The 40,614-nt window shown below is 60.3% G+C and carries 31 protein-coding genes and 1 pseudogene (1 of these 32 cut by a window edge); 16 read left to right on the top strand and 16 right to left on the bottom strand.

Translation table 11 applies throughout. The annotated features are described in order from the left end of the window. From VSX56_RS13680 to VSX56_RS13660, 5 genes are all read left to right on the top strand, one after another. On the top strand, window positions 1–334 hold a 334-nt coding region (locus VSX56_RS13680), incomplete at its 5' end, for a transposase (protein ID WP_350937877.1). Between the two features lie 493 nt (window positions 335–827). Further along, window positions 828–3,698, top strand: a complete 2,871-nt coding sequence (locus VSX56_RS13675) for a DUF4062 domain-containing protein (RefSeq protein WP_350937875.1) — start codon at window positions 828–830, stop codon at window positions 3,696–3,698. Further along, the gene (locus VSX56_RS13670) at window positions 3,688–5,370 is read left to right on the top strand and encodes an SLOG family protein (RefSeq protein WP_350937873.1); all 1,683 of its coding nucleotides are present in this window, start codon (window positions 3,688–3,690) and stop codon (window positions 5,368–5,370) included. The genes VSX56_RS13675 and VSX56_RS13670 overlap by 11 nt, the downstream gene beginning before the upstream one ends. 563 nt (window positions 5,371–5,933) lie before the next feature. After that, on the top strand, window positions 5,934–7,778 hold the full coding sequence (locus tag VSX56_RS13665) for a TniQ family protein (protein WP_350937871.1): 1,845 nt from the start codon (window positions 5,934–5,936) through the stop codon (window positions 7,776–7,778). A gap of 125 nt (window positions 7,779–7,903) precedes the next feature. Then, window positions 7,904–8,503, top strand: coding sequence for a recombinase family protein (locus VSX56_RS13660; protein ID WP_434096039.1), 600 nt, complete (start codon window positions 7,904–7,906; stop codon window positions 8,501–8,503). Window positions 8,504–8,884: 381 nt separating this feature from the next. Here the strand turns inward: VSX56_RS13660 and VSX56_RS13655 are convergent. Next, window positions 8,885–9,187, bottom strand: a pseudogene (locus VSX56_RS13655) (IS481 family transposase); the annotation flags it as partial. 36 nt (window positions 9,188–9,223) lie between these two features. Further along, window positions 9,224–9,901 carry an IclR family transcriptional regulator gene (locus VSX56_RS13650; RefSeq protein WP_350937868.1) on the bottom strand — a complete coding sequence of 226 codons (678 nt, stop codon included), beginning with the start codon at window positions 9,899–9,901 and terminating at the stop codon, window positions 9,224–9,226. Window positions 9,902–10,083: 182 nt separating this feature from the next. Here VSX56_RS13650 and VSX56_RS13645 point away from each other — a divergent pair, with 182 nt between their 5' ends. Continuing rightward, on the top strand, window positions 10,084–10,899 hold the full coding sequence (locus VSX56_RS13645) for an SDR family oxidoreductase (protein WP_350937866.1): 816 nt from the start codon (window positions 10,084–10,086) through the stop codon (window positions 10,897–10,899). Then, complete coding sequence (locus tag VSX56_RS13640) at window positions 10,892–12,133, top strand: AGE family epimerase/isomerase (RefSeq protein ID WP_350937864.1); 1,242 nt, start codon at window positions 10,892–10,894, stop codon at window positions 12,131–12,133. The genes VSX56_RS13645 and VSX56_RS13640 overlap by 8 nt, the downstream gene beginning before the upstream one ends. A gap of 478 nt (window positions 12,134–12,611) precedes the next feature. Here the strand turns inward: VSX56_RS13640 and aroE are convergent, their stop codons facing one another. Further along, window positions 12,612–13,454, bottom strand: a complete 843-nt coding sequence (gene aroE / locus VSX56_RS13635) for a shikimate dehydrogenase (protein ID WP_350937862.1) — start codon at window positions 13,452–13,454, stop codon at window positions 12,612–12,614. Window positions 13,455–13,467: 13 nt separating this feature from the next. Then, entirely contained in the window at window positions 13,468–14,979 is a 1,512-nt protein-coding gene (locus tag VSX56_RS13630) for a GMC oxidoreductase (RefSeq protein WP_350937860.1), read from the bottom strand. Between the two features lie 95 nt (window positions 14,980–15,074). Here VSX56_RS13630 and VSX56_RS13625 point away from each other — a divergent pair, with 95 nt between their 5' ends. Continuing rightward, window positions 15,075–16,016 carry a helix-turn-helix domain-containing protein gene (locus VSX56_RS13625; protein WP_350937858.1) on the top strand — a complete coding sequence of 314 codons (942 nt, stop codon included), beginning with the start codon at window positions 15,075–15,077 and terminating at the stop codon, window positions 16,014–16,016. Window positions 16,017–16,916: 900 nt separating this feature from the next. Here VSX56_RS13625 and VSX56_RS13620 read toward each other — a convergent pair. Further along, a complete protein-coding gene (locus VSX56_RS13620; RefSeq protein ID WP_350937855.1) occupies window positions 16,917–17,249 on the bottom strand; it encodes a hypothetical protein in 333 nt (110 codons plus the stop codon). Between the two features lie 458 nt (window positions 17,250–17,707). On the opposite strand from VSX56_RS13620, the gene VSX56_RS13615 reads away from it, so the two are divergent. The 5 genes from VSX56_RS13615 (at window position 17,708) to VSX56_RS13595 (ending at window position 23,970) form a co-directional block, all read left to right on the top strand. Continuing rightward, window positions 17,708–17,959 (top strand): helix-turn-helix domain-containing protein, encoded by a 252-nt coding sequence (locus VSX56_RS13615; protein ID WP_350937853.1) that lies wholly within the window; start codon window positions 17,708–17,710, stop codon window positions 17,957–17,959. A 185-nt stretch (window positions 17,960–18,144) separates the two neighbouring features. Continuing rightward, entirely contained in the window at window positions 18,145–20,079 is a 1,935-nt protein-coding gene (locus VSX56_RS13610) for a TniQ family protein (protein WP_350937851.1), read from the top strand. Continuing rightward, the gene (locus tag VSX56_RS13605) at window positions 20,076–20,837 is read left to right on the top strand and encodes a hypothetical protein (RefSeq protein ID WP_350937849.1); all 762 of its coding nucleotides are present in this window, start codon (window positions 20,076–20,078) and stop codon (window positions 20,835–20,837) included. The genes VSX56_RS13610 and VSX56_RS13605 overlap by 4 nt, the downstream gene beginning before the upstream one ends. A gap of 92 nt (window positions 20,838–20,929) precedes the next feature. After that, the gene (locus tag VSX56_RS13600; RefSeq protein ID WP_350937847.1) at window positions 20,930–23,008 is read left to right on the top strand and encodes a TnsB C-terminal domain-containing protein; all 2,079 of its coding nucleotides are present in this window, start codon (window positions 20,930–20,932) and stop codon (window positions 23,006–23,008) included. Continuing rightward, window positions 23,005–23,970 carry an ATP-binding protein gene (locus VSX56_RS13595; protein ID WP_350937844.1) on the top strand — a complete coding sequence of 322 codons (966 nt, stop codon included), beginning with the start codon at window positions 23,005–23,007 and terminating at the stop codon, window positions 23,968–23,970. The genes VSX56_RS13600 and VSX56_RS13595 overlap by 4 nt, the downstream gene beginning before the upstream one ends. Window positions 23,971–24,171: 201 nt before the next feature. Here the strand turns inward: VSX56_RS13595 and VSX56_RS13590 are convergent, their stop codons facing one another. From VSX56_RS13590 to VSX56_RS13550, 9 genes are all read right to left on the bottom strand, one after another. Next, window positions 24,172–24,648 (bottom strand): GNAT family N-acetyltransferase, encoded by a 477-nt coding sequence (locus tag VSX56_RS13590; protein ID WP_350937842.1) that lies wholly within the window; start codon window positions 24,646–24,648, stop codon window positions 24,172–24,174. A 191-nt stretch (window positions 24,649–24,839) separates the two neighbouring features. Beyond that, on the bottom strand, window positions 24,840–26,186 hold the full coding sequence (gene glmM / locus VSX56_RS13585) for a phosphoglucosamine mutase (RefSeq protein WP_350937839.1): 1,347 nt from the start codon (window positions 26,184–26,186) through the stop codon (window positions 24,840–24,842). After that, window positions 26,183–27,205 (bottom strand): dihydropteroate synthase, encoded by a 1,023-nt coding sequence (gene folP, locus VSX56_RS13580; RefSeq protein WP_350937837.1) that lies wholly within the window; start codon window positions 27,203–27,205, stop codon window positions 26,183–26,185. Before folP ends, glmM begins: the two co-directional genes overlap by 4 nt. Before the next feature lie 52 nt (window positions 27,206–27,257). Then, window positions 27,258–28,160 (bottom strand): dihydroneopterin aldolase, encoded by a 903-nt coding sequence (locus tag VSX56_RS13575; protein WP_339112023.1) that lies wholly within the window; start codon window positions 28,158–28,160, stop codon window positions 27,258–27,260. Between the two features lie 113 nt (window positions 28,161–28,273). Next, on the bottom strand, window positions 28,274–28,945 hold the full coding sequence (locus VSX56_RS13570; RefSeq protein WP_339112022.1) for a cell wall hydrolase: 672 nt from the start codon (window positions 28,943–28,945) through the stop codon (window positions 28,274–28,276). Between the two features lie 235 nt (window positions 28,946–29,180). Continuing rightward, complete coding sequence (locus VSX56_RS13565; RefSeq protein WP_350937833.1) at window positions 29,181–31,715, bottom strand: putative PEP-binding protein; 2,535 nt, start codon at window positions 31,713–31,715, stop codon at window positions 29,181–29,183. A gap of 130 nt (window positions 31,716–31,845) precedes the next feature. Further along, window positions 31,846–33,906, bottom strand: a complete 2,061-nt coding sequence (glyS, locus tag VSX56_RS13560; protein ID WP_339112020.1) for a glycine--tRNA ligase subunit beta — start codon at window positions 33,904–33,906, stop codon at window positions 31,846–31,848. A gap of 1 nt (window position 33,907) precedes the next feature. Beyond that, window positions 33,908–34,333: a DUF6446 family protein gene (locus tag VSX56_RS13555; protein WP_350937830.1), complete on the bottom strand. Its 426-nt coding sequence runs from the start codon at window positions 34,331–34,333 to the stop codon at window positions 33,908–33,910. A gap of 1 nt (window position 34,334) precedes the next feature. Continuing rightward, window positions 34,335–35,270 (bottom strand): glycine--tRNA ligase subunit alpha, encoded by a 936-nt coding sequence (locus VSX56_RS13550; RefSeq protein ID WP_339112018.1) that lies wholly within the window; start codon window positions 35,268–35,270, stop codon window positions 34,335–34,337. A 193-nt stretch (window positions 35,271–35,463) separates the two neighbouring features. On the opposite strand from VSX56_RS13550, the gene VSX56_RS13545 reads away from it, so the two are divergent. Then, on the top strand, window positions 35,464–37,362 hold the full coding sequence (locus VSX56_RS13545; protein ID WP_350937828.1) for a trypsin-like peptidase domain-containing protein: 1,899 nt from the start codon (window positions 35,464–35,466) through the stop codon (window positions 37,360–37,362). A gap of 41 nt (window positions 37,363–37,403) precedes the next feature. Here the strand turns inward: VSX56_RS13545 and VSX56_RS13540 are convergent, their stop codons facing one another. Then, window positions 37,404–38,237 carry an inositol monophosphatase family protein gene (locus tag VSX56_RS13540; protein WP_350937826.1) on the bottom strand — a complete coding sequence of 278 codons (834 nt, stop codon included), beginning with the start codon at window positions 38,235–38,237 and terminating at the stop codon, window positions 37,404–37,406. Window positions 38,238–38,347: 110 nt separating this feature from the next. After that, a complete protein-coding gene (locus tag VSX56_RS13535) occupies window positions 38,348–38,713 on the bottom strand; it encodes a helix-turn-helix domain-containing protein (RefSeq protein WP_339112015.1) in 366 nt (121 codons plus the stop codon). A 331-nt stretch (window positions 38,714–39,044) separates the two neighbouring features. Between VSX56_RS13535 and VSX56_RS13530 the strand changes: the two genes are divergently transcribed. Both VSX56_RS13530 and VSX56_RS13525 read left to right on the top strand, forming a co-directional pair. Then, complete coding sequence (locus VSX56_RS13530; protein WP_350937880.1) at window positions 39,045–40,028, top strand: NADPH:quinone oxidoreductase family protein; 984 nt, start codon at window positions 39,045–39,047, stop codon at window positions 40,026–40,028. A 144-nt stretch (window positions 40,029–40,172) separates the two neighbouring features. After that, window positions 40,173–40,614 carry the 5' portion of a Bax inhibitor-1/YccA family protein gene (locus tag VSX56_RS13525; RefSeq protein ID WP_350937823.1) on the top strand. It continues 332 nt past the right edge of the window, so only the first 442 of its 774 coding nucleotides appear in the window; the start codon lies at window positions 40,173–40,175; the stop codon falls past the right edge of the window.

Raw genomic sequence — 40,614 nt, 5'->3', positions numbered from 1 at the left:
CGCTGATCAGATGCGTCCGAAACTGCCAAAGCTGGCGACCCTCATGGACGGCGCCGAGGAGGATGTGCTGGCCTACATGACCTTTCCCCAGCAGCATCGAACGAAGCTACACAGCACAAATCCGATGGAGCGCCTAAACGGCGAGATCAAGCGCCGTACGGACGTGGTCGGGATCTTTCCTAATGAGGCTTCGATCCGCCGCCTCGTTGGGGCCATCCTGATGGAGCAGACCGAGGAATGGACCGTCCAGCGCGGTCGATACATGGCACTGGAAACGCTGGCGCCAATCTGCGATGATGTCGTGGGCAGCTTGCCTGCAGCGCAGCGCGACTGATCAGCTCGGCCCGCCAGTCAGCACGAGGCCCGCTATGAGCTACACCATCAGTTGGGACACGATCAGCCGTTCAATACCCAGCGAAGAAATTTCTCAGGTCAGATGGCGGCAACGCAGGAGCGTCGAACAGCTCTGGTCTTCCTAATAACCGGATAAATATATCCCCGCGGGTGGACCATTTCAGAGGGGGCATTCCAATAGCAGTACCAATAGAACCGCTGCTTCGGGATCTCTCAGGGAGAGGTCTCTGGTTGCAGTATTTGAGAAATCGAACGATAAACTTGGCATATGGCGAAGCCGGAACCCACTCGCACTGCATAACGGCGAGGATGTCAGATGCAAGGCGCACGAATGTTGCTTTCACCTAAAGCGAAATCACACTCTAGAATGTGAACGGCGCCGTCGAAAATTCGGTCGAAAACCAATCCTATGAATTTTCTTGACAAATTCAACAACCTGCAGGCGAAGGTCTTGCGTTAATCAGGAAGATAGTGTGGACAGCTTCAATATTTTCCTCAGTTCGGTTTTTGGCGGCATGGAAGAAGAGCGTGATCTCTTCACCCGCTTCGTGCTTCCCCGCGTTCGCATGGCCTGCGAAGAACGCGGCGTGCGCTGCAATGCGATCGATCTACGCTGGGGAGTTGATAGCGACTTAATCCCCGAGGCCTCCATCGTTGAACATTGCCTTGAGCAAATGGATCGGGCTGTGCCTGTGTTCATCGGCTTGGTCAGTAAACGCTACGGCTCCCTGCTGCCGCTAAAGGGCGAGAAAAGCCTCTCTGCCACGCATCATGAATTCCGCCATGCCTTGGCCGCAGATCGGGAGCGGCTGTTCTTCGTCAAAACCACCTCGGAGGCACAGGCCGCGCAGCAAAGCCACGATGGCCTCAGGCAGATGCTCACGGAAATCCCCGCTGCTGAGCGTTTCGACTACTCGGATAGTGGCGAATTATATTCCAAAGCCGTTGCCCAATTAATCACGGTGCTAGAGCGGCATTATCCACTTGAGCTGCCCGCACAACCGCTCGTGCAATCGGCGTATCGCCAGAACGAAGCGCAGCGCGTGCATCTTAGCCGGATTGAAGGACTGGAGCCGGGTTCGGCGCGGTCGCCTCTCGGCTATAATATGATGCAAATCGTGGACCAAGCCGACAAGGCTTTGCCATTGGGGCGCGGCATGGCGCTTATCGAATGCCAGACCTCTGCTGATGCCGAGTTGATCGGAGCAGCAATGGTTGAAAATCTGGCCCGCTCTGACGCGCTCCTCTTCCACCATCAGCATCGCCTCTTCGGTGAATTGAGCGGCGCGCGGGCCATGCGCCGCCTGCTGGCGTTTCTGGCAAAGGCCTGTGGCTGGCCGCCCCAAGACCCGATGGAGATGGGAGATGCCCGGGTGCGGGTGATGGTCTCGCTCCTCCTGCGAGAGCTGGAGACGGAGGGCCGCGTTCTTCGGGTCATCCTCGTCAGGCCAAACCCCGTCGATCTCTTGGAGCAATCTACCCCTCTGCTTATCTCGCCTGCGGTGCGCTTCTTCGTTCTGACGTCACCCGAAGAAATCGCCCCCTTCCCTGAGCGGCAACATGTGCTGACGCTCCCGCCGCAAAAGCCGGAGATGAGCGCAAAGATCATCGCTACCATCGTTGCCCAAAGCGGCAAAGGCGTTGCGATGAATGAAAGGCTGCTCACAGCCCTCACACAAAGCCCAGTGAGCGCGAGCCTAAGCGGCTCTGCCTTACTCGCCTGGACCTTGGTCTCTTGGGGAGATTTGAAGCCCGAAGCCATGAGCCAGAATGACTGGCTCGCAAGCAAGGTGGCGCAAATCTCGCAGCTCACCTCGCCTGATGAGGTTTTTGGGGACCTCTTGCGCGGAGCATCAGTGGCAATCTCGGGCATTATGCCTGAGTTTGCCATCATGGCGGAACTCGTGCTGGATGTGCTGCGCGTCGTCGATACCCCGCTTGAGCTTTCCGAGGTGACGGCGATTGCGGCAGCACTCGCAACAGAGCGCGGGATCTCGATTGATGCCACGCGGCTCGATCTGGCGATGACGCTGCTCGACGGTCTGGGAGGCGTTGTCTCTGGTCAGGGGCTTGCCTATCGGCTGCTCTTCCCCGAGGTCTGGCCGATGCCGGAGGATGCCTCTGAGATCCACCGTCTTGTCGTCATGGCCCTTCTCACGCGCAGCCCCGATGCGCGACGGGCGAGCCTCGCCGGTCGCAGCGCTTTGGACCACCGCCCCCCTGAGCTTCGCCGTCGCCTCGCCATGACGCCAGGCTATCTCGCGGCGATGTCCCCCTCCTTGGCGACGGCGGTTGCCGCAGAGCTTCCGGAATTCGTTGAGGACCTTCAGGCGCTCATCGATAGATCTCCCGATCTAACCATCAGCGCACCCCGCTGCCAAGACGCTTTGGCAGTGATCGCGGGCCTCGCCCTTCATGAGCAAGAAGCCTGCATGGCGCTTGCGAGAAGCCTCGCCGATCATCCCCGGGGGCCTTTGTTCGAAAGCGGATCGGCTGAGGCTGAAGCGGCCCATGCCGCCCTCAGCACGGCACTGCGGGCAGATAGCGCGGGCTTGCGACAAGGGTTTTCCGCTCTCCTTCGAGGGAAAGGCGACACCAAGCTCTTCACCTTGCTGGATGAACAGCGCCAAGCGGAGATCGATCAACTTGGGCTGAGTGGGGAGAAAGGCGACAAGGCGCCCCAAAGAGATGAAGATTTTCGAAGGAATTTCTACCAGCTGCGCCCCAAGGTTCTGAGCATGCAAGAACCGCTGCGCACCCAAAAGCTGCTCTCTGATCTCGTCAGTGTCTTCGCTGTCGCGCCCTTCAGTCAGGAATGCGTCACGGCAAGCCTCGATCTGTCGCAGTCCATGCTCGACCAACTCGGGCGCCGACAAGGTGCCGAGCAAATCGCCCTGAGCCTTTGCCTCTTTGCATGCCTCGCCGCCATCGGCCTTGAGGAAACAAGTTTCGCCAACCAACAGGCCGCTGATCTACAGAGGATCGAGGACCTCGGGCTTAACCTGTCGGATAAAACGGTCCTCCGGCTCGCGCCGGGATCGATGATGCTTGAGACTGTCGACAAGGTCCTCACGCAGCTTCATCACGCAGCACGGTCCCCTGCCTGCGATCGCCAGTTCAGGATTGCCGCCCTAGAGAGCCTCGTCGATCTTCTGGCTCAGTCGGACCGTCGTGACGAAATGCGAAGGGTCGTCACCACCAGCAACCTCTCGCCTGATGAACTCGCACACTTCGAAAACAATTGGGCGGCCTCCCATTTCCCGGCTAACGAACGACTGAGCCCTAAGGACCTGTTGATGGAAAGCGCCATTCTTTTGAGGAGATTCTTGCCCTATGTCCAGTGAGATCCAGGCGGCCGTCGTCCCCTTCCTTGTGGGGTTCACCGGACACCGGCAGATCGATGATCCCCAGGCCCTGCGCCAGCGGCTGAGACAGCTGCTTCGCGAAATTACCCTCGGCGTGAACAACTGCCGCCCGATCTTAATGACTGGGCTGGCAGAGGGGGCCGATCAGATCGCCGCTGATGTCGCGCTGGAGCTCGGCTGGGAGTTGGTGGCCGCTCTGCCCTTCGCGGCCACCGATCACCGCCACGGCGCGCCCGGCACGCCGGAGCGGCAGCGCTTTGATCAATGGTTGGCGCGCGCGAGACATCAGATCAATATCAGTGTCTTAGCACAGCTAGAAACCCGAGAGCCTGATCCCTCGGCCTATGCCGCTCTGGGCCGTTGGCTTGGGCAGTTCTCGCATGTTCTGATCGCGGCCTGGGATGGCGTCGCAAATCGCGATGCAGGCGGGACGAGCGACGTTCTCTTTGAGCGCATGAAGCTTGAGCCGCCACGCAGCAACGCTGGCGATTTGCACGACAGTTGGTCGCTTTCCTATGTCGTCCCGACCCCGCGCAGGGGCCAAGCCAGTATTGCCGTCGCGGGCTGGTACAAGAGCGAGCAGGAACTGGTGGGCGCCACCCCCGCGACCATCCAGACGGGCGAGGCGCTTCGGCCCTTTGCCCGGCTGAACGGGGTGGCCGAACGGCTGGGGCAGGTCGCGGGCAACAGCCATCTGGCGCAGTTTCCAGCCCGCTTTGACGCGGTTGAGAAAAAGGCCAAGGCCAAAGTCACCCGCAGGCGTTGGAACTGGCGCTGGCTTTGTCTTTCCGCGCTGACGGCGGTTGGCGCCCAAGGCATCTATGGCGACTTCGGCGACCGCCTTCCCCAAAGCCTCTCCCTCTCTGCGCTTTGCGTCTTTCTTATGGCCTTGGCTGTGAGTGGATTGATCATTCGGCGCAACCAGCGGCTCGACCTGATGCATGAGGGAGAGCCTTGGGACTTCCGTCTCTTTGCCGAAGTGCTGCGCGTGCTCAGGGCTTGGCGACAAGCGGGTTATGCGAGCACCCGCCCCGAGCTTGTCTCGCTTCTCGGCGCAAGGTCGCATGTCCCGGATTGGATCGTGCAGGCCGTGCGCGGCTTCTCTCTCTCCTGCCTCTGCGGGGAGGCCTCGGAGAGCTGCCGCCACAACGGCGGCCAGCGTCGTGATCTGGAGGCCATGCGTAAGGATTGGATCGAAGGGCAGATCCGCTACTTCCAAGCCAAGGTGAAGCGCGCGAAACGTGCCGAAGGCTGGCGGTGGCTGGCAAGGCGAAGCCTCTATGCGAGCGGCCTTTTTGCGACGATGCGGCTCGTCTGTGATGCGCTTGGCTATGGCGGGCTCATCCCGGATGTCCTGTGGTTCCTCGCAACGGTCTTGCCAGCGGCAGGCGGCGTGATGGTGCTCTCTTTTGATCTCTTTGCGCAGGCAGGCCTTACCCCCGCAGCGCCCGGACTTTTGGCGCGGTTCGAGACTTTGAACGCCTTGGTGAGAGATGAAAAAAACCTCGCTGCGCGTTCCACTGTTCTAAGGCCCGATGAGCCGCTATCTGTGCAATTTGGAGAGACGGGACGCCTCGCGGTGGAGGAGGTCTGCCTCTTTCACAAAGAGGCACAGAGCGCGCGAAGCAAACTCCGCGAGTTCTTGTTCTAAGACAGATATCTTCACAACCGGTGGCGAACCTAGCTCGCCTGCCCCGTCACAACAGGTGCTCGCGGTGCTAGGTTCACACCATTTCTGCTAATGACGACAGTCTTTTCATTCCCCGAGTCGCTCTTGCACAAAGCAGTCTTGGGCTAGAATGCCCGTAATCTCTTAAATTTCATGCCACTGGGGCGGCCTTCGGCGTGCCGAGAGCCGTGAACCGGTTGAGGATGGCAGCGCGGATCTGGACCGCAGTGCGTCGCTTGCCGAGCGCGGCGTGAACGGCGGCTATGGTGGGGGCATGCCGTTGCGGTGCCGCGCCGCCGTCAGGCAGTTCTCCGCCCTTCACGTAGGGTCAAGCCTCCGTGAGGCTGAACCGAGGTCGAGTGGCCGCTTTTGCGTCTTGAGGCGGCTAGTTCACTGCACTGCCGAAAGGCCGCTCCCCGCCCTTCCTGTCGTCGGCAGGTTTCATCGCGAGCCTTTATCAGCGACACGAACTCGCTGATGCTGGGTATGGACGCCTTCAGCTCGAAGGCCTACTACGTGAACTATCAGCATGTCCGGGGAAGATCATGCCCGCCTTACCGATCACCACTCTTTTGGGTGAGCGAGAGCCTGCCTATAGCTATCTCTCGCGTCTGGCTGATCGGAACGCCGTCGATCCGCACGCTTTATGCCGCGACCTTGGCATGGATTTGAAGGCCATCCATCATGGATCCCGCGAAGCAATCCTGAGCTTGGCGGATGTGGGGGGCATCGACCCCGTTTCGTTACTTTCATGGACACCTCAGCGAACTGATCGCCACAAGTATCTATTTCGCGGATATGATCTCACCGCGACACGCTTTCGATCCGCTGCTTGGCGCGGTTGCCCGCAATGCCTTGCGGAAGATGCGGAAACGGACGGGTTGGAGAGGCAACATTTACGAGCGGAATGGGCCCATGAGCTCAGCTTCATATGTGTCAAACACGCCTGTTTCCTTGAGCCCCTTGGCCGGCCGGCCGCCAAGGGACTGTGGCCTGACATCGCCGCCGATCTTCGCAATACTTCAAGGGCATCCAAATCAGAACTCGAGCGGATATCTAGCACCGAATTCGATATCTGGTTTCATCAGCGACTTCTAAATCGACCTGCAGAAGGCTGGCTCATGGGGCTGGAGCTTCAGGTCGCACTGGATTTTTGCGATATGCTCGGTCGTACATTAGTCCGCGACCGTTTCCCTAGACTCAAGGATATGGAACGACGCGACCGCTGGCAGGCCGTTGCACAAGGTTTCGCCATCGCCAACCGCGGTCCTGAGGCAATTAAAGAACAGTTCACCGAATGGCAGCAAACTGAAACCTCGTTTGCCGATGGCCCTCGTCGTCGCTTCGGCGCGCTTTATGACGGGCTTGAAAGGACACACCTCGGCCTAGAATATGCGCCAATTCGTGACATGCTTCGCGCGCATATTCTTGAAACCTGGCCACTCGCGGCAGGACAAAATGTTTTGGGAGAGATCTTGCCGCAGCGAAGATTTCACTCCGTAACAACAGCGGCTCAAGAGGCTTCGTTTTCTGTTCCGCGGGCTCGGGCCATTTTGGTCTCGAAGGGGCATGCCCGACCCGTCGATACAGGCAGACCTCACGCACTGGAGTTGATGCCAGCGACTGTTGTGCAGCCGGTAGTCGATCTGTTGCGGCGCTGTGTTGATGGCAAGCAGCTTTGCCGTCAGCTTGGAATGACGCCGTCTCAATTCAGGACCTTACAACATGCCGGGGTGCTGACGCCTGTTATCGAAGGCTCGGGGTTCAAACCTCTTTGGGATCTGGTCGCAGCTAAAGAGTGGCTCGAGAAGCTTCTTCGGCATTCCTCGGTCATCGCGTTAAAATCGCCGGAATGGCTGGAAGTGGGGGTGGTTTCACAACGCCTTCGTGTTTCTCCGACCGAAGTTTTGGATCTGATAAGTGCGGGGAGCCTCACCCATGTCGGAAGGTTGAAAGGCCAGCATCGTTACGATGCGCTCGTTGTCAAAACAGACGAGGTTGCAAAGCAACTGACGGATCAGCTGTCCGACAAACATATGAACATCCAAACATTCGCGAAGACAGTCGGGCTGCGCTGGCCGCACGCGCGTTGGCTTATCATGAATGCGAAGACACCTTCCACCGTCGCGCGCAACCCCAGATCCGGGGCAATGCAGCACTACGTATCATGCGATGACCTAGAAGAGTTCCATCAACGTTACGCCACAGCGGTCACTCTTGCAGCTGAATACAAGCAAACGTGGCAGATGATCTCGGCCGTATTACGCGAAGCCAGCGCGTGGCGTTATGCTCCCGACGGCAAGGACCTCGGCCAACTATACTTGCGCCAAGATATCCAGAAGCATTTTGAGACCTTCCACATGTTACAGCTTTCTGCATCGACCAAGTAGAAGCGAAACCGTCCGAATGGGGATCGTTCAACGGACGGCTTTGATGTCGTCTCGCGCTTGCTCTGCCAGCAGAAGAAACGTGTCGCGATAGGATGGTACGATTTGTTTATCGCTGAAGGGGGGCCTTGCGTTACACTCCCGTCATGACAAACCTCCGCGTTGGATATGCCCGCTGCTCCACTGATGCTCAGGATCTCGCCGCGCAGCGCGCGGTACTAGAAATACTTGGCGTCGCCTCCGACCGCATCTACACCGACCACGGATTGACTGGGCGAAATCGCGACCGACCTGGGCTTGCCCAAGCGCTGGCCGCCGTGCGCGCGGGCGACACGTTAGTGGTACCCAAGCTCGACCGACTGGCCCGATCTGTGCCGGACGCACGAGATATCGCAGATAGGCTAGCCGAACGCGGGGTTCGACTCGCGCTCGGAAGCACGGTCTATGATCCAGACGATCCAATGGGACGGATGTTCTTCAACGTGCTGGCAACCTTCGCCGAGTTCGAGGCGGATCTAATTCGGCTGCGCACTCGGGAGGGCATGGCGGTGGCCCGAGCCAAAGGGAAGCTGAGGGGCAAGAAACCGAAGCTTTCCGACCGGCAGGCGGCGGAATTGGCACGGATGTACGGGACCGGGGAGTATTCGGTGTCGGATTTGGCCGAGCTTTTCTCTGTCTCTCGGCCGACGGTCTACCGCACGCTGGCACGACAGGATGCGAAACTCTGATTGCGTACACGTCCACCCTGTAGCTCAGTTCATTAAGCGAAAGAGCCGAGGCCACCTTGGGAATAAGGGCGGATTCCGGACCTTCGCTGCGGCAACAAGCCGATGGCCCAACGAAGGTGGAAGCCGACATTCTGAGCGGAGCAAGATCAAGGCTTGTCCTGCATCGCCGCTTGACGGAATAGAGCCCGTAGCAGAAGCGCCACCTTTATGTTGCACGCGCACGCAGCGAAGTGTTTGCTTCGGCGCAGCAAACATTTATGCCGCATTGTAGCCGTGGATCCTGTCGCTCATCCGCATTACAGGAAATTTCTCAGAAGCATTGGCTGCGTTGCGGAGCTTTCTGACGTTCGCTGCACATGCAGCGTTGTTTGCGGGCAGTGGCGCCGAGCGTGTCAGGTGCGGGATGGGCGGATGAGGCGCATAGGGGCAGTCATCAAGCGGCAGCAGCGTGTGGCGTCGAGACGCGACGATAGCCGCCTACTCAGCCCTCGGGAGGACCATAGAACGTGGCGTCTTTAGGCCCATCTTGAGATCATCAACTGTCTGCCGTCTACGCCACTTCGCAACTGTCTTTGGGTTGATCCCCAGCTCCCGGCACAGCATCGCGAGCGAAGCTTGCGATCGCTGTATTGCTGCTCTTACGGCGTGCGCGGTCGTGGCGCTTCCGTGACAAACTTGTCCCATAAGGCATCTTTCAATTTCTGCAAAAGGATCAAACTCCTAGCTCTCGATTAACTCCGACATCGCACCGGCCAGTTCGTCCAATCGCGACGGGGTTAGCCGATTGCCCGGACCGGTCACCCCGAAACCGGCGCGCATCTCGCCATCCTCGATCCAGGGCACCGCGACCGCTGCAACGCCGTCGAAGACCTTCTCGTGATCGATCGCGTAGCCGCGGCGGGCGATGTCCTCTACGTTCCGGCGCAGGTCTTGGCTGATCTCGGTGCGGGCCCTCAAAGATGGGTTGTAGGCAAGGAAGAGTTGTCCGATGGCCGAACCTATCATCGTCACACGCTGACCCGTCTGCGCGGCGACGTGGAGAAGCTTGCGGCTCTCGATGGCGTCGAGAAAGTAAATGTCGTCGCCCGATGGCACAGCGAGGAAAACCGTTTCGCCCGTCATCTCGAAGAGCGCCTCCAGTTTCGGACGCAGGGTCTCCCGCAGCTCAGCATCGTTCCCGGCCACCCGAGCGATGTTCAGGATGCGATCCCCGAGATGGTAGCGGACATCTCCCTGGCGCCGCTTCACATATCCGAGTGCGACCAGCGTGTTGAGCAGGTTGTGCGCCGTGGGCGTCGTGAGCCCGGAAATGTCAGTAATTTCCTTCAGTTTTGCAGACCCTCCGGAACGGGCCAGAATTTCAAGAAGGTGGAGTGCGCGAGAGACAGACTGGATCATTGCGGACCTTCATCATTACAGAGTTTCAGCATAGTGGAAAGTCTAGCGAGAAAATTGCCCAAGTCACTCGGCAAAAATGAAAAAATCGTGGAACTCGCATTGGCTCGCTTCGTTGGTAGACCGAGCGGAAAGACACCTTGCCCCGCTGTCAACCGGCCACGCGCCATAGAGAGGAATTTTCCATGAAGGACCGTCTGGACGACCTGCTTCCCCCCGTCGAATACATCACCGATGCCTACAAAGGATCGGACAAGCTGAAGGACAAGCGCGTCCTAATCACCGGCGGTGACAGCGGCATCGGGCGTGCCGTGGCACTGCACATGGCGCGGGAGGGTGCGCGCGTCGCGATCCTGTACCATTCCGACGCCAAAAGTGCGGAGCAGACCCGCCAGGGCATTGAGGCCGAAGGGGCTGAGGCGCTGGTGCTGCAGGGCGACACCGGTAGCGCGGAGAGCTGTGCGACCACGGTGGCCGCCGTCGTCGAGGCCTGGGGCGGCATCGATGTGCTAGTGAACAACGCTGGGATGCAGAAGCCCTACGCGGCGCAGGCCGACATCTCCGACGCCGAGTGGCAGCAGCATTTCGACGTGAATATGAACGGTATTTTCCACACGACCCGCGCCGCGTTGGAGCACATGAAAGAAGGCGGCAGTATCATCAACACCACCTCGGTCAATGCCTATGTCGGCAATGCTGCCTTGGTGCCCTACACGGCGACCAAAGGGGCCATCGTCGGCTATACCCGAGCGCTTGCGCTGCAGCTGATCGAACGGGGGATCCGCGTCAACCAGGTGGCGCCCGGACCGGTTGCCACTGAGATCCAGCTTGTCTTCAAGGATTTCGACGAAGAGATGCTTAAGGAAATGTCCTCTCCGATGGGGCGCCTCGGGCAACCGCGTGAACTGGGCCCGGCCTATGTCTTCCTGGCCTGCCAAGATAGCAGCTTCATGACCGGTCAGACGCTGCACGTGAACGGGGGGATGATTACCAATGGATGACCTCCGGACCCCCGTCCAGCGGTCCGCCTTCTGGGCAGACCGCGAGGATCACCGTCAATGGCTGCGCACAGAAGGGCGTCACCTGTTGCGGCATTACGCAAAGGCTCGCGTGCCCAACGGCTTCGCGACACTGGGCAACGATGGCACTCTGGTCGATGACACCCCTCAGGGTATCATCACAGCGCGGAAGGTGCATTGCTATTCCATTGCCAGCCTCATGGGCCTGCCCGGTTCTGCCTCGCTGGCCGAACATGGTGTGGCCGCGTTGCTGGACGGCCCGCTGCGGGATCGTGAGCGCGACGGCTGGTTCGCCGATGCGGCGGGGCCGTCGCGGAAGAAGGCCTATTTGCACGCCTTCATTGGGCTGGCCGGCGCCTCCGCCACGATGGCCGGGGTCCCCCGCGGCGACGAGCTGATGCAGGCCGCGGTTGCCGTGATCGACGACCATTTCTGGATCGAGGCCGAGCAGGTGATGCAGCCCTCGTTCGCGGCCGACTGGTCCAACCCGGAAGCCTACCGCGGGGCCAACTGCAACATGCACACCCTCGAGGCCTGTCTCGCGCTGCTGGATGCCACCGATGACACCCGCTGGCTGGACCGGGCTTTGGCTCTTGCGCGGCGGTTCGGTCACGAGATCCCATCCGCGCAGGGCGGCACCCTGCCGGAGCATTTCTCGCCCGCTTGGGAAATTCTGCCAGACTACGGGTCCGACCAGCCTGCCGACGACACTCGCCCTTGGGGCTTGACCCCCGGCCACCACGCGGAGTGGGGCGGACTTCTGCTGAAGGTCGAAGCCGCCTGCCTCGCTGTTGGACGCTCTGCTCCCGCGTGGCTTCTAACTGATGCAATCGCGCTCTTCGACATGGCCGTATCGCTCGGTTGGGCACCGGATGGTCATCCGGGCATGGTCTACACGGTAGGCTTCGACGGCGCCGTCTCGGTTGCGAACCGCGCTTACTGGGTGCAGGCCGAATTGGCGAATACCGCCTTGATGTTGCTGCGCCGCACCGGAGAGCCGCGCTTCGACACGGTCTACCGTCAGGCATGGGATTTCATAGCGGACCGGCTGATCGACCCGAGCGACGGCAGTTGGCGGCACGAAATCGACGCCGAGGGCGCCCTGAGCGGGGTAGTCTATCCGACCCGAGAGGATCTCTATCACGATTTCCAGGCCACGATAACGCCTTTGATCCCAGTGTCAGCCTCACTCGCCGGCGGCATTCTGAGGACATGAGGCCCTCATCCCGCGACCAAGTTCGTCACGGAAGCGCCACGACCGCGCACGCCGTCAGAGTAGCAATACAGAGATCGCAAGCTTCGCTTGCGACGCTGGGCCCGATTCACTAGATGCCGAGATTGAACACCTAACTCTACCGGCCCGCTGACGGACTGGCGTCCAAGTGTCTCATGCTGCATGAATGCTCGGTTCAGGGTATGCTTAAGCGGATATTGCAACTCGAGAAATAGTAGCTATGAGCCGTCACGCACCTTTCAACCCGCAAGGGCCGCAAGACGAAGTACACCTCGACGCCGCGTGATGGCTCCTATGGTTCGCAGGTCGACACTGCGTTGTGGCCAGCAATCCTGTCAAAACAGCACACTTGAGACATATCCCTTTGGGTGGCGCGTGACCTCCGTTCTGCCGGGCGATGTTTTGTAGCCAAAAAAGAGATCCAAGTGTCCGACGCTTTAAAGGGTTGTCGGTCCCGGCTCTACATGTTGAGTTCCAACAAGGCCTGCCGCATCACCTGCGGATCGACGTCAAGCCCGGTCCAGTATTTTACGCCGATCACGCCCTGCTGCACCAGCATACCGAGCCCGTCAACCGTCTTGCAGCCGCGATCCTTGGCGGCCTGAAGCAGGCGTGTCAGGGGTGGGTTGTGAATTCCGTCAGCGACGACCATCTCCGGTGTCAGGCTGTCGGTGTCGATGTCGGGCATTGCGTCGATGTCCGGATACAGACCGACGGACGTGGCGTGAATCACGATGTCTGTGCCAGCCGGCACGACAAAGGTGCCGTCCCACGGGGCGTAACTTGCCTGCGTGTCCGTGCGTCTATTCAACAGGTCGACGACCGCACGTCCCCGCCCGGCGGTGCGATTGACGACGGTTATCCGCGCGGCGCCGGCCAGCGCCATCTCTACCGCAACCGCCCGCGCTGCACCGCCCGCACCGAACAGGACGACAAATTTGCCCGCCGGATCCACGACCGATTTCAGTGCCGCGACAAAGCCGCGCCCGTCGGTGTTTTCACCGATCAACCGGTCGCCGTCGCGCACGATGGTATTGACGGCCCCTATGATCTCGGCAGATGTCCCCAAGCCATCGAGGTGGTCGATCACGGCGACCTTGTGCGGAATAGAACAGTTGAAGCCGCGCCAGCCCATTGCCCGCGCGCCGCGCACGGCGTCGGCCAGATCGTCGGGTGCGACCTCGACGTTGATGTAGCGCCAATCGAGACCGTGGTGTCGGTAGGCAGCCTCGATCATCGCGACGGTCGGGTTTTCGGCTGCGGGTTGCGCGAAGGAGCCGGTCAGCGGCAGCAGGAAGTTCATAGGGCGTGTCCTTTCAGATGGCGCGCGTGTTGCGCAGATGCGCGCCGACCCGCAGCGCCTGGGCTGCGATGGTCAGTGCCGGGTTCAGCGCGGCGGAAGAGGGAAAGAACCCCGCGTCCACCACGTAAAGGTTCGGATGATCATGCGCGCGGCACATGGCGTCGAGCGCCGATCTCGCCGGATCATCGCCCATCCGCACCGTGCCGCATTGGTGCGAGGGGGCCTGAATGCCGAAGCTGTGACGCAGAACGACCGGGAACCCGGCCCGGCGCAGCACATGCCTGACATGGCGCACGAACCGATCATGGGCGGCCCGCCCGCCGGGGCGGTAATCGACCTGCACCCGGTCATCGTCCAGAAGACGCACGCGGCTCTCGCGGTCGGGCAGATCCTCGCCCATCGCCAGCACGTCGACGGAGTGGCGGGCCAACCAGTCGGCCACGAACTGCGGCGTTCCGGGATACGTTGCACGGATCATCGCACCCTGGATCTTGCCCAGCATCTGGATGTTGCCGCGCGCATCGGGATCGTCTGGCAAACCGTGATAGAAGTCGTTCGACGACAGTGTTTTGGGGAACTTCGTGGTGTTTGTAGTGAAGGGCTTCACCCCCATCACTCCGGTCAGGTGATGGTTCATCAGGTATCGGCCCACGACGTCGGACCGGTTGGCAATTCCGTCCGGTGCCGCCTCACAGGCGGACCGCAGCAGGATCAGTGCGGAATTGATCGCCCCAGCGCTGAGAACAAAGACCTGAGCTTCCACGCGCAGGATCTCCCCGGACCGGAGCACCTCTGCGGCGACGATACGCTTGCCCTCGCCATCGGCAATCAGCCGCGTGACTTCCGCGTTGCGTTCCAGCCGCACGTCTGGATGCGTCAGGAGCGGACGGAGCACGCGGGTATCCGCGTCACCCTTGGCGTCGAACCGGCAGGCAAAGGCATCGCAGGTGCCGCAGCGCCGGCAGGTGCCATCGGGGCCATAATCGATTGCCGATGGCATCGCAAATGGGTGCAGCCCCTGCGCGCGCAACCGATCCGACAGCGCGGCAATCACTGGCTCGTGCGGGATCGCGGCGTGGGGGAAGGCATCGCGGGGCGGCTCGGTCGGATCGACACCTGCCGCGCCGCGCACGCCATACAGGCGCTCGGCTGCGGCGTAGTATGGCGCAAGATCGGCGTAGCTGACCGGCCAGGCGGGGGATGTGGCGCCGTCGATCTGCGCCTGCGTGAAGTCACTTTCGCGGAAGCGGAACATCGCGGTGCCGTAGAACTTCGTATGCCCGCCGACATAGTAGTATTGACCGGGCCGATAGGCTGCCCCCTTCGCGTCCACCCATTCCTCTGTCGTCTTGTACCGTGACTGGACGAAAACCGCCTCTGCATCGCTGTTCTGCAGCTCGTTCGGCAGATCGTCACCGCGTTCGAGGATCAGGATTTTCGCGCCGCTGCCTGCGAGTTGATGCGCCACGGCAGAACCACCCACCCCCGAGCCGACAATCGCGATATCCGTTTTTATGATCTGCATCACGCCCTCCCGGGTTTCCGCTCAACAGATGCCAAGCCTTCACCGCGCGCACCATTCCCTATTGCCGCGTATCCTTGTATGATTGCTGCATCTGAATGTTTAACTGGCACGCAATGCACATATCTTCGCCTTACTTCGAGACGGTTGCCATCCCGCCGGACCGGTCCCTGCATGTCTTCGACCGCCGCCTGCCAGAGTTTCCGTTCAACTGGCATTACCACCCGGAATTCGAGCTGACCCTCACGGTGAACAGCCGCGGATTGTGCTTTGTGGGGGACCATGTCGGGCCTTACGACGACGGGGATCTGATTCTGATCGCCCCCAACCTGCCGCATGCGTTTCAATCCCAAAGCCTGATCGAGATTGCCGGCGACCATCGCGCCATTGTGTGCTGGTTCACCAGTGACTGGATCACCAGCCTGATCGGTCTGGTGCCAGAACTTTCGCCCGTCAGGGCTCTGCTTGCGCAGGCCCGGCGTGGATTGCGGTTCGGGGAACGAACGTCGGCGCAACTGCGAGACCGGATCCTGCATCTGAGGCAGATGGATGGCGTGGATCAGGTGATCACATTCCAATCCATCCTCGCGACCTTGTCGGGATCAACTGATCGAGTGCTGCTGGCCAACGGAGAGGTCACGGTCAGCGAGATGCCACGCGACCGGGCGCGGATGCAGAAGGTGCTGGACCATTTGCATGCCCATTACGATGAACCGGTGCGGCTGGCCCCGCTGTGTGATCTTGTGCATCTGACCGAGAGCCAACTGCAACGGATCTTCAAACGCAGCGCCCGCATGTCGATCAGCGCCTATGTGCTGCAATTGCGAATTGGCCGGGCGTGCCAGATGCTGATACAGACCGACAGCCCCGTGGGCCTGATTGCAACCGAGTGCGGTTTCTCCGATGCCGCCGACTTCGCGCGTCGCTTTCGCAATGCCCGCAACATGACGCCAACAGCGTTCCGCACTGCAATCAGGGGGCAGGATCTGAAATCTGTGCCAAAGCGAGGTCGGTCCGTCCGCCAAAACCCGCAGACATAAGCGGCTCGCACGATTTTTCCGAAAATCGTGCAATTTTGGCAAGTTGGTCCGATGTGATCCCGATTGGGATTTACTCTTTTATGCGCGATTGCATGACCGCGTTTGCGAGTTCGATGGTTCGGAAACCAGTCAGGCGCAGCGAAAGTCCGGTCTGATGATGCCGCGCTGCGGCGTTCGTCGGCGAAGTGAAGGTCCGCAGAGGGCCGAAAACGTCGATACAGTGGTGCGGCCCTCGTATCGGGTACCGCTCGGCTGCGTGACCGGTTTGAGCCCTGTTCTGAAGCGTCCTATGCTCGCTGCGTGCGCTCGTAGTAGAACGATTGCCGAGAAATCAGGGGGTGTACGCTGACGGCTGCGCAGTAGTTTTCATATCTACATTCGTATTATCTAGGAGAACATATGTCGAGGTATCCAAATTGGACTGGAAGTGAGTTTGCAGAAGCGAAGACTTTCTGGGCCTCAATCGCAAAGATCGACGAAGAGATGAGAGTCCTTTCGTTGGACGCTATCCGAGAAGGCAAGGCGAGGTGATTTTGCGGACTTCAAAAAGGGTAAGCTCTCCTTTTGGAAAAACGTCATCCGGACCGGTGGCGAAATCACACCATCTGAACTGAGTTTCTTGGGCGGCAACCATTTCGATGTCATGAGCGGGCGGCATCGGATATATGCACTCCACGAAGAGGGCTTCACGGACGTGTTTGTTCAGGTTCTTCCGTGCGAGCTAGGCGATCTGGTCAAGATCAACAAACTGGCAGAACGTCTCGTGCCTTAACCATTTCTGATGGCAGCTTTGTATGCTTTGCTGATGTTTACAGTGACTGCGGAACGCTGGCTAGGCGCGGTATAACACCCGTTCTAATACGATGCTGGGGAACAGTAGGTCTAATGGTATTTACCCCCCTACCATTTATGAACCTTCTGCCATGCGTAATAAGTGGCTTGAGAGATCTTCGGGCCAGGCAAAGCTCGAATAGCTTTGTAAACAGCGGTACCGGGACAGCCAGACTCGATTAACTTGTCCGCCAAAAGAGCCCGCTCGTCTGTCATGCAGGGGCGGCGTCCGAGCCGGACACCTCTTTCTTTTGCCACTCTCAGGTAATCGCGATGACAAGCCGCATTGAGCCGTTTTTCTACCTCATTCAGCGATCTCAACTCTTCGGCAAGTACGAACATCTCGTCAAGAGCTGACACTACCTTTGAACGCAAGTTTTCCACAGCACAATCAAGGTCCATAGGTCTCTCCTTGTCACAACCCTTTGCTCTGCCCGCGGCCTTGGGTGAAGCGAACATTGACAGGCTTGCGCGCTCTCAAGAACCTCGGGCATCTAGGTTGCACGCTCGTACGAGGACGTAACGAAAACAACCAACCACCTCAAATATCACAAAATAGTGATAATTCATCCAAGATACTGATATTACTCGGCAAAAATAGATTTCAGCAGATTTACAAGTTTTAAACACAGCGGACAAAAAGATAACTTTATTGTTTTAAATCATACGATTGAGTTTTTTTGGGGGGAGATTGCCACCGCTGCCTACAGGCTCTTCAATGTCTAGACTTAAACTTCAATGCCAGTTTTCGATATTCTGTCTCCTACGGCGTCCCGCAGCAAACCCCTCAGCATGCGATTGACGTGATTCGGTTTACATGTCACGGGTCATCAAACTGACCGTGAAATTGGACGTCTAAAATGCAATCCCGCCACATAGACCTGCCTCGCCACGAGCTAATCAAAGCTCGTCTCCGTATCGCGGGAGCGAATATGGCGCAGATCGGACGGGAACTTGGTGTCAGTCACACGACAATTAGTTCAGTATCTCAGGGGTATAGTCGCTCTAGACGCGTTGAGGAAGCTATAGCGGCTAAACTTTCTGTAGGGCCTGAAAGCGTCTGGCCAGAACGTTACGAAAACAAGGACGAAGATGGTGCCCCCATGAAATAAAACGACCCCGGAAACCGAAGTTTACGAGGTCGCGTTCTGTCAAATTTGGACGTCTGACGGATACTCAATCTCGCACTCCACCGAAAATGTCAAGCCAAACCACCGCGCCTGCGCGAATGGGACCGCTTGCCCGAAGTTAGGAACCACCGTCGGGGGCTGCGCCTCTGAGCGGTTGGGCGAAAGATTTGAAAACAACACAGCACGCACATATCGCGTCGCACGAGGAGCATCTCGGCGGCGCCTACCCTTCTGCGATCCACCGCAAGGGCAGACAGGGCGAAACCGGCCTGTCTCTCGCCTCAGCGAATGCCGCAATGAACGGCATTTCGTTGAAAAGTTACTGTCGAGACTTCGACATCGGTTATCAAGATCTGCTCAATGGGCAATCCAGCGCCGTCCGGAAGCTCGCACGGCTCACCGAAACACCTGTCGATGCCCTGTTGTGGCACACACCACGCAACCATGCAGATGGGACCGTTTCTCTTTGCGGCACCAACCTTCCGGAAGGCATGCTTACAAAAGGCGGCTTACAGATCTGCCCGGTCTGTCTGCTGCAAGATGAGAGCATCGGAGGCCCGAACGCACGGCGCATCCGCAGCCATTGGCATTTGGCGGCCCTCAGGCGGTGCCATGTACACAATGTCCTGTTCGAAACGATCACGATCAACGGCAGATCATCCGATGCGCAGGAGGGGCTACAAGCATGGTTACCATCTGATATCGCGCCCGCTATAGACGGCCATAAAGCCCTTGAGGATCACATCCTCGGACACCTTTCCGGCACCCGACACCGGCCGCTCGACACCCCGCTCCACGTCGTCATTGCCTTCAGCGAAGCTCTTGGCGCACTGCAAATGGACCTGCGACCGTCTGTCGTCGTTCGCCCCGACCCCAACGATCTCATAAAAGCTGGCGCTGCCGGCTTTAGCATCCTCTCTCAGGGAGATGGCGCCATTGTGGAGGCCATGCGGGTAGCTACCGCGTCGGCGCGGGAGACCAGCAAATACGGCTCAATCTTACAGCCCGTCCTGCGGTGCCTTCACGCATCACAAAAGGACCCTGCTTTTGACGGCTTTCGTAGCCTCGTCCGCAAATTTATCTGCGACAATTTCTATATCCCAGAAAGCACGAGCCTTTTGGGCGAAAAAACAGGGCAAAGCCGCGTCTATACAGCGTCCAAGGCGTCTCACGAGACGGGCTTCTCGATCTCTCTCATCAATCGCGAGCTGATCAAGCGGAACATCCGTGACAAAAAAAGCCCGAACAATAGAAGCAGTCGACAACTCGTCGTTTCACGCGAGCTAATGGACGAGATCGTTACCACGATCGGCGGGCTGTCCAACATCACCGTCACGCGCCATTTTCTGGGCCTTGAGCGGTTCGTGATGGAGCAACTCGAAGACTCCGGCATCCTGCCATCGCACTTCGGCTCGGACGGTGGTTTACCGATGTATCATTTTCAGATTGTCGAGACCTATCTACAAAATCTTCAAGATCGGTCCGAGAGGTCTGCATGTATCGGCCCATGCTGGATATCGCTTCACGACGCAGCGCGGACCTTCGCATGCCCCACGTCTTGGCTGATCAACGGTGCGCTCAGTGGCACACTCAGCCTAACGAAGGTTGCCAAGAATTGCTTCCACAGTCGGGACTTCTACCTCCTAAGAGACGAGATCCAATCCCGCCTACAAGATTCACCGCCACCCGATGTTTCGTTGCCTGACGCCGCAAGAATGCTTGGGCTTACGACTACGTTGCTACGGGATCTCATAGCGGTAGGCGCGCTAGAGAAAGCTGCGCGGAACGGCGCCCCTGAGCCTTACATCCCTTCCGGCGAGGTGGAGCGGTTCGACCGTGACTACGTCTTCCTTCGCGGATTGAATGGCCCGCGACAAGCACAGTTCGTCGAACTGAGGGCGCATTTGCAAAAAAGCGGTTGCCCCCCGCTGCAGGGCCCTCGTGGTGCAACCGCTCACTATCCGCGCCGACATATTCTTCAATTGGCCCAACGTCCCGAGGGCGACGCCCTAACGCGGATCCTCATGGCTGAAAATCTGGGACCACGCAGAAGCCAGAGCGTGCGAGTGAACTATGGCCACCGATCAGAGAGTGCAGCATGATGTCGCTTTTCAACACAATCGAACATGAAAATGCCCAATACGCCCTGCCCCGCATGCGTGCGGCCAGCAAGATTACTTTTGGAGATATTCACGGCGTCCTTCCCTTCTCGGGAACGCGAAATCCCATTTCGGTCAGCAACACCTCCTATAAGGCGGCGTTTCTTTACAAAACGGCCGCCAACAGTTGGAAGCCACGACTTGGCCTCGTCGAGAGTGGCGCCGAATTAGCTGTAGCCGAAGAGATCCTGCTGAACCCCGATCTCTACGATTTGGAATTTCAGCCCGAAGTGGTCCGTTACAGACATCCTGATGGAAGCGACCGGACTCACTACCCCGATCTACGGCAGACATTCCACAACGGGTTTAGACGGTTGATATTTGTACGCAACGCCTCAAGCCTCAGAAAGCCTAGTACCAAAGCGGAAATTCAGGCAATCATCGCGGCCACCCCACCGAGCATGGCACATGCATTTACCGTCATTGATGCCGATAGCTATTCTCGTCCGCGGCGAGAGAACCTGCGCCGCATGCATCGGCTCGTGGCATTCCAGCCAGACGCCAAAGCCGACGAGCTTGTAGAAGACCTCATCCTATCGCACGGCCGCTACTGGCTCATGTCTGAGCTCTTTCCGAACGCAGACTTACCAAAGTGGCGGATATTCCAATCCTGTCTACGCCTGATAGCTACCGGCAAGCTTATGGCAAATATGAATGCCGTGATCAGCCATCACTCGCACATCTGGAGACCTTCAGCGTGATCAATCCCAGATATCAAATCCCAAACCGAGTTGAGTTGTCAGTTGAAGGCCAGTTGCGGTGCATTACGCCAAATGCTCAGCGGGGATATGACATGTCCTATGCAGCTCATGGTACAGAGGTTCTGACCTATAACCAACTGATCTCCGCACTCAAAAAGCCAGGTGTATGGTCTAAAAATTTAACCCTCGCCCAAAATCCGACGGCTGCTCGCATCAGGGCCGGCGGGCTTCATCATATAGATCAGCTCCCACAGAGCGAGCGGGATGACGTTGAGTTTCGTGAAGCCCTTTGCATAGGAATATCGCGGCTCGCCGCTACGCTGCGCAAACTCACCGCAGCCAGCCTCGATGTGTTGAAACACAGGAGAAAGATCCACGAGATTGCCTCGCAGATCTACACCAAGCACAAGATCGATTTTGGTGTCAGAGGCGGCAAAATCTCGGCTGCAGCCAAGATGCCGAAGGGGCGTACGCTACTTCTTTATTACCGGCGCTACGTTGAAAGCGGTTACGACCCGATGGCTCTGGCCAGTCAGACATGGTTGCAGGGTAATCGCACGCGCCGGATCTCAACGACGATCATCGACCTGATTTTTCAGGCTATCGAACAGATCTGGCTCGAGGGACGAAAACGCTCAGTTGCTGCTGTCCACAAACGCTTCACACTACTGCTCGACGGAGAAAATGTTGCGCGCGAAGCGAATGGATTGCTCCCGATCAATGGGGTCAGTTACCAAACTGTCCATGCAGCCGTGTCCTCCATTCCTCTGACTGCAACCTCCGTCGCACGCGATGGCATCAGGCACGCGGTAAATGCCTTTACCCGCGGCAGCACTGACACTCGGGCGCTGATGCTCGGGGAATATGTCGAGGTGGACGAATGTAAGCTCTCACTCATAACCGCCGCCAAGAAATGCCATTGGTACGCCAACCTGAGCGAGAAAGACCGTGCTCTTCTCGAAGAAGTCGATGAAATCATCCACAGCCGCCTTCATCTGGTTCTGATCATTGATGTCGCATCACGGATGCCGCTAGGCTGGGTGTTAAGCGAAACGCCAGGTGCTGAAGCAACTCAAGCTGCGCTTCGAATGGCAATGCGTGACAAGACTAAGGAAAAAATCCGTTACGGATGCGAGCGCAACCCGATGCCCGCGATCGGTATCGGGATGCTCAAGGGTGACAACGGATCCGGCATCCGCAACTCACCCGTTAAAACTTCCGCGCTCGGGCTAAACACTCACACTGTCGACGCGCGCACCTATCGAGGTGGCGACAAACCCTACATCGAGCGGATGTTCGGCACCATGGAAAGCCAACTGATTGCCATGTTGCACGGCTATGCGGGGCGCCGCCCTGGTGATCTGACCGGTTATGATCCGATCAGAAACGGTGCACTAGATTGCGAGGCGCTATACGGAATTATCACGCGGTATCTGATTGATGAATATCCGCTGCAACGACATACCGGCACCACAATGCTAAACCGTCGGCCGATTGAGGCGGCAAAGCAGATCAACGAGGAATACGGCGCCATCCTGCCCCCGACCGCGCATGATTTTCGTATCCACCTGGGTTTCCGGCACGAATGTAAAATTACGCATGAAGGCGTCAAAGCCTTCGGGCTGCCTTTCAATTCTGCCGATTTGCAGAAGCTGGGCGAGACCCTCCGAGGCAAGGTCACGGTGTTTGTTGACCCCGACAACATCGCTTTCGCCACTGTACTGAGCCCACGCCATCCGGAACCGGTACTGGTGGAGCTGCAATGGACCGCGATGCAAGATCTGACGCTTAAAGAGTTTTTCATCTATGCAGAACATGCCCGGGCCGAGGATCCTATGCTCACCCGTGATTTCGAGCAGACGATTTCGCGGACCCGACAGAAACTGCAAAACCAAATGGATGAAATCGCAGCCAAGCATAAATTGCCGCGCAGCTATCTAACCGTGGAAGAAGCAACTCGGAAGGGCAACCAAATACTCGCGGGTGTCCACAGCACGCGCAAGACACCTGAGATCGGCGCGGCTGAGCCAGGAACCTTGAACCAGATGACCATGGATCAAGGTCAATATGTCATTGGAAATGGGTTTGAAGCACCGCTCGATGGAGAGCAAACCTCGATAGAGAATGACCCATTCGCTATCACGCCTGACACGAAGGGCAAACTGACATGAGCTTTATAAACGCAGACGAAGCCCGCCTGAAATCCGAACTCCTTTCTGCGTATTACAGCTTCCCGCGCGCCCGCGTATTGCATGCGGCAACTTCGTGGGCGCTTACGGATTATTATAGCAAGAGCGCCATCGGTCAGCCCTTCGAGGCGCGGGGCATAATGGTCACAGGCCCCTCCCGGATCGGAAAATCCACCGAAATCCGCAGAACCCTCAGCCAACTCAATGACGGTACAACACTTATGCCGGATGGCCGGCCCGCCAAGATCGCGTCGGTCATCCTGAGCGGTTCCTTAAGCTGGAAAGACCTCGGGATTCATACGTTGAGGCATGGCCTGAAATACCCCGCAACAGGACGCCTCACCCAGCATCAGGTCTGGGATCGGGTCGTCCTGCAAGCCAAACTGCAGGGCGTGGTCGGGATACATTACGATGAGTGCCAACATATCTTCCCACGCAGCCCGGACGGGCACGCCAAGATCCTCGACTGCTTCAAATCCCTTCTGAAGCATCCAGAATGGCCGCTGATGCTGATCCTATCTGGCGTGGACAGCCTCGCGCACCACATTATCCGGGAAGAACAATTGGCATACCTCCTTAAACCTGTGACATTCGATGAAATCGCGCCCGGCAACACGGCTGACCAACAAGAGCTACATTCGCTCTGCCACGCCTATGCTGCCAAGGTGGATGTCGATCTGGCTCAGACCCCTTCGAGGGAATTCTATCAACGATTGTCGGTTGCATGTGCTTACCGATGGGGACTGGCCGTCGAGCTGATTATCGAGGCAATCGTCTTAGCATACCAACAGGCGGATCGACGGCTAACGCCAGCCATATTCTGCCACGCCTTTACCGCAAGGTTGGGACTTAGCCCAAGGTACTCACCATTCTCGGTCGACGATTACGAGATCCTCTTTGAAAAGTCGAAAGTCTTCGAACTCTGGACTCGGCAGACCCTGTAATAAGCCGCTACTTTAAAGAACAAAAGCCCGCGTTCGTCGCGGGCTTTTTTGTGCGTATCGATCAACCCCGACCCACGGTTTTCTGCATGCATATGCTTGAAATCAGTATGGATATGCTTTCAAACTTGGAAGGCCGTATTTTTCATGATGCTTATCAGTGCGTTACAGGCCTGAATTTTACCCAGCCTCAAAAAATCGCATTCATATGCTTAACTGACACTCTCTCGTGTCGAGCTCGAGCTGCATCGTCGCCATGCCATTTCGGCGTGAAAGCTCCTCATAGCCTGCCGAACGATAGGCCCGCACTGCCGGCACATTGTCGAGCTCGACCTTCAGCGTCAGGACCGCAGCCCCCAGATCGCGCGCGGCCTCCTCGACGCGGCCGGTCACATCGGAAGCGGCTCCGCCCCGTGCGTCCTCGACCAGATAGACATAGGTCAGATGGCGCACCTCCGGACCGACCCCCACGCGCAGGGCGAAAAACCCTACATCCTGTTCCGCCTCATCACGCAGATAGAAGGAGACATCATCCCGATCTCCCAGCCATTTGCGGTGCCATTCGCGCTCGTCAAAAGGCACTTTGGCATTGGGATTGATCAGGGGAACGTCCTCGTCGGGGAGCATTTCGGCCAGCGGGGCGAGATCATGATCGTGGTTCCGGCGCAGGGTAAGAGCCATAGGTCCTTCCTTCGGTTGGGCAGCTGTGGAAATTTTCGGGGCTGCGGCTCCCATATCCGGCCGGCCCCGTCAACCGGGTCACAGCCCCGCATCACGCCCAGCCCATAGCCGCCATGTTCCCTGCGGGTAGCGGCACATCCAAAGCGAAACGGACCTGACAGAAAAAAGGCGGCCCCGAGGGCCGCCTGCTATCATCCTGCCGCGACAGTCACGGCATCGACCACCGCATCCACACATTCGGCCAGCAAACCGTCATCCTCGCATTCCGCCATCACACGGATCAGGGGTTCGGTGCCGGATTTACGGATCAGGAGCCGCCCCTGGCCCTGTAGCCGCGCCTCGGTCTGGGCGATCACCTTCTGGACCTGCGCATTGTTCAGGGGCTCCTGACCTGCCTGATAGCGCACATTCTTGAGAAGCTGCGGCACGGTCTCGAACTGGCTTACCAGTTCCGACGCACGCTGCCCCGTCTCGGCCATGGCCAGAAGGAATTGCAGCCCCGCCATCAGACCGTCTCCGGTGGTGGCGTAATCGGTCATCACGATATGGCCCGACTGCTCACCGCCCAGATTGAAGCCACCCGCGCGCATCCGCTCGACCACATAGCGGTCGCCGACCTTGGTGCGCTCGAGCCCGATCCCGTGGCCCTGCAGGAAGCGCTCGAGCCCCAGATTGGACATTACGGTGGCGACCAGCGATCCGCCCTGCAGGATACCCTTCCCGGCCCAGCGGCGGGCAAAGAGCGCCATGATCTGGTCGCCATCGGCCACACGGCCCGTCTCGTCGATGATCATCACGCGGTCCGCATCACCATCGAGCGAGATGCCCAGATCCGCGCCATGGGCGAGCACCGCCTCGGCGCAGGCCTCGGGGTGGGTCGATCCGACGCCTTTGTTGATATTGTAGCCATTGGGCGCAACCCCCACGGGGATCACCTCGCAGCCCAGTTCCCACAGCACCTGCGGTGCGGCCTTATAGGCGGCACCATTGGCGCAATCGACGACCACCTTCAGCCCCGACATCCGGTCGCGGGCGGGGAAGGTCGTCTTGGCATATTCGACATAGCGCCCCAGCCCGTCATCGATGCGCTTGGCACGGCCGATATTGTCGGGGATCGCCAGACGGATCTCACCCTCCAGCATCGCCTCGATCTCCATCTCGGCCTCGTCGGACAGTTTGAACCCGTCCGGTCCGAAGAACTTGATGCCGTTATCCTTGGCCGGATTGTGGCTCGCCGAGATCATGATCCCCAGATCGGCGCGCATCGAGCGCGTGAGATAGCCCACCGCGGGCGTCGGCACCGGCCCCAGAAGGAGCACATTCATCCCCGTCGAGGTCAGACCGGCGGTCAGCGCGTTCTCGAACATATAGCCCGAAAGGCGCGTATCCTTGCCGATCACCACGCGGTGGCCATTGGTGCCCGCACGGCGGAAATAGCGCCCAGCCGCCGCCCCCAGACGCAGCGCCATCTCGGCGGTCATATGGCCCTGATTGGCCTCGCCACGCACCCCATCGGTGCCGAAAAGTTTCCTGCTCATTTCTCTCCCTCCCAGCCCAACGTCAGGGCCGCCCAGAGGTTCACCCCCTGTTTGATTTCCGCCACATCATGCACACGGTGGATCTGCACGCCCTGCGCGATCCCTGCGAGGGTCACCGCCAGCGTGCCGGGCATCCGGTCCTTTGCGGTCTCGACCCCCGCAATAGTGCCGATGAAGCGTTTGCGCGAAACACCCAGCAGGATCGGGCAGCCAAGGCTGTGGAACAGCGAGAGCCCGCGCAGCAGGGTGAGATTATGCTCGACCGTCTTGCCAAAGCCGATCCCCACATCCGAGATGATCGCCGCGCGGTCGATCCCCTCGGCCTCGGCCAGCGCGATGCGCTCCTCGAGATGGTCATAGACATCCAGAAGCACGTCATCATATTCGGGCTTGTCTTGCATGTTCTCGGGGTCGCCCTGCGCATGCATCAGACAGATCGGCAGGCCCGAAACCATCGCCAGCTCCGCCATCCCCGGATCATATTCCATCGCCGAGACGTCATTGATCATATCGGCGCCCGCCTCGACCGCGGCATCGGCCACCAGCGCCTTGCGGGTGTCGATCGAGATCGGCAGATCGAATGTATCGCGCAGTTCCTGAATGAGCGGCACGGTGCGTTCGATTTCTTCGTCCTCGGGCACGGTCTCGGCACCCGGACGGGTGCTCTCGCCACCAATGTCAAAAATATCGACGCCTTCCTCGACCATCGCCTCGGCACGTTCCATCGCCGCATGCATATCGAAATAATCGCCACCATCGGAGAAGCTGTCGGGCGTGGCATTCAGGATGCCCATCACCCGCGGCACCTCGAGGTTCATCGACCCGATCATCCGGCGCTTGGCGGTGAGCCGTTCCAGCACCTCTTCGGGGCAATGCTGCGCAGGGATCACCTCGGGCGGCAATCCGCGGCGCAGAACCTCGACTTCATCAAACCAGCACCAGCCTCCGGCCAAGCGGAAGGCGGTGTCGGGGCGGGCAAGATCCGTGCGCGGGATCGGGCGATAATAGAGCTTTTCCATGGCCTCCATTCACCGCATGTGCCGTGATTTGGCAAGCCATCTTTGGCCGGGCTCAGCGTTGCGCGAGCACCTTCACGCGGGAACCTGCCGGAGCTGCAATATTTCCGTGAAGTTCCAGCCGGTCGGCGGCCAGCTGCTCGGCCAGCCATACCGCCAGCGCCACCGCATCGCGCGGGCTGCCTTTGGGGCCATCCACCGCATCAAGCACAATCTTCGAAGGCGCCCAGACAACCGTCTTGCCGTGTTTCATCGCCCAGTCGAGCTCGGTGCGCGAGGATACCACCACACAGCGCGGATCACGCCCCGCCAGAACCCAGGCGTTCTGCTCGATCGCCAGCAGATCGATCCGGCGCTGGGTCGGCCCCTGGGCCGATTGCGGGGGCGTGCCCTCGGGCATGCCCACCACCAGAACCACCGCCGCAGCCCCCGCTTCGAGCGCATCGAGGCGCGCCGACAGATCGGGGGCGGCAATGGTCTCGTTCGAGAGATAGGCCAGCACCGGATGCACCGCCTCGCCTGCCGCCTGAACCGGCACCGAGGCCCGCGAGCGCACGATCTCGACGCCAAGCGCCCCCGGACCGCGGTCGAGCTTCTCGATCCGCACGAAGACCCGCATCGCCTGAGGCGCCGCCAGAATGCGCTCGGCCACCCGCTCGGCCAGCGTCTCCAGAAGGTTCAGGCGCTCGGCCGCAAGTTCTGCCGCCACAGCTTCGGTGATCCGGTCATAGGACAGGATGCGGTCCACATCATCCTCGAGCGGTGCGGCCACCGGGCGCACCTCGACCACGATGTTGAACTGCAGCCGCTGGCCATGCCCGCGCTCCTGCTGGAACGCGCCGATATCGGCGGTGACGATATGATCGCGCAGGCTGATGCGGTCACGCGGATCAGCCGGAGCCGAGGCAATCGAACGCTCTTCGGGATGCGCAAAGGCTTGAACGATATCGCTGGACATGGGGATCTCTCTGGCTTGGCCGGCAGGGCTTTTCTTTGGGCGGAAAATAGAAAAAGGGCGGGCAAATGCCCACCCCGAAACGTCGGATAGCAGCGAGAAACGACACGAGCGTGTTAGTTGGAAGCGGTCCGCACCGGTTTGCGGTAGAAAATATGCGAGCCCACGCGGGTGGTTTTCACGAAACGCTTCGACCAGGCGGGGCGCACGGCGGGCGTATGGAAGAAGGTCGCGCCATCGGTCAGGCTGCGCGGGGCGCCATCCATCATGGCACGGGCGACCTTGGCCACACGGGCATAGCTGGCACGGTTGGCGATGGCATCGGATTTGCCATCACAGGTCCAGCTGAACTGGCAAGCGCGTTTGGTGCCCTGATGGACCACACCGCAAACGGTATTAGGGAAGGCCGGATCATCAACGCGGTTGAGCACCACCTCGGCCACGGCCTGCTGGCCCTTGAGGCTCTCGCCGCGCGCTTCGTGATAGATCACCTGCGCCAGACAGTCGAACTGGGCACCGCCCTGTGCGGCAGGCTGGGCTGCCAGCCACGAGGCCGTCAGCGAGGGCGGTGTGGAACCTTCCGGCGGGGTCATGAGTTTGGATACCTGAGCGGCGGAGAACTTGCCCAGCGTGTCACGCTCCCCCGAGAGCATGGATGCCAGAGGCGTATCGATATCGATTGTAGGGTCGTTGGACCCGCTTACTGTCACTTCGGCTTGGGCTGCACCTAGCTGCGCACAGAGCGCAAAGGCGAAAATCGCTACAATCTTACCGATAAACTTCGTCATGTGTCCGTCTCGCAGTGGTTTCGCGCCCTGCCGACCGCTGGCCAACAAGACTTGGGGGACCTACCGCGGAAATCGTTAAAAATCTACAAGCAGATGTTTTTGCCACAGTTTCTTCGGCGAAAGGCGGCGAGAATCCGCCTACCCTAACGTCACCTTAACGTTATTTTTTAGCGCCATATCCAGAAAACCAACTGAATTATCTAAACTTTTAGGATCACGGATTTGCGAGCGCCCCTCACTGCTGCTTGGGAGCCAGAAGGGCGAAATGGGCCGCAGCAAGGCGCGCAACCGGAACACGAAATGGTGAGCAGGACACATAATCGAACCCCGCAGCGCGGCAGAATGCAATCGATTCGGGGTTGCCACCATGCTCGCCGCAGACCGAGATCGTGATATCGCGCCGTGTCGCGCGGCCGCGCCCTGCCCCGATCAGCAACAACTCGCCCACCCCTTCGATATCCAGAATATGGAACGGATCTTCGGAGAAGACGCGCTGGTTTACATAGGTCGACATGAACCGCCCCGCATCGTCGCGCGACAGACCATAGGTCATCTGGGTCAGGTCGTTCGTTCCAAAGGACATGAACTCGGCATGTTCGGCGATCTCGCCCGCGCGCAGCGCCGCGCGCGGCGTTTCCATCATCACACCCAGTTTATAGGAAAACTGCGCCTTCTGCTGGTTACGCACGGCGGCTGCGACCGCATCGATGCGGGTCTTCACCAGCTCCACCTCGCGCGAGGCGGAAACCAGCGGGATCATGATCTCGGGCACGATGACCGAGCCCCGACGCCCCGCCTCGACCACCGCCTCGAAGATGGCGCGGGCCTGCATATCGTAGATCTCGGGCAAGGTTACGCCAAGACGCACGCCACGCATCCCCAGCATCGGGTTGAACTCCGTCATCGCCTCGCAGCGCCGCGTCACTTCCGACAAAGGCCGCCCCAAAGCCTCGGCGAGTTCGCGCATCCCCTCCCGGCTATGCGGCAAAAACTCGTGCAGCGGCGGATCGAACAGCCGGATACAGACCGGCGCCCCTGCCATAATATCGAAAAGCGCGATAAAATCGTTGCGCTGCATCGGCAACAGACGTTCGAGCACGGCGGCACGGTCCTCGGGGCTGTCCACGAAGATCATCTCGCGCATCACCGTAAGCCTGTCCTCGTCGAAGAACATATGCTCGGTCCGGCACAGCCCGATCCCGTCCGCCTCGAAATTGCGCGCGGTGCGGGCATCATCGGGGGTGTCCGCATTGGCACGGATGCCGATATCGCGCACATTATCGGCCCAATGCAGCAATGTGCGGAACCCGTCATCGAGCGAGGGCTCCAGCATCTCGGCCTCGCCCAGAAGCACCTCGCCACTTGTGCCATCGACGGTAATGATATCGCCCTCGCGGAACACTCTCCCTTTGGGTCCGATAAAGCTGTGATCACGCGCATTGAGCGTAATATTGGTGCAACCCACGATGCAGGGCAGCCCCAGACCACGGGCAATCACCGCTGCATGGCTGGTCATGCCACCGCGTTCGGTCAGCACCGCATTGGCCGCGTGCATGCCGCGGATATCCTCGGGCTGGGTCTCGCGGCGCACCAGAATACAGGGCTCGTCGCGCGAGGCCGCAGCCTGCGCCGCCGCGGCCGAGAACACGATCTTGCCGGTCGCCGCACCGGGTGAGGCCCCGATCCCGCGGGCGATCACATCGCGCGGGGCGCGCGGGTCCACCTGATAGTGCAGGAGTTCGGTCAGGGCCCGCGGTTCGATCCGCAACAGCGCCTCGTCGCGCGGGATCACCCCGTCCTCGGCCAGAGCCACCGCGATCCGCACAGCCGCCCGTGCCGAGCGTTGCACCCGCACCGCATCGATCACTGCAATGCGGCCACTCTCGATAGTGAACTCGATCTGCATCTCCTCGCGCAGCCGCTTGCGGCAGACGGGGCTGAAGGCAACCAGCTGGGCAAAGACCTCGGGCGCCATCTCCTCGAGCGAGGCACCGCGTTCGTCGCGCGTCAGATAATGGGTCTCGACCGAATTCGCCCGTCCTTGGGACTGGCCACGGAAACGCCCCGTGATCTGCGGTTGGCCGGTCACGCTTTCCACGAACTGGATCGTGCCCGACCCCGAAAGCCCCGGCCCGATCCCCAGCGCCATCTCCTGCAGCACCAGCCCCAGCGTCGCCTCGGCAGGCGCGCCCTTGGCCTGACGCAGAAGACGCGCGGTGGTGCCTTCCCATGCCCGCGCCATCGACCTGAGCACCTCGCGCAGCTGGGTCAGCGGATCCTGCGGGAAATCCTCTTCCATTTCCTCGGCAAATGCGTCCAGTGCCTCCTGCAGCGCGCCCTCCCCAGCCTCTGCCGAGAACATATCCGGGTCGAGGCGGGCGACATGGATCGCATAGCCCTGCACGAAATTCAGATAGAGTGCATCCGCCGCCTCCCGCCCGTGGGTTTCGGACAGGCGCTGATGCATCGCATTGTTCATTCCAACATTCAGCACCGTCCCCGGACCGCCCCATTCGGGGTTCTCGGGGCTCGAGCGCACGGAAATCAGGGAATCCTGCCCGAAGACATTGGTCAGCGGCGCAAGATCGGGCATCTGGCCCGTCGCAATGGATTTTACCGTCTCGACGGGGAGGGCCACGGTCGGCGGCACCGGCAGATCCAGCCGAATCAACCGTTGTAGACATTTCGCGCGCCAACCGTGCCGAGATTTTTCAACCTTGGCGGTGGGGGTTAGCTCGACGAACTCGGGAAAATCATAAAATTTCTGCATTGCAGCGAGCCCCATTGTGCAGGTGCAGCATACATGAAAACCGGTGGCACGCAAAGCGCGTCCCGCCGGTTTCGCATGATGAACGTGTTATCTTGCTTGCGCGCCTCACTCGTGGCGCGAAAACAAGGCGTTAGCCCTCGATCCGGTTCAGATCGGCGACCGACAGGCAGATCTGGCGGATACGGGAGAGCAGGTTCAGGCGGTTCCGGCGCACGATCTGATTATCGGAATTGATCTGCACGGCGGTGAAGAACGCATCAATCGGCGCGCGCAGCTGGGCCATAGCCCCCATCGCGCTGGCGAATTCCTGCGACTTCATGGCCGGTGTGATTTCCGCCTCGGCCTTATCGAGCGCGGCAAACAGCGCCTTCTCCTCGGGGCCTTCGGCGAATTTCGCATCGGCACCGAAGCTGTATTCCACGCCATCTTTCTCCTCGGCCTGCGTGAGGATGTTATTGGCGCGCTTATAGCCCTGAATGAGGTTCTCGCCGTCATCGGTTTTCAGGAAGCCCGAAAGCGCCTCGGCACGGTTGACCAGCAGTGTCAGATCATCATTTCCGGGCATCGCCAGAACTGCGTCGATCACATCATGGCGGATGCCCTGATCCTTCAGATAGACCTTCAGACGATCATGGAAGAAGGACAAGAGATCGGCGGCATCCGCACCCTCATAGCCCTTGGCGAAGACCTCGGTGAGGTTCAGCCGCAGATCATTGGTCAGGATCAGACGGATCACACCCAAGGCCGCACGGCGCAGCGCGAAGGGGTCCTTGGAGCCGGTAGGCTTTTCATCGATCGCCCAGAAGCCCGTCAGCGTGTCGATCTTGTCAGCCAGCGCCACGGCGACCGTCACCGGTGCGGTAGGCACATCATCGGACGGGCCGAGCGGCGAGTAATGGTCGCGGCAGGCATCGGCCACGGCCTCGGGCAGGCCCGCGCGTTGGGCATAATAGCGCCCCATGATCCCCTGCAATTCGGGGAACTCATAGACCATTTCCGAGCGCAGATCGGCCTTGGCGACCTCGGCGGCCTCGCGGGCCAGATCGGGCGAAGCGCCGACCTTTTGCGCGATCTCCGTGGCAAGTGTCGCAATCCGCGCGATACGGTCGGCCTGTGAGCCGAGCGCATTGTGGAAGGTCACATCCGCAAGCCCCGCGCCCATGCCCGAGAGCCCCTCGGCCTTGACCAGACGGTTATCGTTTTCCCAGAAGAATTTGGCATCCGACAGACGCGCCGAAAGCACCTTCTGGTTGCCCTTGAGGATCGTCGCGCCGTTGTCGGCGGTCTCGCGGTTGGCCACGGTGACAAAGCCCTCGATCCGGCCGGTTTTGGGGTTTTTCACCGAGAAGAATTTCTGGTGCTCTTTCATCGAGGTCTGCAGCACTTCGGGCGGCAGCTCGAGGAACTCGTCATCAATCTGGCCCATCAGCGCCACAGGGCATTCGACGAGCCCTGCCACCTCGGTCAGCAGGCCGCGGTCAGCCACCAGTTCGAGCCCGCGGGCAAAAGCCATCTGCTCGGCATCGTGCCAGATGGTCTGCTCGCGCTCGGCGCTGTCCAGCACGACTTTGGCCGCCGCCAGTTTGGCGCAGTAATCTTCGAAACCGGTGACAGAAAAACGGCCCGGTGCCATGAAGCGGTGGCCTTCGGTGGTATTGCCGGATGTGATCCCGTCGATATCCAGATCGACCACCTCGGCCCCGCCCTCATCGGACAGCAGGCACAGGATCGAATGCAGCGGGCGCACCCAGCGCAAACTCCCCGCGCCCCAGCGCATCGATTTGGGCCAGGGGAAATTGCGGATGGTCTTTTCCAGCACCTCGGCGATGATCGCAGGCGCCTCGCGGCCCTCTTTCTCGACGACCGCAAAATAGACCTGACCCTTTTTCTCGTCGCGGATCTCCAGCTGGTCCATCGTCAGACCGGTCGAGCGCAGGAACCCCTCGATCGCTTTCTCTGGCGCGCCGACCTTGGGGCCTTTGCGCTCCTCGCGCAGCGTCGGGCTCTCTTTCGACAGTCCCTCCAGCGTCAGCACAAGGCGGCGCGGGGTCGAGAAGGCGCCGGCAGAGGCGTAGGTCAGGCCCGCCTCGACCAGCCCGTCGGTCACGAGCTTCTTGAGGTCCTCGCGCGCGCGGCCCTGCATCCGCGCGGGGATTTCCTCGGAAAAGAGTTCGATTAGAAGATCGGGCATGTCAATTCTCCGCGGCGTGTCGCTGATGCCAGGCATAGGCCCGGCCATCGGAATAAATGGCCACCACCCGGTCGATGCCGGGGGTGATGTCGGGTTCGGACAGGAAGGCAATCGCCTCGCCTGTGCGCAGATCCTCGGTCAGGCGCGCCGGATCATAGCAGGGAAACCCCTGCTGTTCCGGCTCGGGCGCGGCCTTGGGATCTACGGTGAAGGTTTCGGTCAGCATACCGAGGCTCAGCGGCGTGTGGAAACAGCCCCGGAACTCGGTATCCTGCGTCGTTTTCAGATCTTCGGTCAGAATAGGCTCGGGCTGCCCCGAAGAGATCGACACAAGACGGATCTCGCCCGCAGGCGGGGTCGCCGCAGAGGCAAGGGGCGCAAGCGCGCCCAGGGCCAGAGCGGCCAGTATCCGGTGCCGATATGCCATCTCAGACAGCGCCACCTGCGGGCGTGCGCACGAAGGCATCGGCGCATTTCTTGGCCAGCGCGCGCACCCGCCCGATATAGGCCTGACGCTCGGTGACCGAGATCACGCCGCGCGCGTCGAGCAGGTTGAAGAGATGGCTGGCCTTGATGCACTGGTCATAGGCGGGATGGGCCATGATGATCCGGCGCTCGGCCCCATCCTCATCGGCCTGCGCCAGAATGCGCTCGCATTCGGCCTCGGCATCCTTGAAATGCTGCAAGAGCATATCGGTGTCGGCCACATCGAAGTTCCAGCGGGAATATTCCTGCTCGGTCTGCTTGAAGACATCGCCATATTTCAGCGCGATCGGCGCGTCGGGATCGTTATAGGGCATGTCCATGACGTGATCGATGCCCAGAACATACATCGCCAGACGCTCGAGACCATAGGTCAGCTCGCCCGAAACGGGGTGGCAATCATGGCCGCCGACCTGCTGGAAATAGGTGAACTGCGACACTTCCATACCGTCGCACCAGACTTCCCAGCCAAGGCCCCAGGCGCCCAGCGTCGGGCTTTCCCAGTCGTCTTCCACAAAACGGATGTCATGCAGGTCGATATCGATCCCGATCGCGCGCAGCGAGCCCAGATAGAGCTCCTGCAGATCCGGCGGGCTCGGTTTGATCAGCACCTGATACTGGTAGTAATGCTGCAGGCGGTTCGGGTTCTCGCCATAGCGGCCATCGGTCGGACGGCGCGAGGGCTGCACATAGGCGGCGGCCCAAGGTTTGGACCCCAGCGAGCGCAGCGTGGTCGCGGGGTGGAAGGTGCCCGCCCCTACTTCCATGTCATAGGGCTGCATGATCGCGCAGCCCTTACCCGCCCAATAGGCTTGCAGTCGCAGGATAATCTCCTGGAACGACCGCGGCGCGGCGGGTTTGGTGGCGGTGGCATCTGACATGCGAACTCTCCCAGACGGATCTGTCATCGAAACTTGCCTATGCCTGATAGGCAAGGCCGCAAGCGGGGTCAACGTGCAACAACGTCACGACGTCATACTGTGACATGGGCTTTGGGGGATGACGCGGGACAAAAGCCTGCTAATTTGCGACAACTTTGCAATTTTGAACAGGGCAGGTTTTATAATGAGGGTTATGCGCAAAGCTGTGTCAGCGCTGGTGGGCGCGGGTCTCACGGGCATGGTCTGGGCCGGTGCCGGATGGGCCGCTCCCGTCTGGCTGCAGATCGAAGCGCAACCCTCTCTGGCACAGGCCGAACAGTCGGCGCGCGGCTGGTCCAGCCTACCCGATCTGTCCGGTTTCTCGATGTCGACCGGCTGGTATGCGATCTCGATCGGCCCGTTCGAAACCCGTGACGCGGCCAATGACCGCCGCCGCGCGCTCCAGCGCGAGGGGCTGATCCCTTCGGATGCCTATGTGACGGAAGGCACGAATTATGGCGCGCAGTTCTGGCCGGTGGGCGCACGTTTCCTGCAGGCCCCCGCGGCCCAGCCGTCTTCCGCCCAGCCTTCCGCCGGCGAACCCTCTCCGGATGCGCCCATCACCTCCGGCGTGACCACAGGCACCGTCGACACGACCGCCCTGCCCGATGACACCGTGCCGGAGACCGGAACCGATACCGTCACCGGCCCGAGCGAAGCTGCAGCCGCACCAGCGCCCATGCCCGAACAAGCCCTCGAAACGGCGGCACCTCCCGCGCCGCAAGGGGAAACGCTGGCCGAATCGCGGCGCCTCGAACAGCTCCTGTCGCGCGTGGATAAGATGGCCATTCAGGATGCGCTGATATGGCAGGGCTATTACAAGGGCGCGCTCGATGCCTCGTTCGGGCCGGGCACTCGGAGCTCCATCGCCGAATGGCAGCGCGCGCAGGGCGATGAACCAACGGGGGTGCTATCCTCGACCCAACAGGCTGCCCTTCTGGACGAGGTCGAGACCGAGCGTGCGGCCCTCGGGCTGGCGGTAGTGGAAAATAGCGATGCCGGCATCCGTATCGCCCTGCCCGAGGCGCTTGTCGCGTTCAAAGGATATGACGCGCCCTTCGTGCAATATGGTCCGAAAGACGGCTCCGGTGTCACGGCGCTGCTGATCTCGCGCAAGGGCGATGCCGATGCGCTGGCCGCCCTTTACAAGGTGATGCAGACGCTCGATGCCGTGCCCGCCGATGGGCCTCGCGCCCTCGAAGCCACGGGATTCCATATCGAGGGACGCAACGACAAAGTCATTTCCTACACGCAAGCCACGCTTTCGGACGGGCTGATCAAGGGCTTCACCCTGATCTGGCCTGCGGATGGCGATATGGCACAGCGCAGGCGCGTTCTGGCCGCAATGGAACAGAATTTTGCTCCCATCGGCAATCAGTCACTGGACCCGACCTTGGGCAAACCGATGACCGTCAGCCATGAAGACCTGACACGCGGGACCGACATCCGCAAACCCGTCTTCTCACGTTCGGGCTTCTATGTGGATGATCGCGGCACCGTGGCCACCGCTGCTGCCGGTATCGACAGCTGCAAGAGGATCACCATCCAGGATGGCACGGCCACGCTGAAGGCGCAGGACAAGGCTCTGGGGCTGGCGCTGCTGAGCCCCGACAAGCCACTCGCGCCGAAAACGGTCGCGCGCTTCCAGACGGGGGGCGCGGCTGTGGGCTCCGATATCGCGGCGGCGGGCTTCTCCTATCCGGAGGCGATGTCAGCGCCGGTGCTGAGCTTCGGCACGCTGGCGGCCCTAAAGGGGCTGGAAAACACCGATCCGTCGCTCGCCCGCCTGACCCTGCGCACCCTGCCCGGCGATGTGGGCGGACCTGTGCTGGACAGCTCGGGCGCGGTAATCGGGATGGTGCTGCCCAAAGCTACAGGCGACAAGGTGCTGCCCAAGGATCTCTCGCTGGCCCTACAGGCGCAACCGATGGCCGATGCGATGGCAAGCATGGGCACCCCGCCCGAAGCCGCGGAGCCCCATGGCGCGCTTGCCACCGAAGACCTGACACGCGAGGTGCAGGGCATGGTGGTGCATGTAAGCTGCTGGAAATAAAGATATCCCCCCTGCATGTCGGACATGCAGGGGGGATTGGCTCAGCCGTTCAGCACAGCCAGAGCTGCGGCATGGATCTCGGGATTGGCGGCGGCAATCACCTGCCCCCCCAGATGCGCCGCCCCCCCCTGCCAGTTGGTGACGATCCCGCCTGCGGCCTCGACCACAGCCATCGGGCCTTGGATGTCATAAGGGTGCAGCTGTGCCTCGACCACCAGATCGATCTGCCCCGCCGCAAGAAGCGCATAGGCATAGCAATCCATTCCATAACGCGTCAGCTTGGCCTGCGCGGACAGGCGCTTGAAGGCCGCGCCCTCCTCGGGGGTGCCGACCTCTGGGAATGTCGTAAAGAGCACGGCGTCGGCGAGCGCATCGGTGGCCGCGCTACGCGTTTTGAGATCTTGTTCGCCATGCGGTCCGATCAGCCTGGCGATCCCCGGACCGCCGATGAACCGCTCGCCGATATAGGGCTGGTCCACGATCCCAAGAAACGGCGCGCCGAGCGCGCCATCAACCACCCGCGCGAGCCCGATCAGCACCCCCCATGTGGGCGTGCCGGACATGAAGCCCCGTGTGCCGTCGATCGGATCGAGCACCCAGACATAGCCGCTCGTGCCTAGCGACTGCCCCTGTTCCTCGCCATAGATCCCGTCTTCGGGACGTTCACGGCCAAGGATCTCGCGCATCGCCGCTTCGGCTGCGCGATCGGCCTCGGTCACCGGATCGAAGCCCGCAGCCTCTTTGTTGGCGGCGGCTATACCGCCTGCGGGCCGGAAACGGGCCAGCGTCTCGCGTCGGGCCGCATCGGCCAACCGCCCTGCGAGCTCCGTCAGCGCGGTGATGTCATTGGAGGAAAGATCGTGTGACGCGCTCATGCTATTCTCCCGCTGTTTTGCAAGCGGTAGCCAGCACGTTTCATAAGGTCAAGGCAGGAGCCGCGAATTGCCGTCCGGCCGTGGAAGGCCGGACAGCCGATATGGGTGAATCAGGCTGCAGAAGAAGCCGAGAGCACTTTTGCCAGATCGAAAAGGCGACGGCGCTGTTCTTCGGGAATTGCGTAGTAGGAGCGGACGAGCGCCAGAGCTTCCTTGTCGGCAAGGATGTCGCCTTCCACTTCCTTCTTGTCGACCTGACCGTCCAGACCTTCGAAGAAAAAGGAGATCGGAACATCGAGAGCTTCGGAGATGTCCCAAAGACGCGATGCCGAAACGCGGTTCATGCCGGTTTCGTATTTCTGAATCTGTTGAAACTTGATTCCAACCTTGTCCGCGAGCTGCTGCTGCGTGACGCCGATCATCCAGCGACGATGGCGAATACGTTTACCTACATGGGCATCAACTGGGTGTTTCATTCAATCGTCCTTACAACACTACAAATAGGAACCTATCACGTCGACACACGCATAGGGCGGCATTTCCTCACAAAAGGTCGTCAAAATTAGTATAAAAAGACTAAACGAAGTTAATCTTCAGGCCAATTTCTTAAAATTTTTTGTTCCAATGCTTAAAGCGAGCCGTGCGAAACTGTATCATCCTCAGGATGTTTCGCAATTTGCATCGCAAAATGCGAAATTGAAAAGGTTCTCGTTATGGAAATATTCTTTCGCGAATCACCTGACGACTTGTCGTAACGCGCGGAGCCGCTAGTCTGGCCCCCGTTACAGGAGAGATCCGATGCCCCAGATGACCGCCTTCCAAGTCGTCGATTTCGCGCGCCCGCCCGAGCACCGCCCCTGCGCAAGGCCCGAGCCCGAAGCGGGAGAGCTGCTGATCCGTATCCATGCCTGCGGGCTGAATTTCGCCGATCTGCTGATGATGCAGGGCCGGTATCAGGACACCCCTGCCCCGCCCTTCACCTTGGGGCTGGAATGTGCGGGCGAGGTCGTGGGGCGCGGGGTCGGCTGCACCATTCCGCTCGGCACAAGGGTCGCCGTCTATGCAGGACAGGGCGGGCTGGCCGAATATGGCAGCTTTCCGGAAGCCGCCTGCATCCCGCTCCCGCCAGACACCCCCTATGACGAGGCTGCCGGGCTCCTCATCACCTATGGCACATCCCATCTCGCACTGACCCACACGGCGGGCCTGCGCGCCGGAGAAACGCTTGCGGTGATCGGTGCGGCAGGTGGCGTCGGGCTGACCGCCGTGGAGATCGGGGCGCAACTGGGGGCACGGGTGATCGCTGTGGCGCGCGGTGCGGACAAATGCGCCATCGCCCGCACGGCAGGTGCGGCCGAGACCATCGACAGCGATACGGCCGGAGAACAAGGCGGGCTCAAGGCAGGGTTGAAGGCTCTGGGCGGGGTTGATGTGGTTTATGATGCCGTGGGCGGCACACTTGGCGAGGCGGCTTTCCGCGCGCTGAACCGTGGCGGCCGCTTTCTGCTGATCGGCTTTGCGGGGGGCACCCCACCGGCGCTCCCGCTCAATCACGCGCTGGTCAAGAATATCTCGATCCACGGGCTGTATTGGGGCGGATACCGCGAGATCGCCCCCCAAGCCTTCCGTCGCTCGCTCGATGAGGTGCTGCGCGATCACGCGGCGGGCCGTCTGCGCCCGCATGTCTCCCACCGGCTCCCCTTCGCCCGTGTGGGCGAGGCGCTGGAGCTGCTACGCAACCGACAGTCGAGCGGCAAGATCGTGATCGCCATCGATGGCAGCAGTTTTTAAACCGTCATCAAAAATTACCACGTTTATTTGGTCGTTTTCCGCATAAAGCCGCCAAGCGCTATCTTGAAATGGAAGCATGGTCTGCCAATATCGGCAGGGATAAGAGCGCCATTGAGGGCGCATGCCACTTCATGGAGGGATTTGATGGCTGGTTTTAACACGATGCGCACCGCGACCGGCGCGCGTCAGGCGCAGATTGACGCAGGTCTGCGCGCACACATGAACAAGGTCTACGGGCTGATGTCGGCAGCGATGCTCATCACCGGGGCAGTGGCATGGGCGCTTGCCGGCCTTGCAATGACCAATGATCCGGCCGCCGCGGTCGGCACCATGCGCAATGGCACCATGCTGACGCAGTTCGGCGCGTTGCTCTATACCTCGCCGCTGAAATGGGTGGTGATGCTGGCGCCTCTGGCCGTCGTCTTCCTGTTCTCGGCCACGATCAACCGCATGTCGGTCGGTGCGGCACAGCTGGTCTTCTGGGCCTATGCGGCGCTTGTGGGCGCATCGATCTCCTCGATCTTCCTCGTCTTCACCGGCGTATCGATTGCCCAGACCTTCCTCGTGACCGCGATCGCCTTCGCTT

The sequence above is a fragment of the Thioclava kandeliae genome, assembly GCF_040297545.1.
Taxonomy (GTDB): Bacteria; Pseudomonadota; Alphaproteobacteria; order Rhodobacterales; family Rhodobacteraceae; genus Thioclava; species Thioclava kandeliae.
Note: the sequence above shows the minus strand (reverse complement) of the source record. Positions and strands in the feature narration are given on the sequence as shown.

What these genes read in the sequence shown, in the direction of transcription:
- VSX56_RS13545 (WP_350937828.1), top strand. Translation starts at nt 35,464, where the DNA reads ATGCGCAAAGCTGTGTCAGCGCTGGTGGGCGCGGGTCTCACGGGCATG.
- VSX56_RS13575 (WP_339112023.1), bottom strand. Translation starts at nt 28,160, where the DNA reads ATGTCCAGCGATATCGTTCAAGCCTTTGCGCATCCCGAAGAGCGTTCG.
- glmM (WP_350937839.1), bottom strand. Translation starts at nt 26,186, where the DNA reads ATGAGCAGGAAACTTTTCGGCACCGATGGGGTGCGTGGCGAGGCCAAT.
- VSX56_RS13630 (WP_350937860.1), bottom strand. Translation starts at nt 14,979, where the DNA reads ATGCAGATCATAAAAACGGATATCGCGATTGTCGGCTCGGGGGTGGGT.
- VSX56_RS13550 (WP_339112018.1), bottom strand. Translation starts at nt 35,270, where the DNA reads ATGTCAGATGCCACCGCCACCAAACCCGCCGCGCCGCGGTCGTTCCAG.
- VSX56_RS13645 (WP_350937866.1), top strand. Translation starts at nt 10,084, where the DNA reads ATGAAGGACCGTCTGGACGACCTGCTTCCCCCCGTCGAATACATCACC.
- VSX56_RS13590 (WP_350937842.1), bottom strand. Translation starts at nt 24,648, where the DNA reads ATGGCTCTTACCCTGCGCCGGAACCACGATCATGATCTCGCCCCGCTG.
- VSX56_RS13555 (WP_350937830.1), bottom strand. Translation starts at nt 34,333, where the DNA reads ATGGCATATCGGCACCGGATACTGGCCGCTCTGGCCCTGGGCGCGCTT.
- VSX56_RS13620 (WP_350937855.1), bottom strand. Translation starts at nt 17,249, where the DNA reads ATGGACCTTGATTGTGCTGTGGAAAACTTGCGTTCAAAGGTAGTGTCA.
- VSX56_RS13670 (WP_350937873.1), top strand. Translation starts at nt 3,688, where the DNA reads ATGTCCAGTGAGATCCAGGCGGCCGTCGTCCCCTTCCTTGTGGGGTTC.
- VSX56_RS13540 (WP_350937826.1), bottom strand. Translation starts at nt 38,237, where the DNA reads ATGAGCGCGTCACACGATCTTTCCTCCAATGACATCACCGCGCTGACG.
- VSX56_RS13650 (WP_350937868.1), bottom strand. Translation starts at nt 9,901, where the DNA reads ATGATCCAGTCTGTCTCTCGCGCACTCCACCTTCTTGAAATTCTGGCC.
- VSX56_RS13615 (WP_350937853.1), top strand. Translation starts at nt 17,708, where the DNA reads ATGCAATCCCGCCACATAGACCTGCCTCGCCACGAGCTAATCAAAGCT.
- aroE (WP_350937862.1), bottom strand. Translation starts at nt 13,454, where the DNA reads ATGAACTTCCTGCTGCCGCTGACCGGCTCCTTCGCGCAACCCGCAGCC.
- VSX56_RS13565 (WP_350937833.1), bottom strand. Translation starts at nt 31,715, where the DNA reads ATGCAGAAATTTTATGATTTTCCCGAGTTCGTCGAGCTAACCCCCACC.
- VSX56_RS13665 (WP_350937871.1), top strand. Translation starts at nt 5,934, where the DNA reads ATGCCCGCCTTACCGATCACCACTCTTTTGGGTGAGCGAGAGCCTGCC.
- VSX56_RS13600 (WP_350937847.1), top strand. Translation starts at nt 20,930, where the DNA reads ATGTCCTATGCAGCTCATGGTACAGAGGTTCTGACCTATAACCAACTG.
- glyS (WP_339112020.1), bottom strand. Translation starts at nt 33,906, where the DNA reads ATGCCCGATCTTCTAATCGAACTCTTTTCCGAGGAAATCCCCGCGCGG.
- VSX56_RS13535 (WP_339112015.1), bottom strand. Translation starts at nt 38,713, where the DNA reads ATGAAACACCCAGTTGATGCCCATGTAGGTAAACGTATTCGCCATCGT.
- VSX56_RS13625 (WP_350937858.1), top strand. Translation starts at nt 15,075, where the DNA reads ATGTTTAACTGGCACGCAATGCACATATCTTCGCCTTACTTCGAGACG.
- VSX56_RS13605 (WP_350937849.1), top strand. Translation starts at nt 20,076, where the DNA reads ATGATGTCGCTTTTCAACACAATCGAACATGAAAATGCCCAATACGCC.
- VSX56_RS13595 (WP_350937844.1), top strand. Translation starts at nt 23,005, where the DNA reads ATGAGCTTTATAAACGCAGACGAAGCCCGCCTGAAATCCGAACTCCTT.
- VSX56_RS13530 (WP_350937880.1), top strand. Translation starts at nt 39,045, where the DNA reads ATGACCGCCTTCCAAGTCGTCGATTTCGCGCGCCCGCCCGAGCACCGC.
- VSX56_RS13570 (WP_339112022.1), bottom strand. Translation starts at nt 28,945, where the DNA reads ATGACGAAGTTTATCGGTAAGATTGTAGCGATTTTCGCCTTTGCGCTC.
- VSX56_RS13640 (WP_350937864.1), top strand. Translation starts at nt 10,892, where the DNA reads ATGGATGACCTCCGGACCCCCGTCCAGCGGTCCGCCTTCTGGGCAGAC.
- folP (WP_350937837.1), bottom strand. Translation starts at nt 27,205, where the DNA reads ATGGAAAAGCTCTATTATCGCCCGATCCCGCGCACGGATCTTGCCCGC.